At 64.2% G+C, this 57,079-nt stretch carries 51 protein-coding genes (2 of these 51 only partly in view); 35 read left to right on the top strand and 16 right to left on the bottom strand.

Annotation, left to right across the window (positions count from 1 at the left end):
- The 12 genes from YU3_RS0124560 to lpxC all read left to right on the top strand — a co-directional run.
- Positions 1-273 carry the final stretch of a UDP-N-acetylmuramoylalanyl-D-glutamyl-2,6-diaminopimelate--D-alanyl-D-alanine ligase gene (locus YU3_RS0124560; protein ID WP_027168711.1) on the top strand. It extends 1,161 nt beyond the left edge of the window, so only the last 273 of its 1,434 coding nucleotides appear in the window; its start codon lies beyond the left edge, outside the window; its stop codon occupies positions 271-273.
- 27 nt (positions 274-300) lie between these two features.
- Positions 301-1,383: a phospho-N-acetylmuramoyl-pentapeptide-transferase gene (gene mraY, locus YU3_RS0124565; RefSeq protein WP_027168712.1), complete on the top strand. Its 1,083-nt coding sequence runs from the start codon at positions 301-303 to the stop codon at positions 1,381-1,383.
- Between the two features lie 9 nt (positions 1,384-1,392).
- Positions 1,393-2,796, top strand: coding sequence for a UDP-N-acetylmuramoyl-L-alanine--D-glutamate ligase (gene murD, locus YU3_RS0124570; RefSeq protein ID WP_027168713.1), 1,404 nt, complete (start codon positions 1,393-1,395; stop codon positions 2,794-2,796).
- Complete coding sequence (ftsW, locus tag YU3_RS0124575) at positions 2,796-3,947, top strand: putative lipid II flippase FtsW (RefSeq protein WP_027168714.1); 1,152 nt, start codon at positions 2,796-2,798, stop codon at positions 3,945-3,947. The genes murD and ftsW overlap by 1 nt, the downstream gene beginning before the upstream one ends.
- Positions 3,948-3,953: 6 nt before the next feature.
- Complete coding sequence (gene murG / locus YU3_RS0124580) at positions 3,954-5,078, top strand: undecaprenyldiphospho-muramoylpentapeptide beta-N-acetylglucosaminyltransferase (protein ID WP_027168715.1); 1,125 nt, start codon at positions 3,954-3,956, stop codon at positions 5,076-5,078.
- Positions 5,075-6,481, top strand: coding sequence for a UDP-N-acetylmuramate--L-alanine ligase (gene murC, locus YU3_RS0124585; RefSeq protein ID WP_027168716.1), 1,407 nt, complete (start codon positions 5,075-5,077; stop codon positions 6,479-6,481). Before murG ends, murC begins: the two co-directional genes overlap by 4 nt.
- Positions 6,478-7,443, top strand: coding sequence for a UDP-N-acetylmuramate dehydrogenase (gene murB / locus YU3_RS0124590; protein WP_027168717.1), 966 nt, complete (start codon positions 6,478-6,480; stop codon positions 7,441-7,443). The genes murC and murB overlap by 4 nt, the downstream gene beginning before the upstream one ends.
- 329 nt (positions 7,444-7,772) lie before the next feature.
- The gene (locus YU3_RS0124595) at positions 7,773-8,699 is read left to right on the top strand and encodes a D-alanine--D-alanine ligase (RefSeq protein ID WP_027168718.1); all 927 of its coding nucleotides are present in this window, start codon (positions 7,773-7,775) and stop codon (positions 8,697-8,699) included.
- A complete protein-coding gene (locus tag YU3_RS0124600) occupies positions 8,687-9,628 on the top strand; it encodes a cell division protein FtsQ/DivIB (RefSeq protein ID WP_027168719.1) in 942 nt (313 codons plus the stop codon). Before YU3_RS0124595 ends, YU3_RS0124600 begins: the two co-directional genes overlap by 13 nt.
- A complete protein-coding gene (gene ftsA, locus YU3_RS0124605; RefSeq protein WP_027168720.1) occupies positions 9,625-10,932 on the top strand; it encodes a cell division protein FtsA in 1,308 nt (435 codons plus the stop codon). Before YU3_RS0124600 ends, ftsA begins: the two co-directional genes overlap by 4 nt.
- 67 nt (positions 10,933-10,999) lie before the next feature.
- Entirely contained in the window at positions 11,000-12,658 is a 1,659-nt protein-coding gene (gene ftsZ / locus YU3_RS0124610) for a cell division protein FtsZ (protein ID WP_027168721.1), read from the top strand.
- Positions 12,659-13,079: 421 nt separating this feature from the next.
- Entirely contained in the window at positions 13,080-14,027 is a 948-nt protein-coding gene (lpxC, locus tag YU3_RS0124615; protein ID WP_027168722.1) for a UDP-3-O-acyl-N-acetylglucosamine deacetylase, read from the top strand.
- A gap of 11 nt (positions 14,028-14,038) precedes the next feature.
- Here the strand turns inward: lpxC and YU3_RS0124620 are convergent, their stop codons facing one another.
- Positions 14,039-14,563, bottom strand: coding sequence for a GNAT family N-acetyltransferase (locus YU3_RS0124620; RefSeq protein ID WP_027168723.1), 525 nt, complete (start codon positions 14,561-14,563; stop codon positions 14,039-14,041).
- Between the two features lie 250 nt (positions 14,564-14,813).
- Between YU3_RS0124620 and YU3_RS0124625 the strand changes: the two genes are divergently transcribed.
- The 4 genes from YU3_RS0124625 to YU3_RS0124640 all read left to right on the top strand — a co-directional run bounded on the left by YU3_RS0124625 (position 14,814) and on the right by YU3_RS0124640 (position 20,614).
- Positions 14,814-15,683: an outer membrane protein assembly factor BamD gene (locus tag YU3_RS0124625; protein WP_027168724.1), complete on the top strand. Its 870-nt coding sequence runs from the start codon at positions 14,814-14,816 to the stop codon at positions 15,681-15,683.
- 8 nt (positions 15,684-15,691) lie between these two features.
- Entirely contained in the window at positions 15,692-17,365 is a 1,674-nt protein-coding gene (recN, locus tag YU3_RS0124630) for a DNA repair protein RecN (RefSeq protein ID WP_027168725.1), read from the top strand.
- Positions 17,366-17,714: 349 nt separating this feature from the next.
- Positions 17,715-19,922, top strand: coding sequence for an NAD-dependent DNA ligase LigA (ligA, locus tag YU3_RS0124635; RefSeq protein WP_027168726.1), 2,208 nt, complete (start codon positions 17,715-17,717; stop codon positions 19,920-19,922).
- The gene (locus YU3_RS0124640) at positions 19,922-20,614 is read left to right on the top strand and encodes a TIGR02453 family protein (protein ID WP_027168727.1); all 693 of its coding nucleotides are present in this window, start codon (positions 19,922-19,924) and stop codon (positions 20,612-20,614) included. The genes ligA and YU3_RS0124640 overlap by 1 nt, the downstream gene beginning before the upstream one ends.
- 129 nt (positions 20,615-20,743) lie before the next feature.
- Here the strand turns inward: YU3_RS0124640 and YU3_RS0124645 are convergent, their stop codons facing one another.
- Complete coding sequence (locus tag YU3_RS0124645; protein WP_027168728.1) at positions 20,744-21,502, bottom strand: SDR family oxidoreductase; 759 nt, start codon at positions 21,500-21,502, stop codon at positions 20,744-20,746.
- A 226-nt stretch (positions 21,503-21,728) separates the two neighbouring features.
- Between YU3_RS0124645 and YU3_RS0124650 the strand changes: the two genes are divergently transcribed.
- Positions 21,729-22,457: an AzlC family ABC transporter permease gene (locus YU3_RS0124650; protein ID WP_027168729.1), complete on the top strand. Its 729-nt coding sequence runs from the start codon at positions 21,729-21,731 to the stop codon at positions 22,455-22,457.
- Entirely contained in the window at positions 22,454-22,750 is a 297-nt protein-coding gene (locus YU3_RS0124655) for an AzlD family protein (RefSeq protein ID WP_027168730.1), read from the top strand. The genes YU3_RS0124650 and YU3_RS0124655 overlap by 4 nt, the downstream gene beginning before the upstream one ends.
- Positions 22,751-22,881: 131 nt before the next feature.
- Here YU3_RS0124655 and YU3_RS0124660 read toward each other — a convergent pair whose 3' ends face one another.
- The 3 genes from YU3_RS0124660 to YU3_RS0124670 all read right to left on the bottom strand — a co-directional run bounded on the left by YU3_RS0124660 (position 22,882) and on the right by YU3_RS0124670 (position 26,340).
- Positions 22,882-24,726 (bottom strand): aminopeptidase P family protein, encoded by a 1,845-nt coding sequence (locus YU3_RS0124660; RefSeq protein WP_027168731.1) that lies wholly within the window; start codon positions 24,724-24,726, stop codon positions 22,882-22,884.
- 98 nt (positions 24,727-24,824) lie between these two features.
- The gene (locus YU3_RS0124665; protein WP_027168732.1) at positions 24,825-25,697 is read right to left on the bottom strand and encodes a 50S ribosomal protein L11 methyltransferase; all 873 of its coding nucleotides are present in this window, start codon (positions 25,695-25,697) and stop codon (positions 24,825-24,827) included.
- 58 nt (positions 25,698-25,755) lie between these two features.
- Positions 25,756-26,340 (bottom strand): SCO family protein, encoded by a 585-nt coding sequence (locus YU3_RS0124670; protein ID WP_027168733.1) that lies wholly within the window; start codon positions 26,338-26,340, stop codon positions 25,756-25,758.
- Between the two features lie 194 nt (positions 26,341-26,534).
- On the opposite strand from YU3_RS0124670, the gene YU3_RS0124675 reads away from it, so the two are divergent.
- From YU3_RS0124675 to YU3_RS0124695, 4 genes are all read left to right on the top strand, one after another.
- A complete protein-coding gene (locus YU3_RS0124675) occupies positions 26,535-27,041 on the top strand; it encodes a cytochrome b/b6 domain-containing protein (RefSeq protein ID WP_027168734.1) in 507 nt (168 codons plus the stop codon).
- A 144-nt stretch (positions 27,042-27,185) separates the two neighbouring features.
- Positions 27,186-27,614, top strand: coding sequence for a CreA family protein (locus YU3_RS0124680; protein ID WP_084508285.1), 429 nt, complete (start codon positions 27,186-27,188; stop codon positions 27,612-27,614).
- A gap of 210 nt (positions 27,615-27,824) precedes the next feature.
- A complete protein-coding gene (locus YU3_RS0124690; RefSeq protein WP_027168736.1) occupies positions 27,825-28,466 on the top strand; it encodes a DapH/DapD/GlmU-related protein in 642 nt (213 codons plus the stop codon).
- Positions 28,467-28,796: 330 nt separating this feature from the next.
- Positions 28,797-29,222, top strand: coding sequence for a low affinity iron permease family protein (locus YU3_RS0124695; protein WP_027168737.1), 426 nt, complete (start codon positions 28,797-28,799; stop codon positions 29,220-29,222).
- Positions 29,223-29,321: 99 nt separating this feature from the next.
- On the opposite strand, the gene YU3_RS0124700 is transcribed toward YU3_RS0124695, so the two are convergent.
- Positions 29,322-30,188 carry an SDR family NAD(P)-dependent oxidoreductase gene (locus YU3_RS0124700; protein ID WP_027168738.1) on the bottom strand — a complete coding sequence of 289 codons (867 nt, stop codon included), beginning with the start codon at positions 30,186-30,188 and terminating at the stop codon, positions 29,322-29,324.
- 152 nt (positions 30,189-30,340) lie between these two features.
- Between YU3_RS0124700 and YU3_RS0124705 the strand changes: the two genes are divergently transcribed.
- On the top strand, positions 30,341-30,622 hold the full coding sequence (locus YU3_RS0124705; RefSeq protein ID WP_027168739.1) for a hypothetical protein: 282 nt from the start codon (positions 30,341-30,343) through the stop codon (positions 30,620-30,622).
- A gap of 6 nt (positions 30,623-30,628) precedes the next feature.
- Here YU3_RS0124705 and YU3_RS0124710 read toward each other — a convergent pair whose 3' ends face one another.
- Positions 30,629-31,204 carry a TMEM175 family protein gene (locus tag YU3_RS0124710; protein ID WP_027168740.1) on the bottom strand — a complete coding sequence of 192 codons (576 nt, stop codon included), beginning with the start codon at positions 31,202-31,204 and terminating at the stop codon, positions 30,629-30,631.
- A 105-nt stretch (positions 31,205-31,309) separates the two neighbouring features.
- Here YU3_RS0124710 and YU3_RS0124715 point away from each other — a divergent pair, with 105 nt between their 5' ends.
- Positions 31,310-32,551, top strand: a complete 1,242-nt coding sequence (locus tag YU3_RS0124715) for an MFS transporter (protein WP_245273651.1) — start codon at positions 31,310-31,312, stop codon at positions 32,549-32,551.
- 3 nt (positions 32,552-32,554) lie between these two features.
- Here YU3_RS0124715 and YU3_RS0124720 read toward each other — a convergent pair whose 3' ends face one another.
- From YU3_RS0124720 to YU3_RS0124730, 3 genes are all read right to left on the bottom strand, one after another.
- On the bottom strand, positions 32,555-34,027 hold the full coding sequence (locus tag YU3_RS0124720; RefSeq protein ID WP_027168742.1) for an MATE family efflux transporter: 1,473 nt from the start codon (positions 34,025-34,027) through the stop codon (positions 32,555-32,557).
- A gap of 103 nt (positions 34,028-34,130) precedes the next feature.
- Positions 34,131-35,606: an esterase-like activity of phytase family protein gene (locus YU3_RS0124725; protein WP_027168743.1), complete on the bottom strand. Its 1,476-nt coding sequence runs from the start codon at positions 35,604-35,606 to the stop codon at positions 34,131-34,133.
- Positions 35,607-35,877: 271 nt separating this feature from the next.
- Positions 35,878-36,903 (bottom strand): LacI family DNA-binding transcriptional regulator, encoded by a 1,026-nt coding sequence (locus YU3_RS0124730; protein WP_027168744.1) that lies wholly within the window; start codon positions 36,901-36,903, stop codon positions 35,878-35,880.
- A gap of 195 nt (positions 36,904-37,098) precedes the next feature.
- On the opposite strand from YU3_RS0124730, the gene YU3_RS0124735 reads away from it, so the two are divergent.
- The 5 genes from YU3_RS0124735 to YU3_RS0124755 all read left to right on the top strand — a co-directional run bounded on the left by YU3_RS0124735 (position 37,099) and on the right by YU3_RS0124755 (position 42,070).
- Positions 37,099-38,130 (top strand): Gfo/Idh/MocA family oxidoreductase, encoded by a 1,032-nt coding sequence (locus tag YU3_RS0124735; RefSeq protein ID WP_027168745.1) that lies wholly within the window; start codon positions 37,099-37,101, stop codon positions 38,128-38,130.
- On the top strand, positions 38,127-39,035 hold the full coding sequence (locus tag YU3_RS0124740; protein ID WP_027168746.1) for a sugar phosphate isomerase/epimerase: 909 nt from the start codon (positions 38,127-38,129) through the stop codon (positions 39,033-39,035). The genes YU3_RS0124735 and YU3_RS0124740 overlap by 4 nt, the downstream gene beginning before the upstream one ends.
- A gap of 101 nt (positions 39,036-39,136) precedes the next feature.
- Positions 39,137-40,144, top strand: coding sequence for a substrate-binding domain-containing protein (locus tag YU3_RS0124745; protein WP_027168747.1), 1,008 nt, complete (start codon positions 39,137-39,139; stop codon positions 40,142-40,144).
- A gap of 82 nt (positions 40,145-40,226) precedes the next feature.
- Positions 40,227-41,024: an ATP-binding cassette domain-containing protein gene (locus tag YU3_RS0124750; protein WP_027168748.1), complete on the top strand. Its 798-nt coding sequence runs from the start codon at positions 40,227-40,229 to the stop codon at positions 41,022-41,024.
- The gene (locus YU3_RS0124755; protein ID WP_027168749.1) at positions 41,021-42,070 is read left to right on the top strand and encodes an ABC transporter permease; all 1,050 of its coding nucleotides are present in this window, start codon (positions 41,021-41,023) and stop codon (positions 42,068-42,070) included. Before YU3_RS0124750 ends, YU3_RS0124755 begins: the two co-directional genes overlap by 4 nt.
- Before the next feature lie 8 nt (positions 42,071-42,078).
- Here the strand turns inward: YU3_RS0124755 and YU3_RS0124760 are convergent, their stop codons facing one another.
- A complete protein-coding gene (locus YU3_RS0124760; protein ID WP_027168750.1) occupies positions 42,079-44,778 on the bottom strand; it encodes a UvrD-helicase domain-containing protein in 2,700 nt (899 codons plus the stop codon).
- A 263-nt stretch (positions 44,779-45,041) separates the two neighbouring features.
- Here YU3_RS0124760 and YU3_RS0124765 point away from each other — a divergent pair, with 263 nt between their 5' ends.
- The gene (locus YU3_RS0124765; RefSeq protein ID WP_027168751.1) at positions 45,042-47,357 is read left to right on the top strand and encodes a glucose/quinate/shikimate family membrane-bound PQQ-dependent dehydrogenase; all 2,316 of its coding nucleotides are present in this window, start codon (positions 45,042-45,044) and stop codon (positions 47,355-47,357) included.
- A 214-nt stretch (positions 47,358-47,571) separates the two neighbouring features.
- On the opposite strand, the gene YU3_RS37430 is transcribed toward YU3_RS0124765, so the two are convergent.
- On the bottom strand, positions 47,572-49,635 hold the full coding sequence (locus YU3_RS37430) for a bifunctional diguanylate cyclase/phosphodiesterase (protein ID WP_036259459.1): 2,064 nt from the start codon (positions 49,633-49,635) through the stop codon (positions 47,572-47,574).
- A 597-nt stretch (positions 49,636-50,232) separates the two neighbouring features.
- On the opposite strand from YU3_RS37430, the gene YU3_RS0124775 reads away from it, so the two are divergent.
- Positions 50,233-51,150 (top strand): dienelactone hydrolase family protein, encoded by a 918-nt coding sequence (locus tag YU3_RS0124775; protein WP_084508287.1) that lies wholly within the window; start codon positions 50,233-50,235, stop codon positions 51,148-51,150.
- Between the two features lie 9 nt (positions 51,151-51,159).
- Here the strand turns inward: YU3_RS0124775 and YU3_RS0124780 are convergent, their stop codons facing one another.
- Positions 51,160-52,071: a DMT family transporter gene (locus tag YU3_RS0124780; protein WP_027168753.1), complete on the bottom strand. Its 912-nt coding sequence runs from the start codon at positions 52,069-52,071 to the stop codon at positions 51,160-51,162.
- An 88-nt stretch (positions 52,072-52,159) separates the two neighbouring features.
- Here YU3_RS0124780 and YU3_RS0124785 point away from each other — a divergent pair, with 88 nt between their 5' ends.
- Positions 52,160-52,636 (top strand): Lrp/AsnC family transcriptional regulator, encoded by a 477-nt coding sequence (locus YU3_RS0124785; protein ID WP_027168754.1) that lies wholly within the window; start codon positions 52,160-52,162, stop codon positions 52,634-52,636.
- Positions 52,637-52,668: 32 nt separating this feature from the next.
- Here the strand turns inward: YU3_RS0124785 and YU3_RS0124790 are convergent, their stop codons facing one another.
- Positions 52,669-52,866 (bottom strand): hypothetical protein, encoded by a 198-nt coding sequence (locus YU3_RS0124790; RefSeq protein ID WP_027168755.1) that lies wholly within the window; start codon positions 52,864-52,866, stop codon positions 52,669-52,671.
- Positions 52,867-53,011: 145 nt separating this feature from the next.
- Positions 53,012-53,497: a thioesterase family protein gene (locus YU3_RS0124795; protein WP_027168756.1), complete on the bottom strand. Its 486-nt coding sequence runs from the start codon at positions 53,495-53,497 to the stop codon at positions 53,012-53,014.
- Between the two features lie 164 nt (positions 53,498-53,661).
- Between YU3_RS0124795 and YU3_RS0124800 the strand changes: the two genes are divergently transcribed.
- Both YU3_RS0124800 and YU3_RS0124805 read left to right on the top strand, forming a co-directional pair.
- Positions 53,662-55,074: an FAD-linked oxidase C-terminal domain-containing protein gene (locus YU3_RS0124800; RefSeq protein WP_027168757.1), complete on the top strand. Its 1,413-nt coding sequence runs from the start codon at positions 53,662-53,664 to the stop codon at positions 55,072-55,074.
- A gap of 167 nt (positions 55,075-55,241) precedes the next feature.
- Positions 55,242-55,610, top strand: a complete 369-nt coding sequence (locus YU3_RS0124805; RefSeq protein WP_027168758.1) for an avidin/streptavidin family protein — start codon at positions 55,242-55,244, stop codon at positions 55,608-55,610.
- A gap of 100 nt (positions 55,611-55,710) precedes the next feature.
- Here the strand turns inward: YU3_RS0124805 and YU3_RS0124810 are convergent, their stop codons facing one another.
- A complete protein-coding gene (locus YU3_RS0124810) occupies positions 55,711-56,697 on the bottom strand; it encodes a Dyp-type peroxidase (RefSeq protein ID WP_027168759.1) in 987 nt (328 codons plus the stop codon).
- 201 nt (positions 56,698-56,898) lie between these two features.
- Here YU3_RS0124810 and YU3_RS0124820 point away from each other — a divergent pair, with 201 nt between their 5' ends.
- Positions 56,899-57,079 carry the beginning of an AsmA family protein gene (locus YU3_RS0124820; protein WP_027168760.1) on the top strand. 3,809 nt of this gene lie beyond the right edge of the window, so the window shows 181 of its 3,990 coding nt (coding positions 1-181); its start codon is at positions 56,899-56,901; its stop codon lies beyond the right edge, outside the window.

Here is a 57,079-nt window from a genome sequence, read left to right on the forward strand (position 1 = left end):
CATGCCGCCCTTGCCGAACTGATCGTCGGCACGGGCACGCGCAACGTCTTTCTCGGCGGGCCGGAAATGCAGGCGCTGGCTAAGGTTTTGCCCGCCGATGTCCAGACGGAATATCGGGCCGGCGCCGAGGAACTGAAGCCGATCGTGATCTCCGCGCTGAGACCCGGTGACGTGGTCATGGTCAAGTCGTCGAAAGGCATCGGGTTTTCAAAGCTGGTCGAGGCGTTGCTCGGCAAATTTCCGGCGGAAGCCACAAACATTGAACCGACTTGAGGTCGGGCTCCGGGGGACGGAAAGACCATGTTCACACTGCTCGTCGATTTCGCGGACAAGATTTCGTTCTTCAACGTCTTCCGCTACATCACCTTTCGCACCGGCGGCGCGCTGATCACCTCGGCGCTGATCGTCTTCATCTTCGGGCCGACGATCATCAATTCGTTGCGCCTGCGGCAAGGCAAGGGCCAGCCGATCCGTGCCGACGGCCCGCAGACACATTTCAAGAAGGCGGGAACGCCGACGATGGGCGGACTGATGATCCTGTCCGGCATCATCGGTTCGTCGCTTTTATGGGCAAACCTTTCCAGCATCTATGTCTGGGTGGTGCTTTTGGTCACCGTCGGCTTCGGCTCGATCGGCTTTTACGACGACTATCTCAAGGTCACCAAGCAGTCGCATCTGGGTTTTTCCGGCAAGGCGAGGCTGGCGATCGAGTTCGTCATCGCGGCAATCGCGGCGTGGGTGATCATGCACAATGGCCAGGCGCCGTTCTCGTCGTCGCTGACCTTCCCCTTCGCCAAGGAATTCCTAGTCAATCTCGGTTGGTTCTTCATCCCGTTCTCCTGCTTCGTCATCGTCGGCGCGGGCAATGCGGTGAACCTGACCGACGGCCTCGACGGCCTAGCGATCGTGCCGATCATGATCGCGGCGGCGTCCTTCGGCGTCATCGCCTATCTTTCGGGCAACGCGGTCTTCGCCGAATATCTGCAGATCCATTTCGTTCCCGGTACCGGTGAGCTTGCCGTCGTGCTCGGCGCGGTGATCGGCGCCGGTCTCGGCTTCCTCTGGTTCAACGCGCCGCCGGCCGCGATCTTCATGGGCGACACCGGCTCGCTGGCGATGGGCGGCCTGATCGGCACCATCGCGGTCGCCACCAAGCACGAGATCGTGCTGGTCATCGTCGGCGGCCTGTTCGTGGTCGAGATCCTGTCGGTCATCATCCAGGTCGGCTACTTCAAGATGACCGGCAAGCGCGTGTTCCTGATGGCGCCGATCCATCACCATTTCGAAAAGCTCGGCTGGACCGAAAGCCAGGTGGTGATCCGCTTCTGGATCATTGCCGTCATCCTGGCGCTGGTCGGCCTCTCAACCCTCAAGCTCAGATAGGACGCTCACTTGATTCCCGCCGCTTCCTTTTCAGGCAAACGCGTTTCGCTCTTCGGGCTTGGCGGCTCGGGGATCGCCACCGCGCATGCGCTGATTGCCGGCGGCGCCGAGGTGCTGGCCTGGGACGACAATCCTGAAAGTGTCGCCAAGGCAGCGGCCGCGGGCATTGCGACCGGCGATCTGCGCGCCGCCGACTGGCCGCGCTTCTCAGCCTTCGTGTTGTCGCCAGGGGTGCCGCTGACGCATCCGAAGCCGCATTGGACGGTGGAGCTGGCACGCGGCGCCGGCGTCGAGGTGATCGGCGATATCGAGCTGTTCTGCCGCGAACGCATCAGCCGCGCGCCGGCAGCGCCGTTCATTGCGATTACCGGCACCAACGGCAAGTCGACGACGACGGCGCTGACGGCGCATATCCTGAAGTCGGCGGGGCGCGACACGCAGATGGGCGGCAATATCGGCTGTGCCATCATGACGCTCGATCCACCCGAGGCTGCGCGGCATTATGTGGTGGAGTGCTCGTCCTACCAGATCGATCTCGCGCCCTCGATCAACCCAACCGCCGGTATCCTGCTCAACCTGACGCCCGATCACCTCGACCGGCATGGCACGATGGCGCACTACGCCTCGATCAAGGAAAGGCTGGTCGCCGGCAGCGACACCGCGATCGTCGGCGTCGACGATTCCTGGTGCGCCCAGATCGCCGACCGCCTGGAGCGCGCCGGCCGGCAGGTCATTCGCATTTCCAAGCGCCTGCCGCTGACCGACGGCTATTTCGCCGACGGCACCAATCTGATGGAAGCCGTGCATGGCCGCTACAGCCGCGTCGCCTTCCTCGAAGGCATCGGCTCGCTGCGCGGCCAGCACAATGCGCAAAACGCGCTGGCCGCCATTGCCGCGTGCCTCAAGGTCGGGCTCGATCTTGGCGAGATACAGGCCGGGCTCGAAAGCTTCCCTGGGCTCGCGCATCGCATGGAGCAGGTCGGCCGCAAAGGCCATGTGCTGTTCGTCAACGATTCCAAGGCGACCAATGCCGATGCGGCAGCCCCCGCGCTGTCAAGCTTCACCAACCGCATCTACTGGATCGCCGGCGGCCTGCCCAAGGAAGGCGGCATCGAGCCGCTGCGCGGCTTCTTCCCGCGCATCGCCAAGGCCTATCTGATCGGCGAGGCCGCACCTGCCTTTTCCGCCACGCTTGGCGAGACGGTGCCTTACGAAATATCCGGAACGCTGGCGGCGGCGGTCGAGCATGCCGCCAACGACGCGGCAAGCGACACCGGCGGCGAGGCCGTGGTGCTGCTCTCACCGGCCTGCGCCAGTTTCGACCAGTTCAAGAATTTCGAAGTTCGCGGCGAAGCCTTCAGGCAAGCTGCGACTGCTATTGATGGGGTAAGATCCATCGGAGGGCCACGTTGATGCAAAGCCGTCTCGACAAAAGTCCGGTCGCAACCTGGTGGTGGACGATCGATCGCTGGTTCCTGGCGGCGTTCCTGTCGCTGATGGGGCTGGGCATCGTGTTGTCCTTCGCCGCAAGTCCGGCGGTGGCCGAGCGTATCGGCCTCGACAGCTTCCACTTCGCCACGCGTCAGATCATCTTCACCATCCCGGCGCTAATCGTGATGCTGGCGGTCTCCTTCCTGGAGGCGCGGCAGATAAGGCGCATGTCACTGGTGATGATCTGCATCATGCTGGTGCTGATGGTGGCGGTGCTCTACATCGGCGTCGAGGTGAAGGGCGCGCGGCGCTGGGTGTCGCTCGCCGGCCTGTCCATCCAGCCGTCCGAGTTCCTGAAGCCGGCCTTCGTCATCCTCTGCGCCTGGCTGTTTGCCGAGCATAAGCGCCAGCCCGACATTCCCGGCAATCTGTTCGCAATGCTTTTGCTCGCGCTGGTCATCTCGCTTCTGGTGGCGCAGCCCGACCTCGGCCAGACCATGCTGGTGCTCGGCACCTGGGGCGTGATGTTCTTCATGGCCGGCTTGCCGTGGTTCTGGATCGTAGCACTTGGCGCGGCCGGCGTCGGCGGCGTGTTCGCGGCCTATACGGTGTTTCCGCACGTCGCCGCGCGCATCGACAAGTTCATGACCGGCGAAGGCGACACCTTCCAGGTCGACATGGGCCGCGAGGCGCTGATCAACGGCGGCTGGTTCGGCGTCGGCCCGGGCGAGGGCACGGTGAAGCGGGTCATCCCGGACAGCCATGCCGACTTCGTCTTCTCGGTCGCCGGCGAGGAGTTCGGCCTCATCATGTGCTTCTTCATCATGTCGATCTTCGCCTTCATCGTGCTGCGCGGATTGAGCATCGCGCTCAAGGAGCAGGACGATTTCACCCGCTACGCCGTTGGCGGCCTCGTCACCGTCTTCGGCCTGCAATCGGCCATCAACATGTGCGTGAACCTGCAGCTGATGCCGGCCAAGGGCATGACGCTGCCCTTCATCTCTTATGGCGGCTCCTCGCAGATCGCCATCGCCGTCTCGATGGGCATGGTGCTCGCCTTGACGCGAAGGCGCCCCGAAAAGCGCAAGCAGATGGGCTTCGTCCTTGCCCAGCGCGCAATGCCGGCGGAATGAGGCAGGATGGCAAAGGGTGTCATCCTGCTTGCAGCCGGCGGAACGGGCGGACATCTGTTTCCGGCCGAGGCGCTTGCGCATGAGCTGATCGAACGCGGCTGGAAGGTGCATCTTGCCACCGACCGTCGCGCCGAGCGCTATTCCCGCCATTTCCCGGCTGCTGAAATCCACTCGATCGCCTCGGCTACCCTCGGCTCGAAGAATCCGGTCGCCGTGCTCTCGTCCTTCTGGAAAATCTGGCAGGGTGTGCGTGAAGCCGGCCGGGTGATCGCCAGGATCAAACCTGAAGCGGTCGTCGGTTTCGGCGGCTATCCGACGCTGCCGCCGCTCTATGCCGCGACAAGGCGCAAGGTGCCGACGCTGATCCACGAGCAGAACGCCGTCATGGGCCGCGCCAACAAGGCGCTTGCAAGCCGCGTCGACGCGATTGCCGGCGGCTTCCTGCCCGAGGGCGCGAGCGCTGCCGGCGCAAAGACGGTGACCACGGGCAATCCGGTCAGGCCGCAGGTGCTTGAGGCGGCCAAGACGCCCTATGCGGCATCGAACGAGGGCGAGCCGTTCCGCTTCCTGGTGTTTGGCGGCAGCCAGGGCGCGCAATTCTTTTCCGATGCCGTTCCGGCGGCGATCGCGCTGCTGCCGGAAGACCTCCGCAAGCGGCTGCTGATCACCCAGCAGGCGCGCGCCGAGGATGTGGCGCGGGTGAAGGCCGCCTATGCCGATCTTGGCGTCGACGTCCAGGTCTCGCCCTTCTTCACCGACATGGCGGCGCGCATGTCGGCGGCGCATCTGGTGATGTCGCGCTCCGGCGCCTCGACGGTTTCGGAAATCGCCGTCATCGGCCGGCCGGCGCTGCTGGTGCCTTATCCGCACGCGCTCGACCATGATCAGGCGGCGAACGCCGCGGCACTTGCCGCGGCCGGCGGGGCCGAGCTCCATCCGCAGTCGACGCTGTCGCCGGAACGGATTGCCGAGTTGGTCGGCGGGCTGATGCAGGATCCGAACCGGCTGGCGGCCATGGCCGCTGCCGCCCGCTCGGCCGGGAAACCGAACGCGGCGCGGTTGCTCGCCGACCTGACAGAGGCTATTGCGTCCGGCAAAACGGTTTCGGACTACAGGAGCACGCGCGCATGAAGATGCCGCAGACGATCGGCCTCGTACATTTCATCGGCATCGGCGGCATCGGCATGAGCGGTATCGCCGAGGTGCTGCACAATCTCGGCTACAAGGTGCAGGGTTCCGACCAGGCCGACGGCGCCAATGTGCAGCGGCTGCGCGACAAGGGCATCGAATGCTTCGTCGGTCACAAGTCCGAAAACCTCGGCGACGCCGAAGTCGTGGTCGTCTCGACCGCGATCAAGAAGTCCAACCCGGAACTGAAGGCCGCGCGCGAAAAGCTGTTGCCGATCGTGCGCCGCGCCGAAATGCTGGCTGAGCTGATGCGCTTTCGCCAGGCGGTCGCCATTGGCGGCACGCACGGCAAGACGACGACCACCTCGATGGTGGCGACGCTGCTCGAGGCTGGCGGGCTCGATCCGACCGTCATCAATGGCGGCATCATCAATGCCTATGGCACCAATGCGCGCATGGGCGACGGCGAGTGGATGGTAGTCGAAGCGGACGAGAGCGACGGCACGTTCCTCAAGCTGCCGGCCGATATCGCTGTCGTCACCAACATCGATCCCGAGCATCTCGACCACTATGGCAGCTTCGACAAGGTGCGCGAAGCCTTCCGCCAGTTCGTCGAGAACGTGCCGTTCTACGGCTTCGGCGTGATGTGCACCGATCATCCGGAAGTGCAGGCGCTGGTCAGCCGCATCGAGGACCGGCGCGTCATCACCTATGGCGAGAACGCGCAGGCCGACGTGCGCTTCACCAACCACCGCATGCACGGCGCGACTTCCGAGTTCGATATCGTGATCCGCGACCGCAAGGGACGGGGTACGACGGCGATCAAGGATCTGCGGCTGCCGATGCCCGGCCTGCATAACGTGTCCAATGCGACTGCGGCGATCGCGGTTGCGCATGAGCTTGGCCTCTCGGCCGAAGCGATCAAGAAGGGCTTGTCGTCCTTTGCCGGCGTCAAGCGGCGCTTTACCCACACCGGCTCGTGGAACGGTGTCGAGGTGTTCGACGACTACGGCCACCACCCGGTCGAGATCGCGGCGGTGCTGAAGGCCGCGCGCAGCGCGACCGAGGGGCGTGTCATCGCCATCGCGCAGCCGCATCGCTTCACCCGGCTGCATGATCTCTTCGATGAGTTCTCCGTCTGCTTCAACGACGCAGACACCGTGATGGTGGCGCCGGTCTATGCGGCGGGCGAAGAGCCGATCGAAGGTGTCTCGTCGGATACGCTGGTTGCGCGCATACGTTCCGGCGGCCACCGCGACGCACGCTATATCGATGGCGCGGCAGCGATCGCGCCGGCCATTCGCGAGCTTGCCAAGCCCGGCGACTTCGTCGTCTTCCTCGGCGCCGGCAACATCACGCAATGGGCCTACGCGCTGCCCAAGGAGCTTGGGGGGACGCCTTCATGATGCGCGGCCAGGACCTCATCGACAAGCTTGGTGACCGGCTTTCCGGCCTGCGCGGCCGTATCACGCCCAATGCCGAGATGGACAAGATCACCTGGTTCCGCGCCGGCGGCCTGGCGGAGGCGCTGTTCCAGCCGGCCGACGAGGAAGATCTGGCAACCTTCCTGCGCGCGGTGCCGGAAGAGATACCGGTCCTGGTGGTCGGTGTCGGCTCGAACCTTCTGGTGCGCGACGGCGGCATTGCGGGTTTTGTCGTCAGGCTCTCGGCCAAGGGCTTCGGCGACGCCGAGGCCACCGGGCCGACCACGATCAAGGCAGGTGCTGCAACGCCGGACAAGCGTGTCGCCGCGGTGGCCCACGAAGCAGGCATCGGCGGCTTCCACTTCTACCACGGCATTCCCGGTGCCATTGGCGGCGCGCTCAGGATGAATGCGGGCGCCAACGGCGTCGAGACCCGGGAACGGGTCGTCGAGGTGAGGGCGCTGGACCGCAAGGGCAATCTCCACACGCTCAGCAATGCCGATATGGGTTATGCTTATCGCCATTCGTCCGCACCCGGCGGACTGATCTTCACGTCGGCGATCTTCGAAGGCGTTTCCGAAGACAAGGCGGCTATCAAGGCGGCGATGGATGCCGTGCAGAACCATCGCGAGACGGTGCAGCCGATCCGCGAGAAGACCGGCGGCTCGACCTTCAAGAATCCGGAAGGCACCTCGGCCTGGAAGGAGATCGACAAGGCCGGCTGCCGCGGGCTGATGATCGGCGGTGCGCAGATGTCGCCGATGCATTGCAACTTCATGATCAACACCGGCACCGCGACCGGCTACGACCTCGAATATCTCGGCGAGACGGTGCGGGCGCGGGTGCTCGAAAATTCCGGCATCCGGCTGCACTGGGAGATCAAGCGCCTCGGCAATTTCCGCCCCGGCCATGCGGTGCAGGAGTTTCTCGGGCAACTCCTTTGACCTGAATCTCAACGCGGCCCGGCGTCTCGCGACCTTCACGTAATACTTGAACTTGAGCGCTTCGCAACGGCGTCAACCGTTGCCGCAAAGACTCAACAACACACTTTTCTCGCCCCTTTTTGCGGAAAGTGAATCTCTCGGAATCATAGGCACTTGCCAGCGAATCAACTCTCTGATTCTCTGCCCTAAAGCGTTTCCTGATTTGAGTCGTTCGACGCGTTAAGTCGCGTTTTCCGTCTGGGGGGCAACCTGCCGGAAGACTCGGACTCAATGCTCAGGGATGCGGTGCGGGAATTGGTTGCAGGCCCGGCGTGAGAGGGATGACGGGAATGAAGAACAAGCATGTGGCTGTCCTCCTGGGTGGATTCTCCTCGGAGCGGCCCGTGTCTCTGTCCTCGGGGAAAGCGTGTGCGGATGCGCTCGAGAATGAAGGCTATAAGGTCACCCGCGTCGATGTTTCGCGCGATGTCGGGTCTGTGCTTGCCGAGCTCAAGCCCGACGTCGCCTTCAACGCGCTGCACGGTCCGTTCGGCGAGGACGGCACCATCCAGGGAATTCTCGAATATCTCGGAATTCCCTACACCCATTCGGGGGTGCTCGCTTCGGCGCTGGCCATGAACAAGGAGCAGGCCAAGAAGGTCGCCAAGGCGTCCGGCATTCCGGTCGCGGAATCCAAGGTGGTCAACCGCTTCGCCGTCAAGAACAAGCATCCGATGAAGCCGCCTTACGTGGTCAAGCCGGTCAATGAGGGGTCGAGCTTCGGCGTCGTCATCGTGCATGAGGGGCAGTCGCATCCGCCGCAGGTGATCGGCTCGACCGAGTGGCAATATGGCGAGACCGTCATGGTCGAGCGTTACATCCATGGTCGGGAGCTGACCTGCGCGGTGATGGGCGATGTGGCGCTTGGCGTCTGCGAGATCATCCCGACCGGACATTCCTTCTACGATTACGATTCAAAATACGTTCCCGGCGGATCAAAACACGAAATCCCTGCTAAAATTTCACCGAATATTTACCAAAAAATACAGACACTGTCCCTCAAGGCTCATCTTGCCATTGGTTGCCGGGGCGTCTCCCGATCGGACTTCCGTTACGACGACCGCCACTCCGAAAACGGCGAGGTTGTCTGGCTCGAGGTCAACACTCAGCCGGGCATGACGCCGACGTCTCTTGTGCCTGAAATCGCCGCGCAAGCGGGACACTCGTTCGGCGAATTGTTGAGTTGGATGGTGGAGGACGCTTCGTGTCTGCGTTGAGGTGGGGACAGGGTAACGGCGGCGCGGCTGGTCCCGCGCTGTTCGGCGTGCCGCTGTCATTCGACCGTTTCGTATTGCCGCGTCAGCTTCGCCGGCCGATGCGTGTGCTGGCGCGCCTGTGCGGCGGCGAGTATGAGGCGCCGCGCTTTTCGGCGGCGATCCTTTCCGCCGCGCTGGTCGCATCCAGCAGCGCCTATGGCGCTTATCTCGGTGGTTATACCGATAGCATCGTGCAGGGCGTGACGGCGCGCACCGGCTTTGCCGTCGACCAGATCAAGGTGGTCGGCAACCGCCAGACTTCCGAGATCGATGTGCTCGACCGGCTCGGCCTCGACGGCTGGACCTCGCTGATCGGCTTCGATGCCGAGGCCGCGCGCGAGCGCATCGCGACGCTGCCCTGGGTCGAGGGCGCGGCGGTGCGCAAGGTCTACCCGCATACGCTGGAGGTGCGCATCGAGGAGCGCGCGCCCTTCGCGCTCTGGCAGCAGGGCACCGCGGTGTCGGTCATCGAGCGGTCGGGCGAGGTGATCGCGCCGTTCTCGGGCGGCAAGCAGGCGCTGCTCCCGCTGATTATCGGCACGGGCGCGCCGGCCATGGCGCCGGCCTTCCTCGACAAGATCAAGCGCTATCCCGAGCTCGCGGCGCGGGTCAAAGGTTATATCCGAGTCGGCGAACGCCGCTGGGACCTCAGGCTCGAAAACGGCATCACGATCAAGCTGCCGGAAGACGGCGAGGACCAGGCGATCGCAGAGCTCGTCAAGATCGACCATGACAACGGTCTGCTCACACGCGACATCGCCGGCGTCGACATGCGGCTCTCCGACCGGTTGGTCGTAGAGCTGTCGCCGGAAGCGGCGACGCAGCGCGAAGCCGCGCTCAGCGACAAGCCGAAAAGCCTGGCCAAGCGCAAGGCGGGGACAAAGATATGAGTTGGCTTGGCGGCAGCAGTGACGCTTCTTCGCGCCGGTCGGGCACGCTTACGGTGCTCGATGTCGGCTCCAGCAAGGTTTGCTGCGTGGTGGCGAAGCTCAAGCCGAACGAGGACGGCAAGCTGCTGCGCGGACGTTCGCACCGTATCCAGGTGATCGGCATCGGCCATCAGAAGTCGCAAGGCGTGAAGTCCGGCGTCGTGGTCGATCTCGATCGCGCCGAGCATGCCATTCGGCTTGCTGTCGATGCGGCCGAGCGCATGGCCGGGCTCACCGTCGATTCCCTCATCGTCAATATGACGGCGGGGCGGCTGAAGAGCGAATCCTTCTCGGCGACCATCAATCTCGGCGGCCATCAGGTCGAGGAAACCGACATCAAGCGTGTGCTTGCCGCCGGCGCCAAACAGGCGCTCAGGGCCGAGCGCGAGGTGATCCATTCGCTGCCGGTCGGTTTCTCCCTCGATGCCGAGCGCGGCATGCGCGATCCGCGCGGCATGGTGGGCGATGCGCTTGGCGTCGATATGCATGTGCTGACGGGCGATGCGGCGCCGATGCGCAACCTGGAGCTCTGCATCAACCGCTCGCACCTTTCGGTCGAGCGCATGGTGGCGACGCCCTATGCCAGCGGACTTGCCTCGCTGGTCGACGACGAGCTCGAAATGGGCGCCGCCTGCATCGACATGGGTGGCGGCACGACGACCATTTCAGTCTTCTCGGAAGGCAAGTTCATCCATGGCGACGCCATCGCCATCGGCGGCAACCATGTGACGCTCGACATGGCCAAGGGCCTGTCGACCTCGCTCGATGCCGCGGAGCGGCTCAAGGTGATGCATGGCTCGGCGCTGCCCGGAAGCGCCGACGACCGCGATCTCGTCTCGATCCAGCCGATCGGCGAGGAGGGCGATGTGCCGCAGCAGATTCCGCGCTCGGTGATGACGCGCATCATCCGTGCGCGCATCGACGAGACGCTGGAGCTTTTGCGCGACCGGCTGAACAAGTCCGGCTACGGCAATGCCGTCGGCAAGCGCGTCGTGCTCACCGGCGGCGCCAGCCAGCTCTCCGGCCTGCCGGAAGCCGCGCGCCGCATTCTCGGGCGCAATGTTCGCATCGGCCGGCCGCTTGGGGTGGCTGGCCTGCCGGAAGCGGCCAAGGGACCGGCGTTCTCGACCCCGGTCGGACTGATGATCTACCCGCAGATGGCGAACTTCGAGAGCCATTCGGCGAAAGGACTTTCCGGTTTCAGGATGACCGGGACGGGCGGAAAACTGCATCGCATGAGTCAGTGGTTGAGAGACAGTTTTTAATTTGACGGGGACAGCCCCATAGGCGGCCGCAGCGGCGAAGCGGCGGGAAAGGCAAAGGACGGAGACAATGACCATCAATCTGCAAAAGCCGGACATCACCGAGCTTAAGCCACGCATCACCGTCTTCGGTGTCGGCGGCGGCGGCGGCAATGCGGTCAACAACATGATCACAGCCGGCCTGCGCGGCGTCGAGTTCGTGGTGGCCAACACTGACGCCCAGGCGCTGACGATGTCGAAGGCCGAGCGGCTGATCCAGCTCGGCGCGCATGTCACCGAAGGCCTCGGCGCCGGCTCGCAGCCGGAAGTCGGCCGCGCTGCGGCGGAAGAGTGCATCGACGAGATCATCGATCATCTCTCCAACACCCATATGTGCTTCGTCACCGCCGGCATGGGCGGCGGCACTGGCACGGGCGCTGCTCCGGTCGTTGCCCGCGCGGCGCGCGAGAAGGGCATCCTCACCGTCGGCGTCGTCACCAAGCCGTTCCATTTCGAGGGCCAGCGCCGCATGAAGACGGCCGACATGGGCATCGAGGAACTGCAGAAATGCGTCGATACCCTCATCGTCATCCCCAACCAGAACCTGTTCCGGCTGGCCAATGACAAGACCACCTTCGCCGATGCCTTCGCCATGGCCGACCAGGTGCTCTATTCGGGCGTTGCCTGCATCACCGACCTGATGGTCAAGGAAGGCCTGATCAATCTCGACTTCGCCGACGTCCGTTCGGTGATGCGCGAGATGGGCAAGGCGATGATGGGCACCGGCGAAGCTTCGGGCGAGGGGCGCGCGATGGCCGCCGCCGAAGCCGCGATCGCCAACCCGCTGCTCGACGAAACCTCGATGAAGGGCGCCAAGGGCCTGCTGATCTCGATCACCGGCGGCCGCGACCTCACCCTGTTCGAGGTCGACGAGGCCGCGACCCGCATCCGCGAGGAGGTCGACCAGGACGCCAACATCATCCTGGGCGCTACCTTCGACGAGGAGCTGGAAGGCGTGATCCGCGTCTCCGTAGTCGCCACCGGCATCGACAAGTCGGCGGCCGAAATCGCGGCAGCGCCGATCTCGATCCGCGCAGCGCAGAAGCCGGCCGCGCGCCCGGCGGCTCCGGCTGCTGAAATCCGCCCCGCTGCGGTTCAGCCGCAGGCCTACGAGCCGCGTGCGGTCGATCCGGTCGCCGAGGCGATCCAGCTTGCCGAGGCAAACGCAGCCGCCATGGCGCAGCCGCGCGCCGTGCCGGTCGACGACTTCCGGCCGCAGAGCAAGATCTTCCAGGCTCCGCCAGCCCAGGCGCAGCCGCAACCGGTGGCGCAGCCGCAGGTCATGCAGCAGCCCGCGCCGCAGCGCGAGATGCCGCAGCCGGTGGCGGCGGCCCCGCAGCGTATGCCGCGCGTGGAAGACTTTCCGCCGGTCGTACGGGCTGAAGTCGAAGCCAAGACCCGGCCCACGGACCATGAAAACAGCGGTCCGATGGGGCTGATCAAGCGGCTGACCAACGGCCTTACCCGCCGTGAGGAAGAGCCGGCCCGGCTCCAGCCGGCACAGCCGCGCGAACCGAAGCTGCGCCAGGCAGCGCCCGAGATGCGCCGTCTCGCCAGCCAGGATCCGCAGCTCTACGCGCCGCGCCGCGGCCAGCTCGACGACCAGGGCCGGCTGACGCCGCAGAACCGCACGGTCCAGGAAGACGACCAGCTGGAAATCCCGGCCTTCCTGCGCCGCCAGGCCAACTGATCGGTAGGGCAGGCCGCTGATCGCCGATACAGCGCCCGCTGATCGCCGATACAGCGCCCGCTGATCGTTGATACAGCGGCCGCTGATCGTTAACGATATATAACGGTTGTTAACAGGCAGGCGAGAGATCGTCTGCCTGTTGCTTTTTAAAGTGCATTTAGAACAATGAGTTACGGTGTCTTTCTTATGTTTCCCCGCAGTTACACGGGGTAAGAAACCGTGATTTGGAGTCTCCAGGGCGGGCCATTATCTTCGCCACGGACTAAAGTCGGTTTGCCGGGATTCGGGGAGTAGCCCTGCCTGCCGATTATACCAGAGCCGCATGCTCTTGCTTATTTTGCCGCGTTTGTGCGAGCGCCAGACCATCCAGCTGGCTGCAAGATATCCAAGGCCGATGGAGCGGACACAGGCATTCAGGGCGATGGGGTTACTCTTGCACGACTATCAGACGACAGTGAAATCGCGCGCGACGCTGACTGGCATCGGCGTCCATAGCGGCAAACCCGTCACCGTTCACTTCCTGCCCGCCGACGCCGACACGGGCATCGTCTTCCATCTTTCGAATGGCGGCGAAGCCCGTGAGTTCCGCGCTCTGGTCGCGGAAGTCGGCGCTACCGATCTCTGCACCATGCTTGGCGATCCGGCAGGCAAGCATATCGGCACTGTCGAGCATCTGATGGCCACGGTGTTCGGTCTTGGCATCGACAATCTCATCATCGAGATCGACGGTTCGGAAGTCCCCATTCTCGACGGTAGCGCCATGGCCTTCGTCGAAGCCATCGACCAGGTGGGCATCGACACGCAGGCGGTGAAGCGTCGCTATATCCGTGTGGTCAAGCCGGTGCGCGTGGAAGCCGGCGCATCCTGGGCGGAGTTCCGCCCCTATGACGGCACGCGTTTCGAGGTCGAGATCGATTTTGAAAGTCCGGCGATCGGTCGCCAGCAATTCGCCTCCGACATCAATCCCGACATCTTCCGCCGCGACATTGCGCGCGCGCGCACCTTCGGCTTCATGAAGGATGTCGAGCGGCTTTGGGCCGCCGGTTACGCGCTCGGCTCATCACTGGAGAACTCGCTGGTCATCGGCGACGACAACCGCGTCATCAATGTCGGCGGGTTGCGCTATCCCAATGAATTCGCCCGCCACAAGACGCTCGACGCTATGGGCGATCTGGCGCTGGCCGGCGCGCGCTTCATCGGCTGCTTCCGTTCCTATCGCGGCGGTCACCGGATGAATGCCTCGGCGCTGCGCCGGTTGCTTTCCGACCGGACGGCCTTCGAGATCGTCGAGACGAGGCGGCGTGAGCGCGGCCGGGTCGCCGAAATGATCGCCGTCAGCGGGCCGGTCTACGCGCCCTGGGTTATCTGACGCGTTCAGCCTCAGGTCCTGCGCCTGATCTCATAGTCGACATCGCCATATTCAGCGCCCGGCAGTCGGTCGGGGCCTTCGACGTAGAACGTGCCGACATGAACAAGTCCGGCCTTTTCCAGGACACGGCGTGATGCCGTGTTTACGGCCATCGTGCTGGCAACAATGCGGGCAAAGCCGAAGCGGGAGAAACCGGCCTCGACCAACACTGCCGTGCCTTCGCTGGCATAGCCCAATCCCCACATGGCGCGCCGCAGCCGATAGCCCAATTCCGCCGATCCGTCGCCACGATCGCGCAGCGAGAACCAGCCGACAAAGCTGCCGGATAGCTTCTCCCTTGCAGTCCAGATGCCTTGCTCGCCACCGCGCGGCATCAGAAAATCGACGGACGGATCGATGTCGTCGAGCGGTGTCGACTTGCCGCCGTTCAGGAAGCGCATCACTTCGCCGTCCTGCTCGAGCGCGAATAGCTCGTCCCGGTCGGCTGGAATCACGGACGTCAACCGCAGCCGCGGCGTTTCCAGGCCTTGCAACATGTAACGGTTCCTTTGCCACCTTGTGGCAGGGTCCCGCATGATGTCGCAAGACGCAGCCGCCGGGTTTGATGTGAGGCAAGGCTGTGTGATAATAATACATCACCGGGGCGCCAAATCGCAGCCAGTTCGCGGCATCCGGCAGCCGCCACAAAAATGTGCGATTGGCCGGACATAGCGTTGCCGGGCAAGGGGATAATGGTTTATGGCTTCGGCCCGGACCGAAACGACGCCGAAGGGGCGGAATCCAAACATGTTTTTTTCGCGAGTTGGTCAATCGGTAACGCCGCGTCGGCGCGTTTTGCTGGCGCTGTCGGTGGTTGCTCCCGCGCTCGTGCTGTCGGCCTGCATGTCCTCCGAGAAGGACGTCAACCTGGCGACCTATGTCGACCAGACCGAACCGGCCGACGTTCTCTACAACCAGGGCCTGGCCAACATGAATGCCGGCCGCCTCGACGAGGCGAGCAAGAAGTTCGACGCCGTTGACCGCCAGCATCCCTATTCGGAATTCGCCCGCAAATCGATGGTGATGGGCGCTTTCGCCGACTATCGCGCCGGCAATTATGACGAAGCGATCGGCACCGCCAAGCGCTATCTGACGCTTTATCCCTCGACCGACGATGCGGCTTACGCGCAGTACATCATCGGGCTCTGCTACTACCGGCAGATCAAGGACGTCACCCAGGATCAGAAGGAAGCGCGCCAGACCATCCAGACCATGCAGGATCTGGTGACGCGCTGGCCTACTTCAGAATATGTCCCCGACGCCAAGGACAAGATCCGCTTCGCCAACGACCAGCTCGCCGGCAAGGAGATGCAGGTCGGTCGCTATTATCTCGAGCGCCGCGAATACATCGCCGCCGTGAAGCGTTTCCGCACCGTGGTCGAGAATTATTCCAACACCCGCCATGTCGAGGAGGCGCTCGCGCGCCTGACCGAGTCCTATTATGCGATGGGCCTGACCTCTGAGGCGCAGACGGCCGCGGCGGTGCTCGGCCACAACTATCCGGACAGCCCGTGGTACAAGGATTCCTACAAGCTCCTGCAGAGCAACGGGCTTGAGCCGCGCGAAAATGCCGGATCGTGGATATCCAAGGCCGGGAAGCTGATCACCGGCGCCTGAAGCTTGCGATGCTGTCCAGACTGTCGATCCGCGATATCGTCCTGATCGAGAAGCTGGACATCGAATTCCTGCCTGGGCTTTCGGTGCTGACCGGCGAAACCGGCGCCGGCAAATCCATCCTGCTCGATGCGTTGTCGCTGGCGCTTGGCGCGCGGGGCGACGCTTCGCTCGTCCGCCACGGTGCGGCACAAGGCCAGGTCATCGCCGTGTTCGACGTGCCGCGCAACCATCCGGCGCGCGCGCTGCTCGCCGAAAATGACATCGAGGATGACGGCGACATCATCCTGCGCCGCGTGCAGACGGCCGACGGCCGCACCCGCGTCTTCGTCAACGACCAGCCCTCCAGCGTCACCCTGATGCGCGATGTCGGCCGGGCACTGGTCGAGATCCATGGCCAGCATGACGAGCGCGCGCTGGTCGATCCCGGCGCGCATCGTGAATTGCTGGACAGTTTCGGCGGCCACCTGGGCGCCGCGCGCGGCACGGGCGAAGCCTGGCGCTACTGGCGGGGCTGCGAGCAGGAGCTTTCCCGGCATCGCGCCAAGGTCGAGGCGGCGGCGCGCGAGGCCGATTATCTGCGCGCTTCCGTCGCCGAGCTTACGAAGCTCGACCCGCAGCCAGGCGAGGAAACGGAACTTGCGGAACTCCGCGCGCAGATGATGCGCGTCGAAAAGATCGCCGGCGAAATCCATGACGCGCAGGATGTGCTGTCGGGGCCGTCTTCGCCCTTGCCGCAGCTCGCCAGCCTGCTGCGCCGGCTGCAGCGCAAGTCGACCGAGGTGCCGGGCCTGCTCGATGATGTGGTGAAGTCGCTGGACGAGGCGATGCTTTCGCTGGACGCCGCGCAGTCCGGTGTCGAAGCAGCACTCCGTTCCACCGAATATGATCCGCAGCGTCTGGAGAAGGCGGAGGAGCGGCTGTTTGCGCTGCGCGCTGCCTCACGCAAGCACAACGTCACGGTCGACGACTTGGCACAGTTGCGCGACACGATGGTGGCCGATCTTGCCGATCTGGACGCCGGCGAGGAGCGGCTGCATGCGCTGGAAAAGCAGGCCGCTGCCGGGCGCGAGGCCTATGATATTTCCGCCGCACAGCTTTCGTCGCTGCGCCATGCGGCGGCGGCGGGCCTGACCAGGGCGGTGATGGCGGAACTGCCGGCGCTGAAGCTCGAACGGGCCGAGTTCATCGTCGAGATGGCAAGCGATGCCGAAACCCGCATGGAAGAAGGCATCGACCAGGTCGAATTCTGGGTGCGCACCAATCCCGGCACCAGGCCGGGGCCGATGATGAAGGTCGCCTCCGGCGGCGAACTCTCGCGCTTTCTCCTGGCGCTGAAGGTGGCGCTCGCCGATCGCGGCTCGGCGCCGACCTTGGTCTTCGACGAAATCGATACCGGCGTCGGCGGCGCGGTGGCCGATGCCATCGGCCAGCGGCTGGCGCGGCTGTCGAAGCGGGTGCAGGTTCTTTCCGTCACGCATGCGCCGCAGGTGGCGGCGCGCGCGGCCACGCATTTCCTGATCTCCAAATCCGGCGGCAAGGACCGTGTCGCCACCGGCATCGCCGAAATGGACCGCGCGGCGCGCCAGGAAGAGATCGCGCGCATGCTGGCCGGCGCCACCATCACCGACGAGGCGCGCGCCGCGGCGGAGCGGTTGTTGCGCGAGAACACGGCGGCAGCTTAGGCTGTGCTGATATTCAGGTGAGGCCGGCCTGCGAAGCGCGGCTTCCTGCGCTTCCGGTGCTCACGTACCCAAAAGTACGCTCCGCTCCGGCCTTCGCCGGCCGAAGCCCTCATAAGTGTCTCCGCTCTATGAAGGCTACGGCCGGCGTAGGCCGGTTCTCGGAAGCCACGCTTCTCGACTCGGCCTGACATGAATCTCAGCACATCCTTGGTGCTCGATTCTTCAGGCTCGGAAGCTGAGTCAGCAGATGGCTGTATCCTGCTGTCGAGCAATGATTTTTCCACAAGCTATCTCCCTGCCGGCGAATCCTGATTTATAGTGGCCCGCCATCATTCGAGGACCGCGCCGCATGTCGGAAAAATCAGTCGATTCGCTGAGCGAGGGTGAGGCCGCGGAAGAGCTGAAGCGGCTGGCGGCGGAGATCGCCGAGCACGACCGGCGCTACCACGCGGAAGACGCGCCGACGATCACCGACGCGGAATATGATGCGTTGCGCCGGCGCAACCTCGCCATCGAGGAGCAGTTTCCGGGTCTGGTGCGCGAGGATTCGCCGTCGCTGCGGGTCGGTGCTGCGCCGGCGGAGGGTTTTGCCAAGGTGCGCCATGCCGTGCCGATGCTGAGCCTCGCCAAGGCCTATACCGACCAGGACGTCGCCGATTTCATCGAGCGCGGCCGGCGTTTCTTCGACCGCGACAAGGATCTCGACATCGCCTTCACCGCGGAGCCGAAGATCGACGGGCTGTCGGCCTCGCTGCGCTACGAGAACGGCGTGTTCGTGCAGGGCGCGACGCGCGGCGACGGCGCCGTCGGCGAGGATATCACCGCCAATCTGAAGACGATTGCCGATATCCCGAAGACGCTGAAGGGATCGGGCTGGCCTCAGACGATCGAAATCCGCGGCGAGGTCTACATGACCTATGCCGAATTCGAGGCGCTGAAGCAGCGTTCGGCGGCAGTCGGCGGCCAGGATTATGTCAATCCGCGCAACACCGCGGCCGGATCGCTGCGCCAGAAGGACCCGTCGGTCACCGCCAGCCGCAACCTCAAATTCTTCGCCTATGCCTGGGGCTATACGACGGCGGATCCTGCTCCCACCCAGTACGATGCCGTGCAGAAATTCGCCGAGTGGGGGTTCAAGGTCAGCCCGCTGATGGTGCGGGCGAAGTCCATAGACGAGCTTATTGCCCACTACCACCGGATCGAGGAGCAACGTTCCTCGCTCGGCTACGACATCGACGGCGTCGTCTACAAGGTCGACCAGCTCGAGCTGCAGCGCCGCTGGGGTTTTGTCACCGGCGAGCCGCGCTGGGCGGTTGCCCACAAATTCCCGGCCGAGCAGGCGATGACGACCGTCGAGAAGATCGACATCCAGGTCGGCCGCACCGGCACGCTGGCGCCGGTGGCGCGGCTGGCGCCGGTAACGGTTGGCGGCGTGGTGGTCGAGAACGTCACGCTGCACAATGAAGACTATATCAAGGGTTTCGACAGCAACGGCCAGCCGATCCGTGACGGCATCGACGTGCGCATCGGCGACACCGTGGTCATCCAGCGGGCGGGGGACGTCATCCCGCAGATCGTCAGCGTCGTCGTCGACAAGCGGCCGCCCGAGGCGGTGCCTTACGAATTCCCACATACCTGCCCGGTCTGCGGCTCGCCGGCGACGCGCGAGATCAACGAGAAGACAGGCAAGGAGGATTCCCGGCGCCGCTGCACCGGCGAGCTGATCTGCGCCGCGCAGGCGGTGGAAAGGCTGCGCCATTTCGTGTCGCGCGGCGCGCTCGATATAGAGGGCCTAGGCTCTGAAAACATCGACCTCTTCTTCAATTCGGGGCTGGTCAAGACGGCCGCCGACATCTTCACGCTGAAGGATCGCCGTCCGGCCGTCACCAAGGCGCTGGCCGAGCGGCGCGAGGAGCAGGCGAGGCTGCGCGAGGAAGCATCGGGCAAGACGCGCAAGAACGTCCGCAGCGTCGAGGAGCGCAACTATGAAGGCCTCGATAAGCTGTTTTCGGCCATCGACGCACGCCGCGAACCGGAGCTCGACCGCTTCATCTTCGCGCTCGGCATCCGCCATATCGGCGAGACGACGGCAGCCGTGCTCGCCCGCCAGTTCTCGACCATCGAAGAGCTGATGCGAGTCGGCAAGGAGACGGCGAAGGCGGAAGATCCGCACACCGTCTTCCCGTCGATCAACGGTATCGGCGACACGGTGATCAACGCGCTACGCGATTTCTTCGGCAACGAACGCAATGACGACGTGCTGGACTCCTTGCTCGCTCAAGTTCATCCGAAGCCTTACGTCATGGAAGTCTCTACCGGCAGCGAAGTCTCCGGCAAAACGGTTGTCTTCACCGGCACGCTGGAAAAGATGACGCGCTCGGAAGCCAAGGCAATGGCGGAGCGGCTCGGTGCCAAGGTGGCGGGCTCGGTTTCGGCCAAGACCGATCTGGTGGTGGCGGGTCCCGGCGCCGGCTCGAAGCTGAAAGTTGCAAGCGACCTTGGCATCGAGGTGATCGACGAGGACACCTGGCTGCAGCGCATCGGCAGGGGCGGGTGATGGCCGGCGCATTCAAAGGCTTTGGGCAGAAGGCCATTCCTTTCTTCAAGGCGCTCGACTTCCACCAGAGCCGGGAATGGTTCCAGGAGAATCGCGAGCTCTTCGACAGCGAGCTGCACGAGCCGTTCTGCGATCTGGTCGAGACGCTCACCGAACGCTTCGAGGCGGCTAAGCTCGGCTTGCGCGGCGACCGCAAGAAATCGCTGTTCCGCATCAATCGCGACGTGCGCTTCGCCAAGGACAAGCGGCCTTACAACCGGCATCTGTCGGCCATCCTGTCACCTGACGGCACCAAGATGTCGCAAGGCGTCTTCTATGTGCATATCGGGCTGGAGCGCTGCTTCGCCGGCGTCGCCTGGTGGCAGCCGGCGCCGGAACTGCTGCAGGCGATGCGCAAGGCGATCGTGACCACGCCGGCCGCGTTCCGCGGCATGGTCTCGTCGCTCAAGAAGGCAGGCCTGGAACTCGATCCGGAAGACCGTTTGAAGCGCGCGCCGCGCGGCTTCGAGGACGTCGGCGACGAGGATCTCGCCCAGGCGGTGCGCAACCGGCATTTCGTGGTCCGGCACGACATCGATCCGGCGACGATCCATTCGCCGGCGCTGGTCGACGATCTCGTCGGTTTCACGCTTGGCGCCAAGCCGCTGCTCGACTGGGGCAGGGCGATCCAGGGCACGGCCGTGGCGGCCTAAAGCGCGTCGCGTCGAAACGGATTCAGGCGACCCGCTTTAAGTCATTGTTTTGATGCATGTCGTTGTCCCAGAACCGCTGTGCACTTCTGGGCGACATGCATTAGCCTTAGATAGGATCAGGCCGGCCGCTCACATCCGCATCAGCAGGCCGCCATCGACGGCGAGTTCGATGCCGGTGATGTAGCTCGCGGCATCCGAGAGCAGGAACAGCGCGGCGTTGGCCATGTCCTGCGGCGTGCCGATGCGGCCGAGCGGGGTATAGCTCGCCACGGCGGCGCGCTTCTCCTCGGTGTCCCAACGCGCCTGCAGCGGCGTCAGCGCCATGCCGGGGCATATTGAGTTGGAGCGGATGCCGTCGCCGGCAAGCTGCATGGCCAGCGACTTGGACAGCGCGCAGACGCCCGCCTTCGAGGCCTGGTACGCGTCCTGCGGTTTCGGATCGCCGCGATACCACTGGATGGTCGAGAAATGCACCATGGCGCCGCCACGGCCGCCGGCGCGCATATGCGGAACGACGGCGCGAGCCGTATGCACGAAGGATTTCAGATTGATGTTGAAGACCTGGTCCCAGACATCAAGGTCCATATCGAGCGCAGACTTGTCGCGACCGAACCACAGAACGCCGGCGACATTGGCGAGAAAGTCGATGCCGCCGCGCTCGCGGCCGGCGGCGCCAATGGTTTGCTCGACGAAAGTGGCATCGGTCAAATCACCCTGCGCGAAGGTCAGCCTGTCGTCATAGGCGGCGAGCGAGGCCGGGCGCGGCTTGATGTCGATGGCGGTGACGGAGGCTCCTGCATCGAGCAGCGCCAGCGCGATCGCCTCGCCCATGCCGCCGCCCGCTCCGGTGACGACCGCATGCCTGCCGGTGAAATCAAAGACGACCATCTGTCCCTCTCTTGTTGGCGCCAGAGACGCGTTTTGCGCCAGGACGCGACGGGCGGACAATAGGGGCGGGCAAAAAATCCAAGTGGCGGCGCCATTTTCTCGGCTGAGCCCTTGAGATCGAAGAGAACCGGCGCGTCGCGATCAGTTCCGCTGATCGTTGGGTCAAGCGAATTGGTGTGACATTGAAGGCGACGCTCCCTAAATCAAACCGCTCAAGGAGCGGCTGATGGCGGCGGAAGCAATCTCTGAGGGCAGGACTGGCGGCGATTTCTGGGACGGCGTGCGGCTGTCGATGCCGGTCGTCGTCGCCTCGGCGCCGTTCGCGGTGCTGTTCGGCACGATCGCGGTCGACAACGGATTCTCCGTCCTCGAAGCCTTCCTGATGAGCGCCATGATCTATGGCGGCGCCAGCCAGATGGTCGGCATCGAACTGTTCGGCCAGCATGTCGCGCCATGGCTGATCGTGCTGTCGATCTTCGCGGTGAATTTCCGCCATGTGCTCTATTCGGCCGGGATCGGCAGGCGCATCGCGCATTGGCCGGTGGTGCAGCAGGCGCTCGGCTACTTCATCCTGACCGATCCGCAATTTGCCATCGCCGAGGCAAGGGCGGAGTCCGGCCGTCCGGTCGGCTTCGTCTGGTATCTGGGGCTCGGCCTGCCGGTCTATGTGTTCTGGGTGATCGAAAGCGGGCTGGGCGCGGTGTTCGGCAAGATGATCCCGGACACGCATGCACTGGGCATCGATTTCCTGCTGCCGATCTATTTCCTCGGCCTTGTGCTTGGCTTCCGCAAGCGGCCGCTTTGGGCGCCCGTCGTCGCCGCCAGCGCCGTCGCCTCGATCATTGCCTACCGAACTGTCGGCTCGCCCTGGCATGTTTCGATCGGCGCGATCGCCGGCGTTCTCCTGGCGGTGATGCTGCCGCCACACCATAGCGGCGTGGGCAAGCGGCCATGAGCACGACCTTCTGGATTATCCTTGCCGGCGCTGTCGCCACCTATCTGACCCGCGTCGGCGGCCACCTCGTCATATCGCGCTTCGAGACGATCCATCCGCGCGTCGAGGCCGGCCTCAACGCCGTGCCGGCCGCTGTGCTGACGACGCTCGTCGCGCCGGAGTTGCTGCATGCCGGGCCTGCCGAATGGGCGGCGCTGATCGTCACCGTGGCCGTGTCCTTGCGTGGAGGCCTGATGGCGATGTTCCTGGCTGGTGCCGCGGTGTTGATCCTGGCGCGGCAGTTCGTCGGCTGATTTCGTCGGTGTGATCATTCCGAACGTCGGCGCTGCCCCTCATTGCCCTGCCCGTCCTCCGCAGCAGCTGCGCAGCAGCTGCGGAGGTGGACCGGGCATTTCTCCCCGTTACGGGGAGAAAGAAGCCAGCCTCAGATCTTGGCGTCGTGGGGCAGCGGCGCGGTGGCTTTCTCCAGCCAGGCCAGCGTCTCGCCGTCGACCATCGGGCCGATCTCCGCCAGCACCCGGGCATGATACCGGTCGAGCCACTGCAGTTCATCCCGATGCAGCAGGTCGGTGCGGATCAGCCGCTTGTCGATCGGCGCCAGCGTCAGCGTCTCGAAGCCGTGCATGGCGATGTCGCCGCCTTCGATCGGCTCCGCCGGCGTGACCAGGATCAGGTTCTCGATGCGGATGCCGTAGGCGCCTTCCTTGTAGTAGCCCGGCTCGTTGGACAGCATCATGCCGGCAAGCAGTTTTTCCGTGCCGGTGCGGGCAATGCGCTGCGGGCCTTCATGCACGGCGAGATAGGAGCCGACGCCGTGGCCGGTGCCGTGGGCGAAGTCGCAGCCATGCTTCCACAGCGCCACGCGGGCAACGGCGTCGATTTCCGAGCCGCGCGTGCCGGCCGGGAAACGCAGCGTCGAGATGCCGATCATACCCTTCAGCACCAGCGTGAAGCGCTCGCGCATCTCTTCGGTGGGCTGGCCAATCGGCACGGTGCGGGTGATGTCGGTTGTGCCGTCCTGATACTGGCCGCCGGAATCGAGCAAAAAGAGCTCGCCACTCTGCAGCTTTCGGCTGGTGGCGCGTGAGACGCGGTAGTGCATGATGGCGCCGTTCGGACCGGCGCCGGAAATCGTGTCGAACGAGATGTCGCGCAGCGGCATCTGCGTTTCCTCGCCGGTCCGCCGGCGCACCTCCTCGAGCTTGGTGACCACGGCAATCTCGTCGAGCGTGCCGGGCTTCTGCCTGTCGAGCCAGCAAAGCAGCCTGGCGACCGCGGCCCCGTCGCGGCGATGCGCGGCGCGGCTGCCGGCGATCTCGGCCTGGCTCTTGGTGGCGCGCGGGATGCGCGCAGGGTCGGCGGCCGGCACGACGATGCCGCCATTGTCCTCGACCAGCATTCTAAGCTTTTCCGCCGCCAGCACCGGATCGAGCGCGATCTTGGCGCCGTTGCTGGCCAGCTCGACAATGGCGGCTTCGAACTCGTCCGGATCATGCAGATCGGCGAGCTGGGTAAGATAGGCCGCGACCTGGCGCGGGAATTTGCGCTGGTCCATGAACAGCTGATGCTTGCCGTCGGCGGCGAGGATGGCAAAACCGAGCGCCAGCGGCGTGTGCGGCACGTCGCCGCCACGGATGTTGAAGGCCCAGGCTATTGAAGAGGGATCGGTCAGCACGGCGTGAGTGGCGCCGTCCTTTTCGATCGCGCCCGCCAACCGCGCAAGCTTGTCCTTGGCGAGCTCGCCGGCAAGGTTTTGCGGATGGATCTCGACAGGCGCGCGCGGCGGTTCCGGCTGATCCTTCCAGATGATATCGATGGGGTTCCTGTCGAGCGGCTCCAAGGTCGCGCCGGACTGCTCGGCCGATGCCTTCAGCGCCTTGATCTCACTGAGCGTGTGCAGCCACGGATCGAAACCGAGACGCGCGCCCTTGCCGAGATTGTCCTTGATCCAGGATGCCGGCGGATTGTCGATGAGGCTCTCGACGGTGAAGATCGAAAGGTCGACCTCGTTGCGCACCTGCAGCGTGTAGCGGCCGTCGACGAAGATGAAGGCGCGATCGCGCAGGATGATGGCGACGCCGGCCGATCCGGAAAAGCCAGTCAGCCATTTCAGCCGTGCCGAACGGTCGGCGACATATTCGCCCTGATGCTCGTCCGCGCGGGGGACAAGGAAGCCGTCCAAGCCATTTTCCGCCAGCCATTGCCGCAGCAGCGCCACGCGCGGCTTGCCGACGGCCGGATCACCAGCGGAATCAAAGGTCTGGAACATGGTGGCGTCTCCCGTGTGGTCTGCCAAGAACGTAGCGCATGGCCCGGCAAACCGGAATCGATTTCGACCGGGCCAGGCAGCCCCGGCTTGGGCAGGTCTCAGCGCTTGAGGTGGATGGTCACCCAGCCTTCGCGATGCAGGGTGCGGACGTGGCGGAAGCTCTGGCCGACATAGGCCGAGATCACCGCGTCGCGCTGCCGGTCGAGGATGCCGGAAAGCACCAGCGAACCGCCGAGCCTGACGTGCCTGGCCATCTCGGGCGCGAGCCGCATCAGCGGCCGGGCCAGTATGTTGGCGACGATCAGGTCGAAGGGCGCGCGGCTGGCGAAGATCGGGTGATGGAAGCCGGGCGCCGTCACCGTCTCGACCAGCGCCTTCACGTGGTTGAGCCGGGCATTGGCGGCGGCAACCCGAACGGCGACCGGATCGATGTCTGTCGCCAGCACCGGGATATGCGCGAGCTTGGCAAGCGCGATCGCAAGCACGGCGCTGCCGGTGCCGAGGTCGAGCGCATTGCGCGGTTTCTCGCGCCGCACGACCAGGTCCAGCATTTCAAGGCAGCCGGCGGTGGTGCCGTGATGGCCGGTACCGAATGCCAAGCCCGCCTCGATCTCTATGGCAAGGTCGCCGCTATGGCGCTTGGCCCGGTCGTGCGACCCATGAACAAGGAAGCGACCCGCGCGCACCGGCTTCAAGCCTTCCAGCGAGCGCGACACCCAGTCGATGTCGGGGATGGCCTCGCGCTCGACAGGTTTCGCCAGGCCGAGACCTGCCAGGATATCCTTGACGCGCGCTTCGACGGGATCGACGTCGCCATCGGCATAGAGCGATACTTCGTGGATGTCTTTTTCCTCGTCGAGCTCCAGCACGGCGATCGGCAGGCCGTCATCCTCGAAGGCGGCGTCGAGCGCCGCAAAGATGCGGTCTGCTTCAATCTTGCTTGCGGTGAGATGGAGCCGGGTCTGCCCCATCAGGAGGGCTCTTGTTTGAACATGATCTTTTCCGAAAACCGGTTCCCACTTTTCGGGATCATGTTTGACCACCGGCTGCCAGCCGCTTCAGCTTGGCGACCGCGGTGTCGGCGCTTTCGCCATAGGCGATGGTGCCGGCAAAATCGCCCCTGGCATTGAGCAGCAGCACCGAAGCCGTATGGTCCATCGTGTAGTCGCCGTCGCCGGTGTCGACCTTCTTCCAGTAGATGCCGAAGGCCTTGGCCATGGCGTGCACCTTGTCCGGATCGCCGGTGATGCCGGTGATACGGTCGGAGAAGTTGCTGACATAGGTGTTCATCGTCTCCGGCGTGTCGCGCTCCGGATCGACGGTGACGAAATAGGCGTTGAGGTTCTTGCCGCTGTCGCCCATCGTCTTCAGCCAGCCGGCCAGTTCGAACAGGGTCGTCGGGCAGACTTCAGGGCAATGGGTGAAGCCGAAGAACACGACGCTCGGGTGGCCCCTGAACGCGGCCTCGGTGATCGGCGCGCCTTTCTGGTCGACCAGCGTGAAGGGCGCGCCGAAGGGTTCGCCGCCATAATGGCCGCGGTACCAGTCGAATGTCAGCCAGCCGATGCCCGCCGCCATCAGGACGAGAATGCCGACCAGGATTGAACGCATCATCTGTGAATGTCCGTCGCGATTGCTTTGGCTAGAAGCCAGGTTGGCGACAGTCTTAACGGGTCGGCACCCCGCGCGCAAAGATGTCGCGTTGCCGCAATCGGCTGGACAGGTCGATAGTGTCCTTACCGATCCTTAATTTGACCGGCTTCGCCCTCCAGCTATCTTCCATAAGATATTCGTGATGGAGCAAGCCGATGGCCGGTGCGCCAGTATCGTCCTATTCGAAGACGCAGATATGGCTGCATTGGAGCATCGCGGCGCTTATCCTGGTCCAATTTGTCGCCCATGACGGCATGGAGCATGTGTGGCGGGCGCTGCGCCGCGGGCAGGAAGCTGCCGCCGGCGACTGGCCGCTGGCCTATATGCATGTCGTGCTCGGCCTCGCGGTGCTGGTGCTTGCCGCCTGGCGGCTATGGCTGCGGGCAACACGCGGCGTCCCGCCGGTGTCAGGCATGGAGCATCCGGCGCTACGGCTGCTCGCCAGGATAACGCATCTGGTGATCTACGCGCTCATCTTCATCGTGCCGCTTGCCGGCGCCGCGGCATGGTTCCTGCAGGTGCCTGGCGCGGGCCTGGTGCATGTCGTCGGCAAGGACGTCCTGCTCTATGTGGTGCTGCTCCATATTGCCGGCGCGCTCGCCCAGCACTTTGTCTTCAAGTCGGACGTGCTCAGGCAGATGCTGGCGTTCCGCCAGGCATAGCCTCTTCGCGGTCATCGGGCGGCTTGCAAACGCCACGATCCTGTCCCACCTGACATCGGCAAACGCGAACCGAGGAGGCAACCTTTGCGAAAACTGATCGGCGGCTTATTCGCCGCATGTCTTGCCCTCAGCGCCGGGGCAGCCATGGCCGACGAGGTCGGTAAAGTCGGTGTCGACTGGGTCGGCAACGACATCATGATCGACGCGATCAAGGACCCGAAAGTCGACGGCGTCACCTGCCATGTCGCCTATTTCGACCGCAGCATCATCGACCGGCTGCACAAGGGCAACTGGTTCGAGGACCCTTCCGATTCCTCGATCTCCTGCCGCCAGACCGGGCCGATCAGCATCGGCGACATCGACATGAGCGAGGGCGGCGAGGAAGTGTTCAAGCAGGGCCTCAGCCTGATCTGGAAGAAGCAGGTGGTGAACCGCATCTACGACAAGAAGAACGAGACGCTGATCTATCTGTCGCATTCGCGCCAGGTGCAGAACGGCTCGGCCAAGATGTCGGTCACGACCGTGCCGCTCTTCGGCCAGAGCGTGGTGTGGACGAAGGGCAAGCCGCAATAGGCCTAAAGCGCGTCGCGATCTTTCAGATTCGCTCCATGCGCTTTGTCTTGATGCATGTCGTTGTCCCAGAACCGCTGCGCACTTCTGGGCGACATGCATTAGTTTTTGATTTTGCGCATGTCCTTGTCCCGAAACCGGTTCCCACCTTCGGGGGACATGCTTTGAGCAGTCCCGCTTGCGGGACCGATCGCCCGGGCGTAAAGCCGCGCCATGGACCGCCCTGAAAACCTCGTTCTCAAGGACCCCGAGCCGCGCATCCATCCGACCGCGGAGCTGAAGGCGTGCAAGCTCGGGCGCTACGCCTCGATCGGCGAGCGGGTGATCCTGCGCGAGGTGACGGTCGGCGACTTCTCCTATTTCGAACGTCATTGCGAAGCGATCTACACGACGATCGGTAAGTTCTGCTCGATCGCCGCCAACAGCCGCATCAACGCTCTCGAGCATCCAATCGAGCGGCTGACGCAGCACAAGGTCAGCTACCGGCCGAACGAGTATTTCCGCTGGCTGGGCGTCGACACGGCATTCCGCTCGCGGCGGCAGGAGAAATCGGTCAGCATCGGCCACGATGTCTGGATCGGCCATGGCGCGGTCATCATGCCGGGCGTCGCGATCGGCAACGGTGCCGTGATCGGCGCCAATGCCGTCGTGACGCAGGACGTTCCAGCCTACACGATCGTCGCCGGCGTGCCCGCAAAGCCGCTGCGCCGGCGGTTCTCAGCCGCTGTTGCGGCGCGCATCGAGACCCTCGCCTGGTGGGACTGGGCGCCCGAGAAACTGGCCGACGCAATCCCCGACATGCAAGCCATGCCGATCGAGGCCTTCCTCGATCGCTGGGAAAATGATGCCTGCTGAGGCAAACCAGCGGCGGAACGCCGTCTGGCGCTGAGGCGCTACCTGGATGCTACGCTCCGCCGTGGGGGGATAGTTGCCCCTTCCGCCATGCGGGGGTGGCGCAGCGGAAGGGGCTGGAGGTAAACCGCCGTGAAGCGGAAGGAACAGGCTTTTGGCCTGCACCGGCACTATCGCAAACAACGGATAAGGTGTTTTTTCATGCGCCTGCGCTTTCTGCGTGTATTCGATTGCGGCCGCGTGCATGCTTGAAAATTCAAGCCTTTGGAACCAGAGACGGCGGCAGCTTGTTTCTTCGCAAGCGCCTGCCCATCCATGTTTTCGAGGATTTGAATGATCGAGAGGATTTTTACCAGGATAGCCAATCAGGTGGCGCATCTGGCGGGCCTGCCGTCGACCTTTGCCATCTGCGTGCTGATCGTGGTTGCATGGGCAGTGACTGGTCCGATCTTCGGGTTTTCGGATACCTGGCAACTCGTCATCAATACCGGCACCACCATCATCACCTTCCTGATGGTGTTCCTGATCCAGAACACGCAGAATCGGGACGGCGCGGCGATCCAGGCCAAGCTCGACGAGCTGATCAGGGTCAGCCGCGCGCACAACACCTTCATTGGCATCGAACACCTGACCGAATCCGAGGTCCAGGAGATCCGCGAAAAATGCGAAAGGGCCGCAAAACGGCATGACCGGGAGGTCGCCGCGGCGGCCGTCAAGAAGGCCGGGCAAAAGCACTCCTCCAAAAAACACGCGGCTTGAGCATAGTCTGTCGTTCGGCACGACTTGTCGTTCGGGCACGACCTTTGCGAACTGAAGCTTGGCGCAATAAGAGCCGGCTTTCGACTCGCATGGGGTTCTCTAGCGGTTCATAAAGGCCGCGAACGCGTCCTCGTGATCGGGATGCCAGCGCGACAAGGCAGGACGGTTCTGGATGATGTCGCCGATCGCCCAGGCCATGCGCTTTTCATCGGTCGGTCGTGCGACCTCGTTGTCGGGGCACAGGATATAGAAGTCGTCGTCCATCAGCGATGTCAGCATGAAGTCGATCACCTGCTCGCCGGTCCAGGCGCCGGTGGGTTTTTCCGTCGCCCCTTCGGTCAGGCCGGTATAGGTGAAGCCGGGGATGAGCAAATGCGCCGACAGCTTTGCTCCCGGCTCGTTGCGCAGCGCATGCGCCAGCCCTTCGGTAAACGTCTTCACGCCGGCCTTGGAGACGTTGTAGGCGAGATTGCCGGGCGGCGTGGTGATGCCCTGCTTGGATCCGGTGTTGATGATCAGGCCCGGCTTCCCGGCGGCGAGCATGCGCGGCGCGAAGGCCTCGACGCCGTGCACGACACCCCAGAAATTGACGTCGAGCAGCCGCTTCCAGGCGTCGCGGTTCTCCCACGGTTTGCCCGGATTGTTGCCGACGCCGGCATTGTTCATCAGCACCGACACCGCGCCGAAGGTGCCGTGAGCGAGGTCGGCCAGCCGGTCGACCTCGTCGGGTTTGGAGACGTCGGTGGGAATTGGAAGCACGGCATCGTCTCCGCCGATTGCCGCTACGGCCTGCTTTGCCTGGTCGAGGCGCACACCGCCCATATCGGCCAGCACCGTCTTCATGCCCATCGCCGCGAACCGTTTTGCGGCGGCAAGGCCGATACCGCTGGCGCCGCCGGTGATGACGGCGACATTGCCGGAGGCGAAAGCGGGCAGGGCGGTCTGGATTTGGGCGTCGCTGGTCATAATCTTCGATCCTTGTTCGGTCGCGCCGAACTTAACGCCGGGCGCCGCCGAGGCAAGGCCGGTTCGTCCCAGCGGGTTGACCGCGATGGCCGCAACGGGTTGACCGCGATGGCGTGCCCCGCGCATGTTATCCTGAAAAAGGAGTTCGGCATTTGACCGACTGGATCGAAATCCTGAAGGAACAGACCATCAACGGCGACGAGATGGGCCGCGAGGTGCCGAAGATGCTTGCCAATCCCGATATCAGCGAGGCGCAGGTGAAAACGCTGTTTGCCGCGCTGGAGAAGCAGGCGGACTTCGCCGAGAAGCTGCGGCTTGCGCTGGAGAAGTTCGGCCATGATTTTTCGATCATCAAGGCGGCAGAGCGGCTTGAAGAGCGCTATGCCGACCTTGCCGCCTCGGTGGCCGAGAAGCTGAAGGCGATGCGGAAGTAAGAACCGCTACTTTTCGATGAGCCGTTCGAAGCGCTTGTCCGGCACGAACCATATCATCGCCACAGCCACATAGAGCGCGACGCCGATCCACTGGCTGACGAAAGTGAGCAGCACGCCTGCGATATAGATCGCCAGCGAGATCTTGCCTTTGCGGTCACGGCCCACTGCCTTGGCAAAGGTTGTGTCCGCGCCATGCAGATGGCGCAGCTCGACGACGAGAACGTAGTAGGCAAACGCGCAGAGCGCGAGGCCGACGCCATAAACGGCGACGGGCACTGGTGCGAAATGGTTCTCGCCCATGAAGGCGGTCGTCGCCGGCATCAGCGACAGCCAGAACAGCAAGTGCAAGTTTGCCCACAGCACGCGTCCGTCGACGCGCTGCACGGTGTGGAACATGTTGTGCAGATTGTTCCAGTAGATGCCGACATAGATGAACGACAGCACATAGCTGAGGAAGATCGGCCACAGCGGCAAAAGCGCTGAGAAATCCTCGCCGTGCGGCACTTTCAGCTCCAGCACCATTATGGTGATGATGATGGCGACGACGCCATCGGTGAATGCCTCGACCCGTCCCTTGCCCATGATTCCTTCCTCGTTGATTGACGAACGTTACGGGAGGACGGCGCGCCTGACCATCCTGCCAGCATTGTCAGGAGCGCGTTTGGCAAGCGCAACATCGGTCATTACATGGGCGTTGGGCTCGCAACGCTGGAGGTGATGATGACCAGCTACGCTCAAACCATGACGCGCGACAATGAGCTCGGCGGTGGCGCCGCGATGGCTGCCGTCGCCGCCATGATCGCAACGCTTTTTGCAGGCAGCACCGCGCTGACGCCGCTTTACGTGATCTACAAGCAGGCCTTCGGCTTCTCGCAGATCACGCTGACGCTGGTCTATGCAGTCTACGTGGTCGGCAATCTGACGGCGCTGCTGTTTTTCGGCCGGCTGTCGGATGCCATCGGCCGCCGTCCAGCGGCTATGGCGGCGATGGCCGTCGCAGTGGTCAGCGCGTTGTTTTTCCTCTTCGCCGAAAACCTGGCCTGGCTCGACATCGCCCGCATCTTGAGCGGGCTCGGCATCGGGATCGGCGCGGGAACCGGCACCGCCTGGCTCGCCGAACTGATCGAGGGCAAGGACAAGTCGCGCGCCGCTGTCATCGCCACCAGCACCAACTTCGTCGGTCTTGGCCTCGGCGCTCTGATATCGGGACTGCTTGCCGAATACGCGCCCTGGCCGCTCAGGCTGACATTCGCCGTCTACCTCGCTCTGCTGGTACTGGTCACGCTGCTGATCTGGCGCACGCAGGAGACGGTCACCAGGCCCGGACGGTTGTCCGACGTCTCGATGCGGCCGCGGCTTTCCGTGCCCGACAAAATCCGGGCGCAATTCGTCGCGCCGGCGGTGACGGGCTTCGGCGCCATGGCGCTGGTCGGTTTTTATGCGGCGCTGGCGCCGAGCATCCTGGCGCAGCAATTGCACGCGACCAATCACGCCGAGGCCGGCGGTCTGTTCTTCGAATTGTCGATCGTGGCGGCGGCAACGATCCTGGCCACTGCGCGCCTGTCCAGCCGCGCCACCATGCTCGCCGCGCTGGTTCTGATGATCCCGACCGTGGCGCTGATCGTGGCGGCGCAGGTCTACGCCTCGATGGCCGTGATGATCGCCGCGACGGCGGTCTGCGGCGTGGCGGCGGCGCTCGGCTATCGAGGCGGCCTGCAAGTGGTGAACCAGATCGCGCCGGCCGACCGCCGCGCCGAAGTGGTGTCGGCCTTCTTCATCTGCTGCTTCTGCGGCAACGCGCTGCCGGTAATCGGCATCGGCGTCCTGTCGAGCCTGGCGAATGCAACGACGGCGAGCCTGGCTTTTGCCGGCATGATCATCGTCTTCTCGCTCGTGGCGCTCGGCTTCGGCGCCAAATATGCGCGATAGGACTCAACTGTTCGGTGTCTCCGGCAGGAGTTGCGCGCGCTGGCGCGGTATGCCGAGGCCGGTGTCCGGCGGCTCGCCCGCGGCCGGCCGGTCCTCGATCATATGCATCGTGCGCCAGCGGCCGAAGCGGTAGTAGGCGGCGGCCAGCACCAGCGAAGCAATCGAGCCGGCCGGAAAGCTCCACCACAGCGCTTCCTGGCCGATGACGCTCCGCATGGAATAGGCAAAGCCGGTGCGCACGATCAGCACCGAGATAATCAGGATGATCAGCGGCGGCATGACGGCGCCGGTGGCGCGCACGGTGGCGAACAAAACGATGGTGATGCCGAACAGGATGAACGACCAGGACGCCACCTTGTTGATGTGGGCGGCGATGTCGATCGCGGTGCTGTCGCCGATGAGGAAAAGGCTGAGCACGGCACGGTCGAAGACGAAAAGCAGGGCCACCAGCGCGCCGGTCAGCACCAGGTTGAAGCCGACGCCCGAGGCCGCGACCTTGCCGATGCGATCCCAGCGCCCGGCGCCGACATTTTGCGCCGCCATCGAGGAGACGGCGGCGCCGATGGCCAAGGCGGGCATCTGGATATAGGTCCAGAGCTGCGCCGCGATGCCGTAGGCGGCGGCGACCTGCGAGCCGTAGGAATTGACGATGCCCATCACCGTCAACGCGGCGGCCGAGATGACGATCATCTGCAGGCCCATCGGAATACCCTTGAAGACGACTATGCGCAGCAGCGCGGGATCGGGCCGCAGCAAGGCGAGGTCGGCGCCCGCCAGCCTGAGCGGATGTTTGCGCGCATAGAGCACGATCAGGATGGCGATCACGCTCACCGTCTGGCCGATCAATGTCGAGGTGGCCGAGCCGGCGATGCCAAGCGCGGGGAAGGGACCGATGCCGCGGATGAGCAGCGGATTGAGCACGACGTCGAGAACGACAGCCAGCGCCATGAAGACAAACGGCGTTCGCGAATCGCCGGCGCCGCGCAGCACCGTCATGACGAAGGACAAAAGGTTCATCATCGGCACGGCGACGAAGATGATGCGCAGATAGGCGCGCGCCAGCGGCAGGGCATCCGCCGGCGTGCCGAGCCCGGTCAGGATGGCGTCGACCCAGACCCAGCCGCAGACCGCGAACACCACCGAGACCAGGAAGAAGAAGGTGGCGCTGGTGCCGACGATGCGCTTTGCCTCCGGCAGGTCGCGCGCGCCGACTGATTGCGCGACCAGGATGGTCGCCGCCATGCCGATGCCGAAGACCGTGCCGAGGATGAGGAACAGCACGAGATTGGCGTTGGAGGTGGCGGTCAGCGCCGCCTCGCCGAGGAAGCGGCCGACCCAGACGGAATTGATCGAGCCGTTGAGCGACTGCAGCACGTTGGAGCCCAGAACCGGCAGCGCGAACAAAAGCAGCGTGCGCGGGATCGGACCGCTGGTCAGGTCGCCGACGCGCTGGCGGGCGGGCTTTTTGTCATCCATGGCAGGCACCGAAATTGAATCAGGCCCGCGATGCTATCGCAGGCCTGATGCTCATGCATCCCTTATGCTTGGGTCTGCTGCAGCCGCAGCTGTCTGCAACCTATTACTGGGTGGTGTTTCCAGAAAGGCCGGGCAGGGTGACTTGATAGACCAGGAAGATGGTGTCGACATCGGCGCCATCCTCGGCCTTGTAGGGCGCGCCGATCTGGAAGCCATCCTGGGTAAGAAAATCGTTGTCGTTGGCGACGAACAGGAAATAGTCGTCGGGCAGCTTCGGGTCGAGCACCGGAGCCAGCGACATCGCTTCCCACTTCTCCGAAAGGTTATCTTTGTCGTTCGGCGCGCCATTGTGCAGGCCGAAGCGGCCGAGCTCGCCCTTGTCGTTGATGTCGATGAACGGCGTCAGCTTGGCGGGCGTCACCGAGGCGTCGACCACGCCCTTCGGCGCGACCGGCTTGTCGGCGGCATCGAACGGACCGTTGGCGATGTCGGTAGCGCCGGACAGGTCGACGATCCCGATCTTGCGGTAGAGCGATTCGTCGCCCTTGACCCCCTGGCCGTTGCCGCTGTCGCGCGCCAGCAGCAGAAAATTCTTGTCGGAGAGCGCAACGATCTCGCTCTGCGCCGCCACCTTGGTCTTGCCCTTGGAGTCCTTGAACACCGGCAGCGGCACGACATACTCGTGCGCCAGCTTGAGATGAGCGAGGTCGGAGGCGTCATAAACCAGCGCGCGGGTGTTCTGGCGCGTCGAGCCGGAATCGCCGCCATCCTGGCGGGCGGCCGATTGCAGCACGGCGATCAGGAACTTGCCGTCCGGGGTCATCGACATGCCTTCGAGGCCCTGGTTGTTCTGGCGCCCGGTCTCGGGATCCTTCGGGTTGGGCTCGGCAGCGCCCGGACCCGGATTGTCGGAAGCGAAGTTCGGCTTGCCGTGACGCATCGGCACCAGCGCAGCAGGCGGCTGCGTCGCCGACATCAGGCGGCCTTCGGCCGAGAAGCGGTAGATGTTCGGGCCATATTCGTCGGAAATGAACATGGTGCCGTCGGGCAGCCGCACGATGGCTTCATCGTCGAGCGCCAGCTTGCCATTGTCGGCCTGCGGCAGGATCGGCATGTCGCTGGCGGCCGGGCGCACACCATTCAGCGGATCAAGGCCGGTGGTTTCCGCTCCCTTGTCGTCGGTGAGCAGCATGGAGTCGGCAAGGGTCGCCTTGACGCCGGTCTGTTCCTGACCGGCGGCGGGCGTCGCGCCCGGCGCGGTCGGGGTCAGCTCGATCGCGATGGTGTTGATGCGAGCGCGATAATCGGTCGTGCCGGCGACATTGTAGCCGCGATCCGGCAGCAGCCAGAGCGAGCCCTTGTAGCCGGCGCCGTCGCGGGCCCACGACTTGGCGTCGATCGCCATGCCGGAACCCGAACCGAACGTCTCGCCGAACCTGTCCTTCTGGCTGGCCGGGATGCGGCCGACGCCGACAAGGCCCTTGTTGACATAGGCGACGCCGTCGGCGAGCGCCGGGCTAAGAGCGGTGAACAGGGCAAGCGCCGCGACGAGCGCGACGGTTCGGTTGAGATGCTTCATGGATATCCCCTTCTTGACGAGCATGAAGGAACGGGCGTCACATCGAACGCCGGTGCCTTTCTGCCCAGCGGGTCTAGGACGCCAACATGATACTTGCGTGACAGGAGGCGCCTCTTCCTTCTCCCCTTGCGGGAGAAGGTGGATCGGCGCGTCAGCGCCGAGACGGATGAGGGGTGTTCCAGCGGAGTGAGACGTTGGCGTTCCCTGGAGCACCCCTCATCCGGCCGCTACGCGGCCACCTTCTCCCGCAAGGGGAGAAGGAAAGGGCGCCTCAATCGCTCTCTCTTGCGACCAGTTCCAGCGGCCAGACCTCGCGGATGATGCGCGGCCCTTCGGGGCCGGCGAAGGCAGGCAGCGAGGCCAGCAGCATTTCCGCCAGCCGCCGGCCCATAGCCTCCAGTGCCGGACGGAAGGCAGTCAGCGTCGGCGAGAAGTAGCGACAGAGCGGTGTGTCGACGATGACGATTACGGCCATGTCATGGCCCGGCTTGATTCCCATCTCGGCCAGCGCCTTGCAGCCGCCAAGCGCCATCGCGTCATTGTTGAAGATGATGGCCGTCGGTGGGTCTTTGGAGCGCATGACTTGCGGCGTCACCTGGTAGCCGCCAGCCTCGTTGATGAAGCCGTCGGCGATCAGGTCGGGGTCGACCTCGATGCCGTGCCGCTTCAGCGCCTTGCGGTAGCCGTCGAGAAACAGGTAGCCGAAGTTGAGATCAAGTGAAGGGCGGATGGCGGCAATGCGCCGGTGTCCGCGCGCCACTAGGCGGTCGACAGCTTCATCACCCGCCCTCTCGAAATCGATATCGAGAGAAGGATAGGTGTCGCCACCGGACTGACTTCGGCCAAGCGTGGCGAAGGGAAAGCCGGCCTTGCTGAGATAATCAATGCGATCGTCTTCCCTTCGTGTATTGGCCAACACGACCGCATCGACCAAGCGCGTCTCAACCACGCGGCGCAACCGCTCCTGCTGATATTGGCCGGGCTCACCCATGACGACCATCAGATCGAGGCCATGCTCGGCGAGCTTCGCCTGCAGTCCGATCAGGAACGGGATGAAGAACGGCTCGCCATATTGCTGGTCGCCCGGATGCGGCTGCAGCATGAAGGCGATCGAATGGGTGGCGCCTTGCCTGAGGGCGCGACCGGACTGGTTGGGTGAATAGTTCAGCCTTTTGGCCGCATCGAGAACGCGCTGGCGCGTATCGGCATTGACGTCGGCACGGCCGTTCAGCGCGCGCGACACGGTGCCGATCGAGATGTTCAGGTGACGCGCAAGGTCGTGGATGCTGGATGCCAAGGACGGTTCTCCCCCTGCCTTGGCTAGCACCGGCTGCCGCTGACGCCAAGGCTTCGGGACGATTTTTCGAAAGCAGCCGATTGACATTCTACGTCTTCGGGTGTGTTCTCGTAAACGTTTACGGAAAAACGTTTACGGTGATGCCGTGAATGCCGTGGCATTCGGCCTGGAGGGGCCGAACGGGAGGAATGCTGGATGATGAAGGCCGTCTTGGTCGGCTGCGGAGCCATGAGCAAGCGTTGGCTCGACGCCGCAAGGCAAATCGACGGGCTCGACGTTGTCGGCCTTGTCGACCTCGATGCCGAGCGAGCGCAGGCGAGGGCGCGCGAGTATGAACTCGCCAGGGCCGTCGTCGGCACCAGCCTTGACGCCGTTCTCGACCAGACAAAGCCGGATGCCGTGTTCGACGTCGTGGTCCCGGCGGCCCGGCGCGAAGTCGCCTTTTCCGCGTTCGCCCATAATTGCCATCTCCTGACCGAGAAGCCGCTCGCCGACAGTCCGCGAAATGCCCGCGCGATCATCGAGGCGGCCCGTCGCGCCGGACGCGTCCATGCCGTCGTCCAGAACCGCCGCTATGTCGACAATGTCAGGCGTATCCGTCGGTTTCTGGACACCGGTGTCATTGGCAAGCCGACCAGCATCCATGCCGACTTCTTCGTCGCGCCGCATTTCGGCGGCTTTCGCGAGGAGATGGCCCATGTGCTGTTGCTCGACATGGCGATCCACACCTTCGACGCCGCCCGCTTCATGGTCGGCGGCGAGCCGGCCAGCGTCTATTGCCAGGAATGGGAGCCGGCCAATTCCTGGTACCGGCAGGGGTCGTCGGCCAGCGCGATGTTCGACTTCGGTGGCGGCAAGGTCTTCACCTATGCCGGCTCCTGGTGCGCCGATGGCTTCCGCACCAGCTGGGAAGGCAGCTGGCGCATCGTCGCCGAGCGCGGCAGCCTGATTTGGGATGGCCATGACATGCTGAAGGCGGAGGTGGTGGCGCCGGGCCGCGACGGCCTGATCGACAATACCCGGGCGATCGAGGTTCCGCCGCTCGATCCCGCCGATCGGGTCGACGGCCATCTCGGCATCATCAAGGATTTCATGCACGCGATCGAAACCGGGACCGAGCCCGAGACGCGCGGCGCCGACAACATCAAAAGCCTGGCCATGGTCTTCGGCGCGATCGAAAGCGCCGAGACCGGCCGCCGCGTGGCCATCGCACAGGAAACGCAATGATGCCAAACCCGCTTCTCGACATCAGGATCGGCACCATGGTGCGGGCCAATCTCGACGACCCGGCAGCCTATATCAGGCAGATCCTGCCGCTCGGCTTCGAGAGCATCCAGCCCTTCTTCTGGCAGACGCTGGGCGGCAAGGATCTTGCACGCCTTGCCGGCGAGATCCGCGAGGCGATCGGCGATGCAGATGTCGTGGTTTCCTCGATTGGAGTGTTCGGCAATCCGCTGGAAAGCGGCGAGGTCGATCGCGAGGTGCTCGCGGCCTGGGAGACGGCGATCGACAATGCGCATCTGTTCGGCACTTCCATGATCAGCGGCTTCACCGGGCGCGTCCGCGGCAAGAAGCTGACCGACAGCCTGCCGCGCTTCCGCGAGGTCTGGGGCCCGCTGGCAAAACGCGCCGCCGACAAGGGCGTGCGCATCGCCTTCGAGAATTGCGCCATGGACGGCAACTGGACCGGCGGCGATTGGAACATCGCCCACAACCCGGACGCGTGGGAGCTGATGTTCAACGAATTGCCGGACGACAATCTCGGCCTGGAATGGGAACCCTGCCACCAGCTCGTCTATCTGATCGACCCGATCCCGCAGATCCGCAAATGGGCGCCGCGCATTTTCCACGTCCATGGCAAGGACGCGACGGTGCGCTGGGACGTGATCCGCGAGCATGGCGTGTTCGGGCGGCTGCCGTTCGTGCAGATGCGCACGCCAGGCTTCGGCGACAGCGATTGGGCGCGAGTGATCAGCGAGTTGCGGCTGGCCGGCTACAAGGGCGCCATCGACATCGAAGGCTGGCACGACCCAGTCTATCGCGGCGATCTGGAGATCACCGGTCAGGCGCGGGCGCTGGAGTATCTCAAGCAATGCCGGGGAGGGGCCAGCTACCTGCCGAACCCGATGTGAGGAAAAGCCGGCGGGAGGAGCCGGCCAGCCAAGTGCGGCGCATTGCCGAAGCAAATGTCGAAACCCTCGCGCTTGCGAGGACAAAAAAGGGAGGAACTTGCATGAGCATCGCCAAGAGAACGACACTTCTGCGCACGGCCGTCGTGGCTGCCACCACGGCGCTCGCCGCCGCCATCTCGACACTGCCTGCCCACGCGCTCGACGCGCAATGGTGCAAGGACGTCCACATCCGCTTCTTCGTCGGCGGCGCCGAGGGCGACGCCTTCGGCACCATCGTCTACAATGGAGCCAAGCAGGCGGCGGCAGATCTCGGCCCGAAGGTCGACTACATCTTCTCGGGCTGGGACGTCGAAAAGATGGTGCAGCAATTGCGCGAGGCGGTCGCGGTCAAGCCGCAAGGCATTGCCATGATGGGCCATCCCGGTGACGCGGCGATCATGCCGCTGGCCGAACAGGCGCACAAGGACGGCGTCAAGATGATGTACCAGAACGTACCGGTGCCGACGGTGACGGCGGCGTTCGGCGGCGGCTATGTCGGCGCCCAGCAGGAACAGCAGGGACGCGCGCTCGGCGCCGAGGCGTTCAAGCTGGCCGGGCTGAAAGCCGGCGACAAGGCGATCATGATCGGCCCGTTCGAGAATGAGAGTCGCGGCGCACGCGAGCGTGGGACAGTCGCCGCCTTGAAAGAGGCCGGCATCGATGTCGTTCAAATCAATTCCGCGACCGAGTGGGCTGCCGATCCGAATTTGGCGATCCCGGTGATCACCGCGGCACTCCTCAACAATCCCGGCGTCAAGGCGGTCGGCTATCCCGGCGGACAGATGCTCGGCAACGTGCCGACCTATATGCAGTCGGCGGGCAGGAAGCCCGGCGATATCTTCAATTTCGGCTTCGACACCAGCCCGCAGATCGTCGAGGCCTTCAAGGGCGGCTGGGTGCAGCTGACGGCCGACCAGCAGCCGTTCATGCAGGGCTATCTGCCGATCCTCAGCCTCTGCCAGCAAGTGGTGCTGGGTCTGGCGCCGATGAATGTCGACACCGGCGCCGGCTTCGTCACGCCGCAGAACTACGAGATCGTCTCAGAGCTCGCCAAGCAGGCGCTGCGCTGACCTCCCAAGGCTGCCGGCCGGGCTAACCCGGCCGGCAGGACCGCCGGAAAGGGCCGGCAAGCGACAATCAAGCGAGGATCCGATGGCCGAACGCATCATCGAACTGCGCGACATCAAGAAGTCCTATGGCCAGGTCTATGCGCTGGGCGGGGTCGATCTCAGCGTCGACCGCGGCGAGGTAGTCGGCCTGATCGGTGACAATGGCGCCGGCAAATCGACGCTGATCAAGATCCTGTCGGGCGTCGTCAGGCCGACCAGCGGCGACATTCTGGTGCGCGGCCAGCCGGTGACCGGATGGAGTGCGGCGCGCTCGCGCGACGCCGGCATCGAGACGGTGTTCCAGGACCGGGCGCTGGCGGTGCAGCAGACCATCGTGCGCAACATCTTCATGGGCCGCGAACTCACCGGCTTCATGGGCTTTCTGAAGGTCAACAAGGAGATCGAGGAGGCGAGGCGGCTGATGCGCGAGATCGGCTTCACCTCGAAGGTGTTCACGCCGCATTCGATCGTCGGCCAGCTTTCGGGCGGCGAACGCCAGGGCGTGGCGATCGCGCGCGCCATCTACAAGCAGGCGGAACTGATCATCCTCGACGAGCCGACGACGGCGCTGTCGCTGACCGAGACCGCCAAGGTCTTCCATTTCGTGCGCCAGGTGCGGGCGAGCGGCCGCTCGATCCTGTTCATCGGCCACAACATCCATCATGTCTTCGACATCGCCGACCGTTTTGTGGTGCTGGACCGCGGCAAGGTGGCGCTGACCACTGATCGGAGCGAGGTCAAGTCGGCGGAGGAGCTCATCAACTTCATGGAAGACGTGGCGCATCCGGGCGGACTGCCCGGACTGCACGATGGCGGCGAGACGGAGCAGAGAGCGCGATGAGCAAGGCCATGGAACCCGATCTGCAAAGCCCTTTCAGCGGTTCAAGCGGCGACACAGTCGGCAAGGAATGGAGGCATCCGTCCGATCACTGGCTGCGCGGCTTCGTCATCGACAACCGTGCCTCGCTCGGCACGCTCGCCGTGTTCATCGTCATGATGGCGGTGTTCATGATCGCCAACCCGACCGTGTTCACCACCTGGTATCTCTACAGCTCCGTGCTGACGACGCTGCCGGTGGCGCTTTTCGTGGTGGTACCGCTGGTCTTCGTCGTCACCTGCGGCGAGATCGACCTGTCGTTTCCGGCGACGATGGGTTTTGCTTCCTGGGTGTTCGCGCTGGTGGTGCAGGCTGGCTACGATCCGTTCCTCGGCATTGCCGCGGCACTGGTCACCGGCGTGCTGCTCGGCTTCCTCGTCGGGTCGCTGGTCGTCTATGGCGGGCTGTCGTCGCTGATCGCCACGCTCGGCATGAATTTCCTGCTGCGCGGCCTGATCCAGATCATCAATGAGGGCAGGTCGATGGCGCTGACCGGCCTTGCCGACAGCTCGGCCTACAAGATCTTCTCCAGCCAGGTCTACGGCATCCCGGTGCAGATATTCTGGGCCATCGCCTTCGTGGTGCTGTCGGCGATGCTCTACAACCGCCACCGCTTTGGCGCGCAGGTCAAGGTGGTCGGCGACAATCCCGACAGCGCCAAGCAGATGGGCATCGACGTCAAATGGGTGCGGGTGAAAGTGTTCGTCTTCGTCGGCATCGGGGCCGCGATCGCCGGCACATTCTCGGTGATGATCAACTTCACCTGGTGGCCGACGGCCGGCGACGGCTACCTGCTGCCGGTGCTGGCCTCGGTGTTCGTCGGCGGCACCCCGACCTGGGGCGGCATCGGCACGGTAGCCGGCGGCGCCATCGGCGCGGTCACGGTGTCGTTCATCCAGACCGGCGTCGTCGCGGCGGGCCTCAGCGGCTTCTACGTGCAGTTCTTCAACGGGCTGATCATCATCCTGTCGCTGCTCGGCCACAAATGGAACCAGGCGCGGTATCGGTAAGGGACTGCTCAAACGCCGGTGACAAACCCGTCCAGCACGCGTTTCTGGCCGGCCTTGTCGAAGTCGATGGTGAGCTTGTTGCCTTCGATGGCCGAGATGTTGCCGTTGCCGAATTTCTGGTGGAAGACGCGGTCGCCGACGTTGAAGGCGGACGGCGTGTCGGCGACGGATTTGGCGACCAGTTCGCCGTCGATGGTGCGGCCCTTGACCGAGGTGCGGCCGGCGCCATAGCCGCTGTCAGTCTCGCCATAGCCAATGCGCTCGACCTGGTGGCCGGAGCGCGTGCCCCAGTTGCGGTCGGTCGCCTCGGTGCGGTTGGCCTGCGCGCGTTGCCAGCCAGGCGTCGCATAGGTGCTGGAGAAGCTGCCCTGGTCCTTGGCGCCGATATTGTCGAAGCGCGAGGTGCCATACGGGTTCTGGCGGCCGCCACCGCGTCCTGATGCAAAAGCGCCGCCGCCATAGGGATTGCCGTAGCCGCCGTAGCTATTGCCGCTATCGGCGACTTCGACATGGGTTTCCGGCAGTTCGTCGAGGAAACGCGACGGGATCGTCGATTGCCACAATCCGTGGATCTGGCGGTTGGAGACGAACCAGATGTGCAGGTTCTTTTTCGCCCGCGTCAGGCCGACATAGGCGAGCCGCCGCTCTTCCTCCAGCCCGGAGCGGCCGCCTTCGTCGAGCGCGCGCTGATGAGGAAAGAGACCTTCCTCCCAGCCGGGGAGAAAAACGGTTTCGAATTCGAGGCCCTTGGCGGAATGCAGCGTCATGATCGAGACGGCGTCTTGCCCGGCATTCTGCTCGGCATCCATGACCAGCGCCACATGCTCGAGGAAGGAGCGCAGCGACTCGTACTCCTCCATCGAGCGAATCAATTCCTTGAGGTTTTCCAACCGTCCCGGCGCTTCGGCAGAGCGGTCGTTCTTCCACATGTCGGTATAGCCGCTCTCTTCCAGGATGGTCTCGGCGAGCTCGGTATGCGGTGTGGTTTCCAGCGCCTTCTGCCAGCGTTCGAAATTGGCGGCGACCTCGCGCAAGGCGGCGCGCGGCTTGGGTTTCAGTTCGTCGCTTTCGGCGAGCGTGGCGGCCGCCTCCAGCATCGGGATGCGCATGGCGCGCGCCGTGTCGTGGATCTGGCGGATGGTGGCTTCGCCGAGGCCGCGCTTCGGGGTGTTGACGATGCGCTCGAAGGCAAGATCGTCGCCGCTGTTGGCGACGACGCGGAAGAAGGCCAGCGCGTCGCGGATTTCCAGGCGCTCGTAGAAGCGCGGGCCGCCGATGACGCGGTAATTCAGGCCCAGGGTGATGAAGCGGTCTTCGAAGGCGCGCATCTGGAAGGAGGCGCGGACCAGGATCGCCATGTCGGTTAGATTGTGCCGATTCCCTTGTTTATCGGGGCGCTGATAGGCCTCGATGACGTCGCCGATGGCGCGCGCTTCTTCCTCCGAGTCCCAGGCGGCATGGACATGCACCTTGTCATCCTCGGGGTCGTTGCGGTCGGTGAACAGGGTCTTGCCGAAGCGGCCTTCATTGTGGGCGATAAGGTGGGAGGCGGCGCCGAGAATATGCGCGGTGGAGCGGTAATTGCGCTCCAGGCGGATGATGGTGGCGCCCGGGAAATCCTTGTCGAAGCGCAGGATGTTGTCGACCTCGGCGCCGCGCCAGCCATAGATCGACTGGTCGTCGTCGCCGACGCAGCAGATGTTTACGGCGGCGCGGGTTTCGGCTGAAGAGCGCCCAATCTCCCCCCTTGAGGGGGAGATGTCGGCGGAGCCGACAGAGGGGGGTGGTGCCCCACCGGCCTGTCGGCGCGAGGCGCCCCCCTCTGTCCTGCCGGACATCTCCCCCTCAAGGGGGGAGATCGGCTTGCCTCCAGGCCGCTGCGCCAAGAGCCGCAGCCACATGTACTGCGCGGTGTTGGTGTCCTGGTACTCGTCGACCAGTATGTATTTGAAGCGCTTGTGGTATTCCTTCAGCACGTCCGGGTAGGCGCGGAAGATGCGGATGGGATGACAGAGCAGGTCGCCGAAATCGCAGGAATTCAGCGTCTGCAGCCGTTCCTGATAGGCCTTGTAGAGCTGGCGGCCCTTGCCGTTGCCGAAGCTGCGCGCGTCGCCCTCGGCAATCTCGTCAGGCCCGAGGCCCTTGTTCTTCCAACTGTCGATCATCTGGGCGAAGGTCTTGGCCGGCCAGCGCTTGTCGTCCAGCCCTTCGGCCTGGATCAGCTGCTTGATCAGCCGCACCACGTCGTCGGTGTCGAGGATGGTGAAATCCGACTTCAGCCCGGCAAGCTCGGCGTGGCGGCGAAGCAGCTTGACGCCGATCGAGTGGAAGGTGCCCAGCCACGGCATGCCCTCGACATTGCCTTCGCCGATCAGGATGCCGATGCGCTGCTTCATCTCGCGCGCGGCCTTGTTGGTGAAGGTGACGGCGAGAATCTGCGAGGGGAAGGCCCTGCCGGTGGCAAGGATGTGGGCGATGCGGGTGGTGAGCACCCGCGTCTTGCCGGTGCCGGCGCCGGCCAGCACCAGAACCGGGCCTTCGGTGGTTTCGACGGCGAGCCGCTGCTCCGGGTTCAGGCCCTTCAGATAATCGGGCGCGCTGTGCTGGCCGCTGCGCGCCGCCATGGCACGCGCAGCTATGCCGGACGGGGCCGCGGGCCGCGCATTCGGTTCATCGAAAAAAGGCATGTCCTCGGAAAAGCCCGACATCTCCCCCGAATGTAGTGATTCGGGAGCGAAAGACCAGAACTGTCTACGTTTTGTTCTAGTTTCGCGTGTCTGGCTCCAACTTGACAGCCGGAGCGGGTGAGGGAAAGCTGCCGACAGGGCAGGGACGGCATGACGTCTCTAAAGCCGCTAGACCAGGACGCATCCTGGTCTGACTCTATTTGGAGCATGATCTTTTCCGAAAACCGATTCCCACTTTTCGGGATCATGCTCTGGAAGCGCGCAACAGTCGAAGGAGCACCGTCTTGGCTGTCACCATCACCTCCCTCGTCCTCTTCCTCATCGGCCTGGTTCTCGGCGGCGGCGGCATCTGGCTCGCCGTGCTGGGCGGCAGCTGGTACTACCTGATCGCCGGCCTGGTCTTCCTGGTCACGGCCTGGCTGCTTTTCAGGCGCAGGTCGACATCGCTGTGGCTCTATGCCTTGTTCGTGCTCGCCACTTTGTGCTGGGCGGTCTGGGAAATCGGCTTCGACTGGTGGCAGCTCGGCCCGCGCGGCGGCGTCATCGTGCTCATCGCTTTGTGGCTGCTGACGCCATGGGCAAGGCGAGGTCTGAGAGGGCCAGATGGGCGCGCGCCGCTGATCCTGGCCGTACTCGCCTCGCTTGCGGTCGCCTTCTATTCGATGACGGCCGATCCCAAGGATATCAGCGGCACGCTGGGCACGGAAAAGGTGACGACGGCGGCAAATCTCGGCGGCGACATGCCCGCCGGCGAATGGCACTTCTACGGCCGCACGCCTTTCGGCCAGCGCTATTCGCCGCTCGACCAGATCACGCCCGACAATGTCGCCAAATTGCAACCGGCCTGGACCTACCGCACCGGCGATATCAAAGGCCCCGACGATATCGGCGAGACGACCTATCAGGTGACGCCGCTGAAGATCGGCGATGCGCTGTTCATCTGCACGCCGCATAATTTCGCCATCGCCATAGATGCGGCGACCGGCAAGGAGAAATGGCGATACGACCCGAAGATCAAGCTCGACCCCGACCGCCAGCACCAGACCTGCCGCGGCGTGTCCTACTATGCCGACGCCAAGATCGCCGCCGGCCAGCCTTGCGCCGGGCGCGTCTACTTGCCGACCTCCGACGCCAGGCTGATCGCGCTCGACGCCGCGAACGGGCAGGTGTGTCCGTCCTTTGCCGAAGGCGGCACGCTGAACTTGATGGCCAACATGCCCTATCCGAAGTCCGGCTATTACTATTCGACGTCGGCGCCGCTGATTATTGGCGGCAAGATCATCGTCGGCGGCGCGGTCAACGACAATTATTCGACCGAGGAACCGTCGGGCGTCATCCGCACCTATGACGCTGGGACCGGCGCGCTGTTGTGGAACTGGGATTCCGGCAATCCGGATGTGACGACGCCGCTGCCCGCCGGGCAGAACTACACCCACAACTCACCCAACATGTGGTCAACGGCGAGCGCCGACGAGAAGCTCGGGCTGCTCTATCTGCCATTGGGCAACCAGACGCCGGACCAGCTCGGCACGGGCCGCAGCGCCAATGTCGAGAAATTCTCATCCTCGATCACCGCGCTCGACCTCAACACCGGGCAATTGCGCTGGGTGCGGCAGACCGTGCATCACGATTTGTGGGACATGGACGTGCCGGCGCAGCCGACGCTGGTCGACATCACCACGGCGAGCGGCGTCGTGCAGGCGCTGGTCGGGCCGACCAAGCAGGGTGATCTCTACGTGCTCGACCGACGCACAGGCGAGCCGATCATCCCGGTCAAGGAAGTGCCGGCGCCGGGCGGCGCGATCGAAGGCGATCATGCCTCACCGACGCAGCCGAGCTCCGATCTTTCGTTCAATCCGAAGCCGCTGACCGGCGCCGACATGTGGGGCATCACCATGTTCGACCAGCTGGCGTGCCGGATCGAGCTGAAAAAGCTGCGCTATGAGGGACGCTACACGCCGCCGTCGCTGCAGGGCTCGCTGATCTATCCCGGCAATTTCGGCGTCTTCAACTGGGGCGGCGTCGCGGTCGATCCGGTGCGGCAGGTGATGTTCGGCATGCCGACCTACCTCGCCTTCACGTCCAAGCTCATCCCGCGCGCGGACGTGCCGGCGCCGGGCGACAACACCAAGGGCAGCGAGCAGGGGCTGAACCGCAACGACGGCGCGCCTTACGCGGTGATGATGGGGCCGTTCCTGTCGCCGCTCAGCATTCCCTGCCAGGCGCCGCCCTGGGGCTATGTCGCCGGCGTCGACCTCAAGACCGGAAACATCGCCTACAAGCACCGCAACGGCACCGTCTACGACATGACGCCGCTGCCCTTGCCGCTCAAGGTCGGCGTGCCGGGCATAGGCGGGCCGATGATCACGGGGGGCGGTGTCGCTTTCCTTGGCGCCGCGGTTGACGATTATCTGCGCGCCTATGATCTCACCACCGGCAGGCAGCTCTGGCAGGCGAGGCTGCCGGCGGGCGGACAGTCGACGCCGATGACCTACACGGTCGCCGACGGCCGCCAATTCGTCGTCATCGTCGCCGGCGGCCACGGCTCGGTCGGCACCAAGCCGGGCGACTATGTGATGGCCTACACGCTGCCGAAATAGGTGTGCTGATATTTCAGGTGAGGCCGGCCTGCGAACGGCCAGTTCCTGCGCTTCCGGCCTTTGCCGGCCGAAGCCCTCATGAGTGGCGTGGTGGTTAAATTAAGGCTACGGCCGGCGTAGGCCGGTGCTCACGTACTTTTGGTACGCTCCGCTTCGGTTCTCGGACCTCACCATTCTCGGCTCGGCCTGACCTGAAACTCAACACACCTATCGTCTAGGCCACGGCCTGGCGGACTGGCATTTCGGCGCTGGCGACTTCGCCGCGAGCCGCCAGCGCGAGGATCTCGCCGAAGGGCGCCGGGCGGCCGAGCAGGAAGCCTTGCGCCTCGTTGCAGCCTTCGGCGCGCAGGATCGACAATTGGCTGTGCGTCTCGACGCCCTCGGCCAGCACCGGGATGTGGAGGCTCTGGCCGAGCGCCAGCACGGCGCGGATGATGGCCTTGGCTTGCGGGCTGGTTTCAACCTCGGACATGAACGAGCGGTCGAGCTTGATCTTGTCGAACGGGAAGGACCGCAGCGTCTCCAGCGAGGAATAGCCGGTGCCGAAATCGTCGATGGCGATGGTGACGCCCAGCGCCTTGATCCGCCGCAGGATGTTCAAGGTGCGGATCTTGTCGGCGATGATGGTGGTTTCGGTGATCTCGAGCTCCAGCCGGTTCGGCCGCAGCCCGGTCTCGAGCAGGATCTCGTGGACGAGCTTCGGCAGGTCGCTATGGGCGAACTGGACCGGGGAGAGATTGACCGCGACCTTGTACGGCTGATCCCATGAAGCGGCCTTGGCGCAGGCGGTGCGCAGCACCCACTCGCCGAGCGGCAGGATGAGGCCGCTTTCCTCGGCCAGCGGAATGAACTCGACCGGAGAAATATTGCCCCTGGTCGGATGCTTCCAGCGCAACAGCGCCTCATAGCCGCGTATGTCGCCGGTCGAGATCGAGGTCTGAACCTGGTAGTGCAGGTCGAGCTGTCCATTCTCGACGGCATCGCGCAGATCGTTGGCCAGTGTCCGGTTGGCGCGTACGGCCTCGTCCATGGCCTGCTCATAGAAGCAGACGTTCTGGGTTATGTTCGCCTTGGCGCGATACATCGCCAGGTCGGCATTGTTGACCAGCGTTTCGCGGTTGTGCGCGTCGTTGGGATAAAGGGCGACGCCAAGGCTGGCGCCGGTGGCGGTTTCGACGTCGGCGAACCTGACCGGCGCGAACAGCGCCGCTTCAAGGCGCGAAATGAAATCGACAAGGTCCGACTGGCTCTTGACGCGCTTGACGCCGGCGAACTCGTCGCCGCCGAGGCGCGCGACGAACTCGCCTTCCTGCAGCAGAGCGCTCATGCGATCGGCCAGGATCTTCAGGGTCTGGTCGCCGGCGCCGTGCCCCCAGATATCGTTGATCTCCTTGAACCGGTCGAGATCGATGCCGACGATCGCCACCTTGCCGCCGAGCTCGCGGGCGCGGTCGATCTCGCGGTCGAGATGGTCGTTGAAGTTCGCCCGGTTGGGCAGGCCGGTCAGCGTGTCGTTCATGGCCAGGTGATGCAGGCGTTGAAAGGCTTCGGAGCGCGTCCGGTCGTCGATCAGATAGCTGGCAAGGCCGGTGCCGATGATGATCAGGCCGGCAACGGCGACGCCGAGCGCCATGGCGTGCAACGCCAGGGTATCGGTGTCGGTGCCGTGCGTTGCCAGCGGCGTCACCTGCACCGCCGCCATGGCGGTGAAATGCAGGCTGACGATGGCAAGCACCAGAATGACCGCGCCCCAATAGTTGCGGCCGGATATCTTCTCGTTCAAGGCGACGCTGACGGCGAGGCAGGCAAACACCACGGAAAGCAGGACAGAGGCAACGATATAGGCAGCGTTCCATTCGACGATGCCATCTACATGATAGGCCGCCATGCCCGTGTAGTGCATACCGGAGATCGCGAGGCCGACGATGACGCCTCCGACGATCGGGGCAATGCGCGGGGCGTGGGTCGTCGCCGTGATGAAGCCGGCGGCGGTGCCGGTGATGGCGATGAACAGCGAGGCGATCGTCAGCACCGGATCGAAGGCAATCGGGGCGCCAGGATCATAGGCCAGCATGGCGATGAAATGCGTGCACCAGATGGATGATCCCGCGCAGACCGAAGTCAGGAAATGCCAGCCGACCTGCTGCAGGCCCTTGGCTTCATGCGCACGCAGGAAAAGCCTGATGGTCGCCCAGGAGCCGGCGCTGCAGACCAGCGCGGCGACCAGCACGAGCCATAGATTGTGATCGACTGTCACGCAGGAGATGACGCGCATCATGGCCGGGTAGCCTCTTAGTTCTGGGAGGGCGCCGGCCTTCTTCCCTCGTCATATCCCTCCGCCCAGGCGTCCGTCAGTGCGAACGACCGATTTGCCTGTCGGGCGAGGGGTTTTGACGCAGGCGATAAAAGGCAGCCGCCCCCAAAATGCGGATACCGATAGTTCCATCAGCACAATCTGATGCAACCTATAATGGGTGGTTAATCGCAATTAATGGACGCCACGAAGTTCTGGGGAATGGTTTCCGGAATATGTATGACAGCTCCCTGGGGCGCATAATATCGATATTCTTGTCTGTTTTGCCGCCGGGATGGGGATCGAGGGGTCCCTTCGTTCACGTACGAAGATCGCCGCTCGGAAGGCCCCGGCATGTGGTCCTCAGTCAGGGCAGCGCGCTCGTCCGGCGTAACCGGCGCGGGGCCGATAGCGGAGCAAGCATGTGCTGGTCGAAGAATGGCTTCGGCCTGCCTAGCCCAGCGCAACCACCAGCCGGGATGGGCGAGCCGCAGCTCCCCGGATCGTCATCCGGGCGTGACTGGACCGTGCAGATCCCGACCCTATCTTGCGGATCACCGTGCCGATCGTCGAGGAGAAGCCATGACCGAACCCGTTGCCAAGCCCGTCATCACTCGGCTCGTCATCACTCGGCCTGTCATTACTCAGGCGATGATCGATGCCTATGACGAATATACGCATCTGACGCTCGACCGGCGCCGCTTCATGGAGCAACTGACGAAGCTGGCGGGCTCGGGCGCCGCGGCGGCCGCGATCGTGCCGATGCTGGCGGCCAATTCCGCCCAGGCAGCGATCGTCGCCGAGGACGACAGCCGGGTGAAGGGCGAGGACATCACCTATCCCGGCTCAAGCGGCGCGATGAAGGGCTATCTGGTGAAGCCGGCCGATCGGTCAGGCAAGCTCGGCGCCGTCATCGTCATCCACGAGAACAGGGGCCTCAACCCGCATATCCGCGATGTTGCCCGGCGCGTGGCGCTGGAAGGCTTCGCCGCGTTGGCGCCGGACTTCCTGTCGCCGCTTGGCGGCACGCCGTCCGACGAGGACAAGGCGCGCGACATGTTCACCAAGCTCGATGCTGCCCAGGTCGCGGCCGACGGCGTGGCGACCGTCGCGTACCTCAAGAGCCTCAAGGACGGCAACGGCAAGGTCGGCGCGGTCGGCTTCTGCTGGGGCGGCGGTGCGGTGAACCAACTTGCCGTCCATGCGCCCGATCTCGCCGCCGGCGTCGCCTATTACGGCATGCAGCCCAAGGCCGAGGACGTTCCCAAGATCAAGGCGGCGCTGCTTCTGCACTATGCCGGGCTGGACGAGCGCATCGACGCCGGCATCGATGCCTACAAGAAGGCGCTCGACGCCGCGCATGTCGAATACACGGTCTACGTCTATGAGGGCGTCAACCACGCCTTCAACAACGACACCTCGGCCGCGCGCTACGACAAGAAAGCCGCCGATCTTGCCTGGGCCCGGACGATCGCTTTCTTGAAAGCGAAGCTCGCATAATCGAGCAGTTCAGGCATTTGCCGCGGGCTTGTGGAAGGCGACGCCGGCGATCACCAGCGCGATGCCCAGGCAGCCGCTGACGCCCGGCACCTGGCGCAGCACGATGACGCCGATGAGCGTTGCCGTGAGCGGCAGGAGCGACAGCATCAGCGCGAAGCTCGCGCGCGGCAGCCGCGCCATGGCGAGCTGGTCGCAGATATAAGGGATGACCGAGGAGCAGACGCCGACGCCGATCGCGGCGATGAGCAGTTGCGGCGACGAGAAGGCCGGCAATGCCTCGCGGAAGCCGATGGGCAACACGATCAGGAACGCGATCACCATGGCGGTGCCTAGGCCGGCAATGCCGATGCCGGCCTGGGCGACGCGGTGGCCGATGACGATGTAGCCGACGAACAGGGCGCCATTCAAAAAGGCCCAGAACAGGCCGACGGGATCGCTCGACCATTTCACGTCGATGAGCAGCAAGGTGCCGATAACGGCAACAGCCAGCGCCGCGACGTTGCGCCGGCTGCGCAGGCCAACCAGCGCGACCGCGATCGTGCCGACGAATTCGATCGCCGCCACCAGCGAGATCGGCAAGCGGTCGAGCGCGAGATAGAACGAGCAGTTCATCACCGCCAGGCAGGCGCCGAAGGCCAGCAGCAGCAGTCGCCGAGCGCGATCGGGGCCGGCGAAAACGCGCCAGGGCCTGGTCAAGGGGGCGAAGACGAGAGCGGCTGTGGCGATGCGCAGCCAAGCCATGCCGAGCACGCCGACCTGGTCGAAAAGCAGCACCGCGAAAGCCGGCCCGAGGTAGTGGAACACGGCGCTGACGCAGAACCAGACATGCGGCGGCAACGCGTTGGCCAACTCGGCGACGGCAGGGCGCGCATGGGCATCACTGGCCTGGCTTGCGGTTGGAATTTGCGTTTGAGTTTTCATGCGAGCATTATCGCAGGTGAAACTCGTGAACTATATGTTTGATGAGCGGCTTGATGGTCTTTTCGCTTTCCAATGGAAGGGATTCAGCTTGAAAAACCTTCGAAATGAAAATGCTGATCTAGACGCCGTGGACCTGAAGATCCTGCGGCTGCTGGAGAAGGACGCGCGCATCAGCACGGCGGAATTGGCGCGCGCGGTCGGGCTGTCGGCGCCGAGCGTGGCGGAGCGCATCCGCAAGCTGCAGGAGAACGGCGTGATCGAGGCCTATACGGTCAGGATCAACCCGGCGGCGCTCGGGCTGAAACTGTCGGCATGGCTCAGAATCAGGCCGGTGCCTGGTCAGCTTTCGGTGGTGGCGGACATCATCCGCGACCTGCCGGAAATAGCGCAATGCGACCGGGTGACCGGCGAGGACTGTTTCATCGCGCTCGCCCATGTCGGCTCGGTGACCGAGCTCGAGCGCGTGATCGACCGGATCATTCCCTATGCGATGACCAACACGGCAATCATCCAGTCATCGCCGATCGAGCCGCGCTCGCCGCTCGGCGGGTTCAGGCAGGGATGACGGGGCAGAAGCGATAAGGCAGCGACGACGAATCAAGCGTGGCCGCGCTTCATGCGCGCCTGCTTCAGAATCGCGCGCCAGCGGATCATGTCGAAGGGGATAGGTTCGTTGTTGTTGGCGATGTGGAAGATCTCGTTGTTGACGTTCTTCAGCGATCGCCAGAAATCATAGTCGGTGATGCGCGGATCGGCCGCCAACCGCTCCACTTCGACCTTGATGTCGGTTTTCATGCACTGTCCTCGCACCGCATTCCGCCAGCCGCCCGCTCGCAAACCCGGTACGGCGGTTTTCGAACGCGCCACTGAGTCGTTCAACGGACTCAAGTGACTTGTTCACGTTAAAACCTTGGTAAGGTTAATGCGGCCGCGCGGGTTTTCAAGCGCTCTTGCGCTTGATGCCGATCGAGCGGCCGGCGCGTTCCGGCATCGGCAGCGCCGCATGAGCGGCGCGCACGGCTTCAATCTTGGCAAGCACATCGGCAGGGAAGGGGGCAACCTTGGGTCCGTCCATGTCGACATGCAGGGACAGCGTTTCGGACGTGGCGGCGAGCCAGCCGTCGACATGGCGGATTTCCTGATAGGTCCTCAACCGCTTGTCGTCATGATCGATGAGCTGGAATGACACCTTGACCGTGTCGTGGAGATGCAGCTCACGCACGTAGCAGACATGGACTTCCGCGGTGTAGACGCTGAGGCGGCGCTCCTTCGTATAGTTTGCGTCCACTCCCATCATTGCGAATGCTTCGTCGGTGCCGCGGTCGAACAGCACGTTGTAATAGGCCATGTTGAGGTGGCCGTTGTAGTCGATCCAGTCCTTCTCGATCGCCAATGGGGCGGAAATGATGGGTGCGGGGATCGTCATGTCGGTTTCCTTGATCGTCGCTGGTCAGGGCGTGGCTGTGAGGTTCTCGTTGTTCTGGCGCAATTGCGGACGGAAAACAGCTTCACACTTTTCTTGGAATTGCTTTAGGCATCATCCATAGCGGCATAACAAGGGTGGCCACTGGTCCATTCGCGGAGGAATTCATGGCTTTGAGCGACCTCAATCCCGTCGAACGCAACGAGGAAGGCATCGCCACGGTGCTCGGCATCCTCAAGCAGCAATTCGGCGAACGTTTTCAGACCGGCGAGGCGATCCGCGGCCAGCATGCGCACACCACCACCTATATTCCGACCCAGGCGCCGGACGGCGTAGCGTTCGTCGAGACGACGGCGGAAGTGCAGGAGATCGTGCGCGCCTGCGCCGACCACCGCGTGCCGGTCATCGCCTTCGGCGTCGGTTCCTCGCTCGAGGGCCACACCAACGCGCCGGGCGGCGGCATCTCCATAGACACCTCGCGCATGAACCGCATCCTGTCCGTCAATCCGCAGGACCTCGATTGCACGGTCGAGCCCGGGGTGACGCGCGAGGACCTCAACCGGCACCTGCGCGACACCGGCCTGTTCTTCCCGATCGATCCCGGCGCCAATGCCTCGCTCGGCGGCATGGCTGCAACCAGGGCTTCGGGCACCAACGCCGTTCGCTATGGCACGATGCGCGAAAACGTGCTGTCGCTGACCGCCGTCATGGCCGACGGCGAAACGGTGACAACGGGCAAGCGGGCGAAGAAAAGCTCGGCCGGCTATGACCTGACGCGGCTTCTCGTCGGCTCCGAAGGCACGCTCGGCATCATCACTTCGCTGACGCTCAGGCTACAAGGCATTCCGCAGGCGATTTCAGGCGGCGTCTGCCCGTTTCCGAGCCTGGAGGCGGCCTGCGACGCGGTGATCGCGACCATCCAGATGGGCATCCCGGTCGCGCGCATCGAGCTGGTCAACGCGCTGCAGATGCGGGCCATGAAGAATTATTCCAAGCTCGACTACCCGGAAAGCCCGTGCCTGTTCGTAGAGTTCCACGGCAGCGACGCGGGTGTGGCCGAACAGGCCGAGACTTTCGGCATGATCGCCGAGGAGCAAGGCGGCGGGCCGTTCCTGTGGACCAGCGTCGCGGAAGAGCGGACGAAGCTCTGGAAGGCGCGGCACGATGCCTACTGGTCGTCGCTGACGCTGCGTCCAGGCGCCAAAGGGCTTTCGACAGATGTCTGCGTGCCGATCTCGCGGCTTGCGGAATGCGTCACCGAGACCGAAGCCGACATCGCCGAGATGGGGCTGGTGGCACCCATCGTCGGCCACGCCGGCGACGGCAATTTCCACGTGCTTGTGCTGATGGATGTCGACAACCCGGATGAGATCGCGCTTGCCGAGAAATTCGTCTCCCGCCTCAACATGCGCGCCATCGCCATGGAAGGCACCTGCACAGGCGAGCACGGCATCGGCCAGGGCAAGGTCGGCTTCCTGCGCCACGAGCTCGGCCATGGCGTCGATGTCATGCGCACGATCAAGCAGGCGCTCGATCCGATGAATATCATGAATCCGGGCAAGATTCTGCCGCGAGACTAGCCAGTCCTTCGACGCGAGGTTCGCCTGCGGCTCGTCTTGGATCTAGCCACCATTCGAGCCGAAATCGGCCGCACTGTGAGGCCTGAAACTGCCCGCACCTTCGGAACCGATTCTCGGCTTTCACGTTGCGGGAACCAACGGATATCGTCAAAGCGGAGCGGCCGCCCATGAACTGGAAAGGCGTGTGGAAGAATCAATACGGGTCCATTGTCAAAATCACTGATGATGCGGACAATCGTATATCGGGATCGTTTCGAACCGCGCTGCCGGATAGCGGCTTCCATCGCCAGGAAATTCCGATTTTGGGCGTCCATCGCGGCGACTGCATCAGTTTTGCCGGCGGCGGGAAAACGGCGGTTGGAGATGCGGTCGTTTCTTACACCGGCCTCCTTCGGGAGGGAAAATTGGAGACGTTGTGGTTTGTGGTCTCGGATGCGGCGATAAAGGCCAGCGGCGAAGGCCAACCTGCGAAAATCGAAAAACTGAATTGGTGGCGCTCGATGTCGACCAGCGCAGACACGTTCCAAAGAAGCTAGTCCCTGGCCTGCCGGACGCCGCTCCCATCATTCGTGCTCGGACCAGCAGCAGATGTCGACTGTGTCTGCAGGCACCAAAAGCGGAAGTAGATCTTCAGCGTTAGCGTGCGGCCGCAGACTTCTCTTGGCCGCCCTTAGCTAGTGTTTGCAGTATGGGCCGCGTCGGCGCGAAGAAAGTCGTGCCGGTATGCGGCGTCGAGAAGTCGAGCAACCGGTCATACGCGCCGTGCGGCTCGCCAACATACATGCGCTGCAGCATTTTCTCGATCACCCACAGATAGCGCGTGTAGCCGATGAAATAGGTTCCGAACTCGTTCTGGCCCGGACGGCCGAACGGCATGTTGTCGCGCAGGATGTCGTATTCGTTGCCGGCGTCGTCCTCGATCGTGGCCAGCGACTTGTGCGATTTGCGCGGCTTGTCGTCGTCATCGATCTCGATGTTGTCGATCTTGGTGCGGCCGATGATTTCTTCCTGGACATGGGTCGGCGTTTTGCCCCAGGCCGCCATATCGTGCAGGTATTTCTGCACCACGACGTAGCTGCCGCCGGCAAAGTCGGCGTCCTCGTCGCCGATCAGGGCGGAGGCAGGCAGGTCGAGGCCGGTCGGATTGGCGGTGCCGTCGACAAAGCCCAGCAGATCGCGGGCGTCGAAATAGCGGAAGCCGGATACCTCGTCGACGACGGTCACGCCGCCGCCCAGGCTGTCCAGCAGGATGCGCTCGAACTCGAAACACATGTCGGGCCGTTCGGCGCGGATGTGGAAGAGCAGATCGCCCGGCGTCGAGGGCGCCGAATGCGCCGGGCCCTTGATCGGCGCGAAGGGTTTCATCTCGCGCGGCCGCCGGCTTGGCGATAGGCGGTTCCAGAGCTCGGCGCCGATGCCGGCGATGCAGGACAGCCGGCCCGACAGGTCGCGGAAGCCGACATTCTTGACGAGGTCGTCAAGTTCGCCGAGCGCCGAAGCGACCTTCGAAAGCGCGGCCTTGTCGCCGCCGACCGTCACGACAAGGAAGATCGCGGCCATCGACAGCGGGGCGTCGACACTCTGCGCGTCGATGGGCACTCTGTCCCAGTTCTTGCCTGACATCGGGAATGCTCCGGGCTGGGTTGAGACGGGCGGCCAAGGACATGACCGCTGGGGCGGAGGTGGTCGAAAAAGATATCGCGACCGCGAGCGGTCGCGCAACAGCCGACATTGCCCGGGACTGCGCCCGCCGCGAATGGAATTGCCTCTTTATCGACACGCGGATGCGGGTAGAGTGCGGCTGACTTTCAACCCGGGAAACAGATGCTCGCCCGCCTGTTCGTGATCTTCGGTGGCCTGTTCGTGCTGGTGCTGTGCGCGGCGCTGGTGGTGCCGTATTTCATCGACTGGACGGGTTACCGGGGCGATTTCGAGCGCGAGGCAAGCACTGTCCTCGGCCGCAAGGTGACGGTGAAGGGCGATGCGACGGCGCGGCTTTTGCCGT

Origin of the sequence: Mesorhizobium sp. WSM3224, assembly GCF_000427725.1 — a bacterium.
Taxonomy (GTDB): Bacteria; Pseudomonadota; Alphaproteobacteria; order Rhizobiales; family Rhizobiaceae; genus Mesorhizobium.

Bases quoted from the DNA above. Each gene is read 5' to 3' on its own strand.
- mraY (WP_027168712.1), top strand. From the start codon at position 301: ATGTTCACACTGCTCGTCGATTTCGCGGACAAGATTTCGTTCTTCAAC.
- ftsW (WP_027168714.1), top strand. From the start codon at position 2,796: ATGCAAAGCCGTCTCGACAAAAGTCCGGTCGCAACCTGGTGGTGGACG.
- murG (WP_027168715.1), top strand. From the start codon at position 3,954: ATGGCAAAGGGTGTCATCCTGCTTGCAGCCGGCGGAACGGGCGGACAT.
- murC (WP_027168716.1), top strand. From the start codon at position 5,075: ATGAAGATGCCGCAGACGATCGGCCTCGTACATTTCATCGGCATCGGC.
- murB (WP_027168717.1), top strand. From the start codon at position 6,478: ATGATGCGCGGCCAGGACCTCATCGACAAGCTTGGTGACCGGCTTTCC.
- YU3_RS0124595 (WP_027168718.1), top strand. From the start codon at position 7,773: ATGAAGAACAAGCATGTGGCTGTCCTCCTGGGTGGATTCTCCTCGGAG.
- ftsA (WP_027168720.1), top strand. From the start codon at position 9,625: ATGAGTTGGCTTGGCGGCAGCAGTGACGCTTCTTCGCGCCGGTCGGGC.
- ftsZ (WP_027168721.1), top strand. From the start codon at position 11,000: ATGACCATCAATCTGCAAAAGCCGGACATCACCGAGCTTAAGCCACGC.
- lpxC (WP_027168722.1), top strand. From the start codon at position 13,080: ATGGGGTTACTCTTGCACGACTATCAGACGACAGTGAAATCGCGCGCG.
- YU3_RS0124620 (WP_027168723.1), bottom strand. From the start codon at position 14,563: ATGTTGCAAGGCCTGGAAACGCCGCGGCTGCGGTTGACGTCCGTGATT.
- YU3_RS0124625 (WP_027168724.1), top strand. From the start codon at position 14,814: ATGTTTTTTTCGCGAGTTGGTCAATCGGTAACGCCGCGTCGGCGCGTT.
- recN (WP_027168725.1), top strand. From the start codon at position 15,692: ATGCTGTCCAGACTGTCGATCCGCGATATCGTCCTGATCGAGAAGCTG.
- ligA (WP_027168726.1), top strand. From the start codon at position 17,715: ATGTCGGAAAAATCAGTCGATTCGCTGAGCGAGGGTGAGGCCGCGGAA.
- YU3_RS0124640 (WP_027168727.1), top strand. From the start codon at position 19,922: ATGGCCGGCGCATTCAAAGGCTTTGGGCAGAAGGCCATTCCTTTCTTC.
- YU3_RS0124645 (WP_027168728.1), bottom strand. From the start codon at position 21,502: ATGGTCGTCTTTGATTTCACCGGCAGGCATGCGGTCGTCACCGGAGCG.
- YU3_RS0124650 (WP_027168729.1), top strand. From the start codon at position 21,729: ATGGCGGCGGAAGCAATCTCTGAGGGCAGGACTGGCGGCGATTTCTGG.
- YU3_RS0124655 (WP_027168730.1), top strand. From the start codon at position 22,454: ATGAGCACGACCTTCTGGATTATCCTTGCCGGCGCTGTCGCCACCTAT.
- YU3_RS0124660 (WP_027168731.1), bottom strand. From the start codon at position 24,726: ATGTTCCAGACCTTTGATTCCGCTGGTGATCCGGCCGTCGGCAAGCCG.
- YU3_RS0124665 (WP_027168732.1), bottom strand. From the start codon at position 25,697: ATGGGGCAGACCCGGCTCCATCTCACCGCAAGCAAGATTGAAGCAGAC.
- YU3_RS0124670 (WP_027168733.1), bottom strand. From the start codon at position 26,340: ATGATGCGTTCAATCCTGGTCGGCATTCTCGTCCTGATGGCGGCGGGC.
- YU3_RS0124675 (WP_027168734.1), top strand. From the start codon at position 26,535: ATGGCCGGTGCGCCAGTATCGTCCTATTCGAAGACGCAGATATGGCTG.
- YU3_RS0124680 (WP_084508285.1), top strand. From the start codon at position 27,186: ATGGCCGACGAGGTCGGTAAAGTCGGTGTCGACTGGGTCGGCAACGAC.
- YU3_RS0124690 (WP_027168736.1), top strand. From the start codon at position 27,825: ATGGACCGCCCTGAAAACCTCGTTCTCAAGGACCCCGAGCCGCGCATC.
- YU3_RS0124695 (WP_027168737.1), top strand. From the start codon at position 28,797: ATGATCGAGAGGATTTTTACCAGGATAGCCAATCAGGTGGCGCATCTG.
- YU3_RS0124700 (WP_027168738.1), bottom strand. From the start codon at position 30,188: ATGACCAGCGACGCCCAAATCCAGACCGCCCTGCCCGCTTTCGCCTCC.
- YU3_RS0124710 (WP_027168740.1), bottom strand. From the start codon at position 31,204: ATGGGCAAGGGACGGGTCGAGGCATTCACCGATGGCGTCGTCGCCATC.
- YU3_RS0124715 (WP_245273651.1), top strand. From the start codon at position 31,310: ATGGGCGTTGGGCTCGCAACGCTGGAGGTGATGATGACCAGCTACGCT.
- YU3_RS0124720 (WP_027168742.1), bottom strand. From the start codon at position 34,027: ATGGATGACAAAAAGCCCGCCCGCCAGCGCGTCGGCGACCTGACCAGC.
- YU3_RS0124725 (WP_027168743.1), bottom strand. From the start codon at position 35,606: ATGAAGCATCTCAACCGAACCGTCGCGCTCGTCGCGGCGCTTGCCCTG.
- YU3_RS0124735 (WP_027168745.1), top strand. From the start codon at position 37,099: ATGATGAAGGCCGTCTTGGTCGGCTGCGGAGCCATGAGCAAGCGTTGG.
- YU3_RS0124740 (WP_027168746.1), top strand. From the start codon at position 38,127: ATGATGCCAAACCCGCTTCTCGACATCAGGATCGGCACCATGGTGCGG.
- YU3_RS0124745 (WP_027168747.1), top strand. From the start codon at position 39,137: ATGAGCATCGCCAAGAGAACGACACTTCTGCGCACGGCCGTCGTGGCT.
- YU3_RS0124750 (WP_027168748.1), top strand. From the start codon at position 40,227: ATGGCCGAACGCATCATCGAACTGCGCGACATCAAGAAGTCCTATGGC.
- YU3_RS0124755 (WP_027168749.1), top strand. From the start codon at position 41,021: ATGAGCAAGGCCATGGAACCCGATCTGCAAAGCCCTTTCAGCGGTTCA.
- YU3_RS0124760 (WP_027168750.1), bottom strand. From the start codon at position 44,778: ATGTCGGGCTTTTCCGAGGACATGCCTTTTTTCGATGAACCGAATGCG.
- YU3_RS37430 (WP_036259459.1), bottom strand. From the start codon at position 49,635: ATGATGCGCGTCATCTCCTGCGTGACAGTCGATCACAATCTATGGCTC.
- YU3_RS0124775 (WP_084508287.1), top strand. From the start codon at position 50,233: ATGACCGAACCCGTTGCCAAGCCCGTCATCACTCGGCTCGTCATCACT.
- YU3_RS0124780 (WP_027168753.1), bottom strand. From the start codon at position 52,071: ATGAAAACTCAAACGCAAATTCCAACCGCAAGCCAGGCCAGTGATGCC.
- YU3_RS0124790 (WP_027168755.1), bottom strand. From the start codon at position 52,866: ATGAAAACCGACATCAAGGTCGAAGTGGAGCGGTTGGCGGCCGATCCG.
- YU3_RS0124795 (WP_027168756.1), bottom strand. From the start codon at position 53,497: ATGACGATCCCCGCACCCATCATTTCCGCCCCATTGGCGATCGAGAAG.
- YU3_RS0124800 (WP_027168757.1), top strand. From the start codon at position 53,662: ATGGCTTTGAGCGACCTCAATCCCGTCGAACGCAACGAGGAAGGCATC.
- YU3_RS0124805 (WP_027168758.1), top strand. From the start codon at position 55,242: ATGAACTGGAAAGGCGTGTGGAAGAATCAATACGGGTCCATTGTCAAA.
- YU3_RS0124810 (WP_027168759.1), bottom strand. From the start codon at position 56,697: ATGTCAGGCAAGAACTGGGACAGAGTGCCCATCGACGCGCAGAGTGTC.